Below are 52,758 nucleotides of genomic sequence, written 5' to 3'. Positions count from 1 at the left end.
CCGGACGAAAGTAGTCACAGTTCAAACAGTTACACCGTTAACTTGACAGACCCGGGCGTCGCCGTGAGCCACCGGAGTGTGGTGTCGCTGTTCGCCGGTACCGCAGGGTGGGCCGGCTTCGATGCCGGGGACGTGTGGGGGTGGTGTCATTCGGTGGCGTTCGATTTCTCGGTGTGGGAGTTGTGGGGGGCGTTGGTGCACGGGGCCCGGGTTGTGGTGGTGCCGTGGGAGGTGATGCGTTCGCCGGTCGGATTGTGGGAGGTGGTGGTTCGGGAGCGGATGACGGTTCTCGGTCAGACGCCGTCGGCGTTCTACGAGTTCGCCGAGGTCGAGCGTGAGGATCCCGCTGTGGGGGCGGATTCGGTGCTGCGGATGGTGGTGTTCGGCGGTGAGGTGTTGGATCCGGCCGGGTTGCAGGGCTGGTCCCGGGGCGAGCACGTGAATCCTCTGATTCTGGTCAACGGGTACGGGCCGACCGAGACGACAGTCTTCGCGGCAACCTTCGTGCTACCCGAGTCGGGTGAACGCGCCGACCGGGCGAGTGTGCCGATCGGGGCGCCGGTGGGCAACACGCAGGTGTTCGTGCTGGGTGCGGGGTTGGTGCCGGTTCCGGTGGGGGCGGTGGGGGAGCTGTACATCGCCGGGGCGCAGTTGGCTCAGCGGTATGTCGGCCGGCCGGGGTTGACGGCGGAGCGGTTCGTGGCGTGTCCCTTCGGGGAGCCGGGTGCGCGGATGTATCGATCCGGGGATCTGGTGCGCTGGACCTCCGGCGGAGTGCTCGAGTTCTACGGAAGAGCGGACGAGCAGGTCAAGATTCGCGGATTCCGGGTCGAACCCGCGGAGATCGAGGCGGGTCTCCTGACACACCCGGCCGTGACCCAGGCGGTGGTGGTGGCCCGGGACACCGCCACCGGCACCGGATTGGTCGGTTACGTGGTCTCCGATGCCGCCGACACCGGCACAGGTGTCGAGGTCCGCCGGTTCGTGGCCGGGATGCTGCCGGAATACATGGTTCCAGCGGCGGTGGTGGTGCTGGACCGGTTGCCGCTGACGGTGAACGGGAAACTGGATCGGAGAGCATTGCCGGCACCGGAGTTCACCGGCGGGGTGTTCCGGGCGCCGCGGTCACCGGTGGAGGACACGCTGGCTTCGCTCTACGCCGAGGTTCTCGGTGTTCCCCGCGTGGGGATCGATGACAGTTTCTTCGACCTGGGTGGGCATTCGCTGTCCGCGACGCAATTGGTGAGCCGGATTCGGTCGGTGTCGGGGGTGGAGGTCCCGATCCGGGTGATCTTCGAGTCTCCGACGGTCGCCGAACTCGCACCCCGCCTGGGTGAGGAGGCCGAACCCGACTCGCTCGATCCGTTCGCGGCCATCTTGCCGATCCGAAGCGAAGGATTAGGACCGCCGCTGTGGTGTGTCCACCCGGGTGGCGGACTGAGCTGGTGCTACATGGGCCTTCGCGCCCACCTCCCCGGCCGGCCCATATATGGCCTGCAAGCACGGGGCTTCGATGGAGTGACGCCGCTACCGACGTCGATCGAGACGATGGCCGCCGACTATCTCGAGCAGATCCTCACCGTTCAGGACGACGGCCCGTTTCTTCTGCTCGGATGGTCGTTCGGTGGCCTTGTCGCCCATGCGATCGCCACCGCGCTGGAACGCCGAGGGCTCGAGGTTGCATTCCTCGCGATGATGGACAGCGTGCCTGCACTTACGGATCGTCACATCGCTGAGGAGCCCTCGGATGAGGAACTGCGACAATCGATATGGGCATGGGCGCATGACCGATACGGAGAGATGGTCGATTCGCCTGAGAACGCGTCCATCGAGGATGCTGCCTTTATGCTGTATCGGAATCATCTACAGCTGACGAAGACCCATATCCCGCCGGTCTATCACGGGGACATGTTATTTCTCCGCCCAACGTTGACGGAAGACGGATCAATTTCACGCGACTCGTCTGCTGAAAGCTGGGAGTCGTACATCACCGGGAACATTGAGACACGTGACGTCCACAGCACACACGCTGATATGGACCAACCCGAACCACTCGCCGAGATCGCGCAGATCCTCAACGACGAGCTTTCGAAACCCGACCGGTACACGCGACTACGCGCCTACCGTACTCGGCCGTGATCATCGCAGCACAGAAGCACCACGGAAAGGGGCTTGAACTGGGAATATGACACGTCCCCTTGGGTTCGGTCGAGAAGATTTGCCCACCGCCGCCGGTATCTGGTTGCGCGGGACTACATCCACCTCTGTCTGATCCGCTTTGCTTGTAGGCTCGCGCGCGGTACGCACCCAGGCCCGGGGACAGCGACACCATCTGGATCGACGGCGTCGGAGGGTTGCCCGTAGAGCAGCGGAACCGACAGCGTTTCGAGGGACATGCTCACGATCAGCACCGAGCTGTAGACGATCGGTGGGCGCAACATCGGAACCACGACCGACCGGAGGATCCGCACGGGTCCGGCGCCGCAGACCTGTACCGCCGATTCGAGGGAGGCGTCCGCCTGGCGCAGCGCGCCGACACAGAAGGTGAACGCGATCGGGGCCAGGGCGACGGCTTCGGTGAGCGCCATCCCGGGGATCGAGTACAGGTTCCACGGGACGAATCCGAAGAACTCGCGGAACTGGACGCTGAAGAATCCGGCGGGTCAGTAGAGGATGATCCAGCCGAAGCCGAGCAGCAGTGAGGAGATGTAGAAGGGCCAGCGCATCGAGCCGACGATGAAGTTGCCGAAGGGCAGTTTGGTGCGGGTGCATCACGATGGCCATCGGGACGGCGAACAGTTGCGCCAGGATCGTGGTCAGGCCGGCGAACAGCACCGTGTTGACGATGACGTCGCCGAACCCGGCTTCGGTGTAGTTGTCGAGGCTGAAGATTCCGCCGCTCTCGTAGAGCGGGCGGTCGATGAACGACTGGTAGAGGGTCGGCACGACCGGGGCGAGGACGAGTGCGGCGAGGATCAGCAGCACGGAGTACTGGATGATCGTGTCGCGGCCGATGTTGCGGAATTTGCGGTAGCACGGGCTTCCGGGCTCACCCGGGCGTAGCGGGACGAAGGATTCGGGGGTCCGGGTGTCGGGCGGTGTCGTCAGTGTCATGGTGTGATGTCGCTATCTCGGCTCAGCCGGCTTGCAACGAAGACCAACGGTCCGAGAACTGTTGGATCTCTTCGTCGGATGCTTTGGTGTACGGGATGAGGATCGTGTTCTCTTCGCCTACCGAGGCGATGACGTCGCTGTAGGTGGGCACACCGCCGTCGGCGCGCTCCACCCCGTCGCGGTAGGCGGTCAGTCCGCCCTCGGCGACGGCGGCCTGCCCGTCCGCGGACAACACGAAGTCGGTGAACAGCTTCGTGGTGACCGGGTGCGGGGCGCCCTGCAGCATCGATATTCCGCGGCGCAACAGCGGCGTGCCATCGTCCGGGAAGACCGCTTTGATCAGTCCGCCGGTGCGTTGCTCCGCAGTCAGGGCCGGTGAGCCCATGAAGAATCCGACGGAATACTCACCGGCCGTGACTTTTTCCACCTGCGATCCGGTGGACGGGAGGGCCGGTGCTTGTTCCTCCTCGAAGGCGCGGTTGATCTCGAAGAGATCGGTGGCGACGTCGTCCGAGACTGACGGGTGCCGGAGGCGCACAATCGGTGAATGGCTTTTCGGGTCGTACAGGAGACAGTCCGTTTTCTCGCGGTCTCCGATCCCGGCAGGCTGCGGCTACGTGCCGCAACCGCCACGACGATCACCGTCATTCTCGCGATGGTGGTGCTGCTACCGGGTTCCAACCTGATCGGCCAGCCACTCACCGTCGCGCTGCTCGGGACGGTCGTCGCGATGCAGTCCTCGGCGGCGGTCAAGGACAAGGATCAGCACAGCAGGGTGATCACGACACTGCTGCTCGTGTTCCCTGCACTCGCGGCGGTGTCGATGTCCGCGGTGCTGTCACAGTTCGGGATGGTCGCCGATGTGGGCTTCATCGCGGTGCTCTTCGCGGCCGTCTGGGTGCGGCGCTACGGCCCGCGAGGTACGGCTCTCGGGATGGTCGCGTTCATCTGCTACTTCTTCGCACTCTTCCTTCGGGCCCAGCCTGGGCAGATTCCCATCCTCGCCGTGTCCATCGTCGCCGGCGTCGGTATCTCGCTCCTCGTCCGTACCGTGATCCTGCCGGACCGGCCCGGGCTCGAACTCACACGGTTGGTTCGGGCGCTGCGGGCCGCGTCGATCGACGTGCTGGAGGTGGCGTCGAACAGGGGTGATCGGAATCTCGATCTACTGCGCAAGAAACTCGATCGGCTCGGAAGCACCGCCCTGATGATCGACGACTGGCTCGACCGCAACGATGCAGCTCAGCTCCTGAGCGTCACCAACGAAGATCTGTCCGTTCGTATCTTCGATGCGCAAATCGCTACCGAACAACTCGTCAGCGCGCTGTGGGCGCTCGACCCGGACAAGTCGTGGCCGAATACGCTGGGGCAGGCGACCACGGCACTGGGATCGTGCCTGCAGAACAATCCGTCGGATGACCAGCTCCGCGCTGCCCGACGGCTCGCCGCCGCGGCCGCAGACAAGTCCGATCCATCGACTCCGGCGGGTATCGCGACCACCGTCGCGATGCGAGCAGTGCAGGCGCACATCGCGATCCATCACATCACCCACAACGCCCTGCGAACAGAATCGGAGCCGAGGAAGAAGCCGGACGAGGACGAAGAAACGGACACCGGATGGAACCCGAGCACCAAAGCCGCGATCCAGGTAGCCGTCGCGACCAGCGCTGCAACGATCCTCGGTGAGCTCATCTCGCCCGACCGCTGGTACTGGGCGGTCCTGACGGCCTTCCTCGTTTTCACCGGAGCGTCTACCCGCGGAGAGATTCTCTCGCGCGCAGGGCACCGCGTCGTCGGCACCATCGCGGGAGTTCTTGCAGGAGTATTGCTGTCCGCGTTGGTCGGAAACAACCAGCCGTTGCAGTTGCTCCTGCTCGTCGTCTGCGTATTCTTCGCGTTCTACCTCGTCACGGTGGCCTACGCATTGCTCTCCTTCTTCGTCACCGTGATGCTTGCGATGCTGTACGGACTGCTCGGCACATTCAGCATCGAGGTACTCGAACTGCGCATCTACGAAACGGCGGCCGGCGGAATCGTCGGAATAGCGGCGGCGTACTTCATCTTCTCCACCGGAACGAGATCGACGCTGACCTCGAAGATCGACGACTACCTCGATCGGATGACTGCCATCGTCGACACCGCTATCGGAGCCGTCGTCCAACCAGGGCACGAGACTGACCTGGTCGCCGACATCCGGAAGTTGGACAACGCGCTGAAGGACCTTGTCACGGCGGGCAAACCCTTGGAAATGGGACCGACGACGCGGACTCGTCGGGGAGCGAAACGGTTGTTGCGGATCATGACTGTCAGCAATCGGTCGTCTCATGCACTTGCCCGAGCAGGGGTGAGCGCCTCTCGCGGCGAACCGGACAGCGGACCGTCGCAGGAGACCGCGAGGGCATTGCGCCAAGCAGCCGACGTCACCAAGGAAACCATCGCCGACGTCAAACGCGCACTCGCCGGTGAGCACGTAGAGCCTCCGGAGAAACTCACCGAAACCTCGGCACCCGACGTCATGCTGCAGTCGACCACCACACCGGGGCCGGTTCGCAGTGCCGTCCGCTCGCTCAGCACCCTCAACCGCACGATGGGGGAAGCGTTGACGCATGCCTGATGGCGTCGTACATGCTGCTGAACGAAGCACAAAGCGAGCCAGTCGAAGGGGGAGGCCCGTCACAGCCGGCGAATCACCCGGCTGGAGTGACCGCTCGGGCGTCTACGTCGGCAAACCCAGAATCCGTTCGCCGATGATGTTGCGCTGAATCTGATTCGACCCGCGTGCGATCCGGCGTCCCCGGCTCTCGAGGAACACGCGTTGCAGAGAGTCGAGTTGATATCCGTCCCCGTCGGGGCGGGTCAGAGCCGACGCCCCGAGAAGCTCCAGCGCCGTCGACCCGAAGACACAGTGATACTCCGACCAATTGACCTTGTCGATCGCCAGCAACTTGTCCACGGTCTCTCCCTCTGCAACACGGGCACCGATCACGGAACCAACGGCACGCATCAGTTCGACCTCGACCACCAGTTCCGCCAACCGCTGGCGGACGATGACGTCGCCGAGCCGACCGTTCTTGTCCAGCCGCTCCGCCAACACGTCCAGTTCGTGGCGATAGCCGACATACTGCGTCGCCGCCTTGCCTGCTCGTTCGGCGCCGAGTGTGGTCATCGCGACCGCCCAACCGTTGCAGAGCCCACCCACCACATTGCTCAACGGGGCGCGCGCATCGGTTATCCGTTCCTGCGCAAACCCCCTGTCGCCCGACGCCATCCGGATGGGGTCGACGTCGATGCCGTTGTCCGTCATGGGAACAAGGACAAACGAGATGCCCTGGTGTCTCGGTGCGTCGCGGTCGGTGCGGCACAACAGGAACATCATGTTGGCCTGGCCGCCGTGGCTGGTCCAGATCTTGTCACCGTTTATCCGCAACTCGTCGCCGTCAACGGTTCCGCTGGTCCGCAGTGAGGCGAGATCGGATCCGGTCTCGGGTTCGGAGAAGCCCTGGCACCAGGTGTCCTCGCCCGACAGAATGCGGGGCAGGAACCGGCGCTTCTGGTCCTCGCTTCCGTGCGCCAACAGGGCGGGCGCAAGCAGGGTCTCGCCCATTCCGAGTTGCGGGCGTCGAAGTCCCGCGCGCGCGAACTCCTCCTCTACTACCAAAGTTTCGACCGGTCCCAGTCCTCGGCCGCCGTGTTCCTCCGGCCAGGACAGGCACAGCCAACGCCCCTGACGCAACAGATCGGTCCAGTGCTTCTCGGCGTCGGTGTCTTCGTGTCCGAACGGTTCCTGTGCGTATTCGAGTGGCGTTCCCTCGGCGCGGTGCTCGGCCAGCCAGGCGCGGACCTCGGTCTGCAGGTCCGCCAGCGGAGCGGGTTCGTCGGCCCGCGCCGGCGCCTCGACCGCGGTGCCGGTGGCGAGGACTCCGGCGAGCAGACGCTCGCGGTGCCATGCCGACGATCCGAACATCAGCTGATCGGTTTTCGCCCGCTTGAGATGAAGGTGAGCCTCGTGCTCCCAGGTGAAGCCGATCGCGCCGTGTAGTTGAATCGTCTCGCCGGCGATCTGCAGGTACCTCTCGGTCCCCGCGACGCAGAGCACGCTCACCAGTGCCGGCAGTTCCGGCGCATCGGTATCCGCGGCGTGAGCGGCGACGGCGACCGCAGCGGCGACCGGTTCGAGCGCCCGGATCAGATCGGCCAGCCCGTGTTTGACAGCCTGGTTGGTACCGATCGGACGACCGAACTGGTTGCGGGTCTTCGCATAGTCAGTTGTCAGGTGCAGGCACCGGCGAGCACCGCCGACCCTCTCCGCCGCCTGCACGACGAGCGCCTGGTCGAGCGCTCGGGACAGTGTCTCCGAAATGTCGGTGGTGCCACTGATTCGTTCTGCTGCCGCGCTGTCGAAGGTGAAGGTCGTCAGCGGACGGGTCTGGTCCAACGCCGGCCACCGGACCCGCCGAATGCTCGTGTCCGATGGTTCCACCAGAAAGAGGCCGGTCCCGTCTTCGGTTCGGGCGACGACAACGACAGTGTCGGCGCAATGACCGAAGATCACGTGATCGGCCCGTCCGTCGATCCGCCAGCCGTCGCCGTCCGGGTGTGCACGCACCGCTTCCGAGCCGGCCTGCCACCACCCGTCGGCGTCAGCAAATGCCAGACACCCGAGACGAGTGCCCGCGGCGAGACCTGGCAGCAGCTCACTGAGCCAACGCTCCTGGGCGCAATCCGCGATGGCGAGCGTGGTCAACACCGAACTCGCGAAGAAGGGGCTGCATGCTGCGGAGCGCCCGAATTCCTCGGCGACCACGACGAGGTCACCGATACCCGCGCCTGATCCGCCGTACTTCGCGTCGACGAGCATTCCTTGCAGTTCGAGTTGTTCGGCCATCGTCGCCCACATCTCGGGTCGGTATCCGAGTTCCGTGTCCTGGTAGGCCAATACGTCGGCCGGTTCACTGGTTGCGGTGAGAAACTCCCGAACCGCGTCGCGAAGCGCGCGGTGTTCTGCAGTTGTTGTCATGCCCATTCGATTGTCTCCTTCGAGTGTCCCGTGTAAGCACCACCGCGGCCAGGATCCCCAGACCTGGGATGACCAGGCGTCCTGCGACCTGTCCGCCCGGTTGTGCATTGTGTTGTCTTGCGGTTTTCGACCGCAGGTGCCGCCGTGCGTACGCATTTACGCGGGCAGTGTTTTGCGCGTCAGAATCGCTTGCTTCATGGCGATTCCCCCGCCGTTGGGGTAGGCCGCAATCTTGTCGGTGAGTTCGGTTGCCCGGCCCACAACCTGCTCGTCCGGCACCATTGCGTAGGCGAAGCCGCGGCGCAGAAGGTCCGGACCGTACTGACGTTCACAGGCCAGGGTGAGCTGCAGTGCCTGGTTCACGCCGTATTTCGCGAGCAACCACCGCAGATTGTTCGGCGCAGCTACCCCCATCTCCGCCTCGCCGACCATGAGGAACGACGTCTCTCCCACTACAAGGAGGTCACAGGCGAGCGCGATCGCCGCAGCACCGTTGACAGCGGCCCGCTCCAGTGCCCCGATCAGCGGCTTCTCGAACCCGGACAGGGTCGTGTGCAGGTCGGAGATCGCCGCGGTAATTTTCGGCTCGCCCGGGCGTACTTCGGCAAGATCCAAACCGGAACTGAAGCACCCGCCCGCGCCGTACAGCAACACCGCGGTGACTGTGTCGTCGTCCTGAGCGTCAGCGAAAGTTCTGGCGAGCTGGGTGACCATCGGGACCGTCAAGGCATTCTTCCGCTCGGGACGATTGAGTTCTATGTCCAGCCGTCCGCTGTGATGGTGCCGAACTACCGCGACATCGCTCTCCGACGAACTCACAACATGCTCCTCACGAGTCCGTCGAACTGCCCGGCGGGGAATGCACTACATCGCGGAAGGCGCCTACATGTGGCCGGCTTTCGGCAACGTCTACGTATTTCCCACCAATACTGGCCTTTTCGTGTACGACACCGGCGACCGCCGCACCGCCGAAGACCTGCTCGCAGCCACCCGACAAATCTCCGAGCAACCGGTACACACGGCCGTCTACTCGCACGGACACGTCGACCACGTCTTCGGCATGGACCCCTTCGACACGAAAGCGCGCGAGCGCGGCTGGACCCGCCCCACGGTCCTCGCACACGAAAACGTAATCAGCCGGTTCGACCGCTACAAGAAAACCCGCGGCTACAACGGCATCATCAACCAACGCCAATTCCAGGCACCGAACCTTATGTGGCCGGCCGAATACCGGTACCCCGACGTCACCTTCACGGACCAGACCGACCTCACGGTCGACGACCTGCAGGTGCAACTTCATCACGCCCGCGGTGAGACCGATGACGCCACGATCGCCTGGATCCCCGACCGCAAGATCCTGTGCTGTGGTGATTTCTTCATCTGGGCCAGCCCCAATGCCGGAAACCCGCAGAAGGTGCAACGCTTCGCACACGAATGGGCCCGAACCCTGCGGTGGATGGCCGACCTGGGCGCCGAAATCCTCCTCCCCGGACACGGGCTCCCCGTCCTCGGCGCCGACCGAATCCGCACCACCCTCACCGACGCCGCCGAACTCCTGGAAATCCTGCATGGCCGCACCCTCGAGATGATGAACGCCGGAGCGACCCTCGACGAGGTCGTGCACAGCGTCACCGCCCCCGCGGAACTCCTCCGCAAGCCCTACCTCGCCCCCTCCTACGACGAACCGGAATTCGTCATTCGCAACGTCTGGCGCCTCTACGGCGGCTGGTACGACGGCAAACCCGCCAACCTCAAGTCCGCCCCCCGCGCCGACCTCGCCCGTGAGATCGCGGACCTCGGCGGCGGCGCCGCCCAACTGGCCGAGCGGGCGCGCGCCCTACTGGCACGAGGCGAACACCGGCTGGCGGGACACTTCGCCCAGATGGCCACCGATGCCGATCCGCAGAACCGCGACTCGCATCAGGTCCGCGTCGACGTCTTCGGCCAGCTGGAACAAGGCGCCACTTCCACTATGGCGAAAGGCGTCTACGGATGGGCAGTGGCGGAATCGCGGGCCTTCCTCGACGGCAGCGACCACGCGACCGAACTGAAAGCCAAAACGGCCGGCCGCGCGCGATGGGCATTCTGACCTCCCGTCCACCAGCGGACTCAAGTTCGGCGGATGAGGAACCGGACTACCGGTACACGCTGGCTAACGAACGCACCTACCTGGCATGGATCCGCACCGCGATGGCGCTCCTGGCGGCAGGTGTGGCTGCCCACCAGTTACTTGCGTTGCCCTCCGGGGCACTGCAGATGACGATCACGATGGTGTGTTTCGGGCTGGCCACCGTCCTCGCCTCCGGCGCGTATCTGCGCTGGAAGGCCGCGCAGTCGGCCATCAGGCGAAACCTGCCACTTCCGGGCTCCGTCCTCGTGCCCGCTCTCGCTCTCGGATTGGGGATCCTCACGCTCCTCGCCGCCGGAGCGGCATTGTGGTCGTGATCGGGTCCGTTGACCGGGATCCGGGACTACAACCAGACCGCACCGCGCTGGCCTGGCGGAGAACCACACTCTCCGCCGCCGCGACGACGGTGGCGCTCCTCCACATTCCCACCGCCCATGGTGACCGCGCTGCATCGCTCACCTTGGTACCGATGGCGGTGCTGCTACTCGTGATCACGCACATCAGCCACAGACGAGGCCGTTCGCTGCAGCGGGGGAGTCACGGTATGACCCGACACCATGCCTTGCTGGTAGCTCTACTCCTCACGGCTACAGCGGTCGCCGCTGCCGCGACCGCCGCCTTCGACCGATAGCCGCACTCTCGAACGACAACTCGAAGCACACCTCGGTCCGGGTCGACTCCTCGGCGGGGAGCCCAGTGTCGGTCATCGATTGGCTCACCAGTGGCGGCGACGTCGAGTCCGCGCGAGATGTGATCGCCCAAATGGAATGGGAAGCAGTGTAAGTGGCGCGAAGGCTCCCACACCCTCCGGCCGTCGACGAACGTTCCCACCACGGCATCACCCAGCGGTAGGCCCGCACCATTGCGGCCGCACATCCCGGGCTCGATGGGCTGCTGTACCGGCGTCGGTACCGGCCGGCCACGTCGAAACCGCTCGCGCATCCCGGCCTGCAACGCCGTCTCGCCGCAGCCGCGGAGGCGCTCGGCTGCACCGACGTCTGCGGTGCGCCTACCCGGGTGGCGGCGTGTCGACCGGGGGCACACCGCCGGTGGCCGCGGTCATTCGCGCGTTTTCAACCGTGAGGTGTGTCGCTTCGCTACGTCGAGGTCGGCGTCAGCGATTCCGAGTGTGTCCTGAGCGGCGCGGAGGGCGTCGACGGCGCTCTCCAACGCTTCCGGTGCGGTGGTCGGGTCGCCGAGTGCGTCCACGTCGAGCGTGTTGGCATCGAGGTCTGCGTAGGTGCGCTCGAGGTCGAGGAGGGTTCGACGGAGAGCGTGCAGTGCATCCCGGACCTCGGTTACCTGCTCGTCGAGATCAGCGGGCGTGCTCACACGATCACGTCCCAGAGCACCGCGGCGGCGTTGGTGAGGGGCGGCTGCTCGTCGGTCAGACGGCCGAGCTGCTGCTGCACGCGGGCTGTCGGTTGGTCGACCTCGGTCATGCGATCACTCCATCTGTTGTGAATGACTGAGCTGTGTCGTGTAGGGCGGCCCGCTCGATAGCACTTCGGCAAGAAATGCGGTCGTGGTGACAGCTCTGCCCGGGGAAGTCGACACGTCCCGGGGCTGAGGGGGTGTGCCGTGTTCAGGAGCGGGTGAAGCGGGATCTGAGTTTGTGCATGCCGACCATGACGTTTTCTTCGGTGCTTCCGGGTGCGAGCGGGGAGCATGCCCAGCTGCATAGCTGTGTCGTTCATGGTGACGATGATCCGTAGTGGGGCGATTGTGCCGTTGCGGTATGGCCGCCGAATTCTCAGCTGGTCGGGCCTGGCGGCGGGAGCGGTGCCGAGGAAGGCTCCGGCGGCGGTGGCTGCTGGGTGGGTGGTTGGGTGGTCGGGTTGTCCGACGGCGTAGGCGGGGGCGGTTGGGTGGTCGGGTTGTCGGAAGGGACAGGCAGGGGCGGCTGCGGAGGCGGGACCATCGTGATGGTGGGTTCAGGGCTGGTGGACGGCAAGGTCTCGGGCGGGAGCGTCAGCGTCGTCGTGGGTAGCGGCGGCAGTGAAGTGGGCGGCAGTCCGGGAAGCTGCAGATCCGTGGGCAGGGTTCCCGGCAACTGCTCGACTCCCGGCGCGGTCGTGGAACCGGGTGTCCCCGGCACGATGGCCGGCAGTTCGGTGGTCTGTGTCGGCGCGTCGGTGGTGGTGGTACCGGGCGTCGTCGTCGCGGGCGGCGTGGTGGGAGCGATCTTCTCGACCTCCGCGGCGAGCTTCGCACGCCACACGTCGAGTTCGTTGCGCAGGTCGGCGTCGCGTACCCCGCCGGAACGGTCTGCGGCGCCCTCGAGCAGGTTCTTCGCCGCCTCCGCGTCGCCCGCGGCGATCAGCCGCTCGGCCTCCTGCAGCTGCGACGTGGTGTCGATCTGCGCGACGGTCGAATCGGCCTGCTGGCTGAACACGACCGACTTGACGCTCCACAGCGGATCGCCGGGTGCGGCGTTGTACGAGAAGATGGTGACGCCACCTATGACGACCGCGATCGCGGCGGCAGCGCCGGCGATGGGTCGCAACAAGCGGAGCTTGCCGCGGGCAGCGCTGCGTGCGGAACGGGCGTCCGGGGCGTCGATCGCCGCGATCACGTCGTCGAGCAGCGGCCCGGTCGGCATCGGCGTCGCCACGATGTCGGCGCGCCAATTGGTCAGCAGAAGCGCGAGCTCGTACTGCTCCGGCGAATCCGTCGCGACAGGACCGCCACCGGCGATCGCGTCGATCAAAGCGTCGTCGCGGCGCACTGCCGCGACGTCCACCGGTGCGTCGTCTCCTGGGAGATCGGCATCGGGATTGCCGTTGCGCTTGCTCCTAGCCAAACCTCTCACCTGCCCTCGTCACCCCCGCGGAACTGGTACTACCCACGGCCGGGGCCGTTTCCTCGGCTGACATACCGACCACGAGGCGGAGGATCAAAATCTCCCGGTGCTCTTCCGGCAGCGTGCTCAGCAGTTCGTTCATCTGCCTGCTCGCCTTTCGAGTCCAGCGCCCGCTGTTCGGGTCCGTCATCGTTGACTACGACATCTACTACGTCGGTGACGGGCTCCGACTTGTTACCGCATGTCAGAGAAAAGCGACAAGAGATCGGAGCTCCACGTCGGTTGTGGGTTCCGGTGTGGTCCGCACGCCGTCGGTTGCCGCACGACCACACCCGTCCTCTTTGGGCCGACCCCGGCGCACTCGGGCGGTCCTGAGGCCCTGGGCCGGGGTCGACGTTTTTGCAGCGGCATCGTCTTCGGAGTGGACGATTCTCCTACGTGGATTATCCCACTGATGGCCGGTACTCGGCGAGGTCAGCAGTTGTCGCACCTCGACTGGGCAGACCAGCGTCGCTGACCGTCCGCGCGGTCAGCCGCGGCCGATGTACGGCATCCCGGCGGCCATGATCGTCAACGTCGGCACGGTGACGTCCAGGGGGAGTTCCACCAGTCGGGTCACCGCGTCCGCGACGTACCGCGGGTCGAAGGTGGGTTCCGCTCGCATCGATCCGTCCGGTTGGCGGGCGGACTGGCCGATGCCGGCCGTCATGGCGGTTGCGGCGTTCCCGATGTCGATCTGGGTGCAGCAGATGTCGTGGTCGCGCCCGTCGAGCGCGATCGACTTGGTCAACCCCGACACCCCGTGTTTGGTTGCCGTGTAGGCGACGCTCGCGGGTCGTGGCGTGTGCGCGGACAGTGAGCCGTTGTTGATGATGCGTCCGCCGCGGGGTGTCTGCGTCTTCATCATTCGCACGGCCTCGCGTGAGCAGAGGAAGACCCCAGTGAGATTTGTGGCCACCGTCCGGTCCCAGTCTTCCGGGTCGATCTCGTCCACCGCGCCGGAAGGGCCGAAGGTGCCCGCATTGTTGACGAGTACGTCCACACGGCCGAACCGTTCGGCCACGACGGCGAAGAGGCTGTGCACCGACTGTGGCGACGAGACGTCGGCCGGCACCACGAGCGCGTGTTCGTGACCGTCCGCTGTCTCGTCCAACTTGTCTTGCGCCCGTCCCGACAGCACCACGTGATGTCCGGCATCGAGTAGTCCGGTCGCCATGGACCGCCCGATTCCCGATCCGGCACCCGTCACCACGATGACCCGTTCAGTCACGACCACTCCCTTGCATCACGTAGTTCCCGGACAGCTGTCGGCAGCCCCCGAATTGTCGCCGATCGGCGGCCTCGCTGTGGCTGTTCACGCGTTCCGTTCGCGGTTGTCGACGGGGTCGCGGAGGATCTCAGGAATCACGGTGCGCCTAACGCTGGAGTGGGGGACGGCGGTCGGCTTTCCTGTCCCGGGTGACCATCGCAGACATCGCACCCCGCACGGCGCTGCAGCAGCGCTACTGGGACCCCGCCCTCACCGAGCCCGCGCAGTGGAATCCGGTTCTGGAAGCCCTGCACTCGCACCGTTCGGTTCGCCGCTACCTACCCGATCCGCTGACCGACGAGACGCTCGACGTCCTCGTTTCGGCTGCGCAGTCGGCCGCCACGTCGTCGAACCTCCAGGCATGGAGTGTCGTCGCGGTCCGCGACCCCGACAGCAAGGCTCGTCTGGCCGCGCTCGCGGGCGAGCAGGCCCACATCGTCGAGGCCCCCGTCCTGCTGGTCTGGCTCGCCGACTTCGCCCGAGTCCGCCAGCTCGCCGGCGACCGCGGCGCTCCGATCGAGGGAGCCGATTACCTCGAGAGCACCTATATCGGGTTCATCGATGCAGCCCTGGCTGCGCAGAACGCCGTGACCGCGGCGGAGTCGCTCGGGCTGGGAACGGTGTTCATCGGGGCGCTGCGCAACAACCCCGAGGAGGTCGCGGCGGAACTCGGCCTGCCTCCTCACGTGTTCGCGGTGTTCGGGCTCGTCGTCGGACATCCGCATCCGGACGCCGACGCCCAGATCAAACCGCGGCTGCCCCGAGCGGCGGTGTTGCACCACGAGAAGTACGACCTGCCCGCACAGCGCGACCACGTCGACGCTTACGAGGGGCGGATCGCCGCCTTCTACTCGGCGCAGCAGCTCGACCATTCCTGGATCGAAAGGTTCTGGACCGACTCGCGTCCGCGGCGTGGCTGAACGGGCGGGATCGGCTGAAGGAATCGCTCATCCGTCTCGGGTTCCCACTTCGCTAGCGTCCGGCCGCCATGAGGCGGAAATGCCGGTGGGTGTCCCTACGGAGGCAACGCGGCAGATCGCCTCGCACGCGCGAGCCTCCGCCGTCGCCGCCCGCACCGCTCAACTGGCGCCGGCGCCTTCCGCTATCCGATCCGCTGTCTCTGATGGTGTCGGCAGAGCCTTGATCGCGTGGCGGGGGCCGCGCCCGGTTCGGTGCGTGACGGCCACCATCCGGCCGTCGCGACGAGGCAGATCATCGCCGCGCTGGTATCGGCGGGGCGGGTGCGTCGGGCCTGGCTGCGGATCGCGGGCATGCAGGTTCCGCTGCCTCCGAAGCTGCAGGGGCGGATCGGGTCGAAGACTGGTTTGTAGGTGGCCGGTGTCTCGCCGGGAAGCCCGGCCGCCGAGGCGGGGTTGCGGCGCGGGGACATCATGGTCGAACTCGACGGCAAGCCGATCGTGACGACGACTGCCGTCCAGCGGTTGATGGTCGAGGATCCGATCGACCGGCAGATCGAGATCACGGTGTGGCGCAACGGCGCGCTGGTGGACGTGTTCGCTCGTCCTCGTGAGCTCGCGGCCTGATGACCACACAGCGACGTGGGATCCGATCGACGGTCACCGATTCATCTCGTACCGGATCGCGTCCTGGACTTTCCCGTGAGCCACCGCGATACCGCCCGCGATATCGGTCAGTGTTCTTCGATGCTGGAGGCGCAACGGGTCGTTCACTGCGCCATCGTGCAGGTGTTGCCGGTGGGGGAAGACTGGGCGCGGCTCGGTCTTCACGAGGTGCCGGTTGAACGTCCCAGTGAGCAGCGACAGTTCGTTGAGTCGCCGGTAAACGTCATCGCTGGCCACGACCCGCGCCTGGCTGAGCAGGGAATCGAACTCGTCGCCGCCGATCTCGTCCGCGTCATTCGGGTGCGATGCAGCCGAAGTCGTTGCGGTTGCGGTGAGGCGGGCCGTCGCTCGCAACAGGTCGGCGTAGATCGCGAGCCGCAGTTTCACGAGTTGGTCTCGGCGCGCAGTCTTGCTGCGCAGCCGTTCGGTGATCCACGGTGAGAGGGCCGTGCCCACGATTCCGGCCACGCCCATCCACATGATCGCATTCACGATCAGTCTCCCGTCTCTTCCTGCTTTCGGGCCGAAGACCCGCGTTCACATCCCGCCGCCTCCGCGTTACTCATTCCCGGGCACTCTGGCGGGTGCTGTTCACGGCCGGATCTGGTTCGACGTTGTCGCCGAAGATCGCCTTGGCCTCGAGGTACTCCACCAGGCCGAATTTGCCGAACTCCCGGCCGTTGCCTGACTGCTTGTTGCCTCCGAACGGAGCATCGAAGGCCAGCGGAGCCCCATTGAGATGAACCATTCCCGTCCTCAACTTCCGCGCGACATTCCGCGCGCGCTCCGGATCGCTCGACGAGGCCATCCCGGACAGCCCATACGCGGTGTCGTTCGCGATGCGGATTGCGGCGGCCTCGTCCTCGTAGCCGATCAGCACCATGACCGGGCCGAAGATCTCCTCGCGCGCGATGGTCATATCGTTCGTCACGTCCGCGAAGACGGTGGGCCGGACGAAGTAGCCGGTGGACAGTCCCGCCGGGCGACCGACTCCACCGGCGACGAGCGTGCCGCCCTCATCGATGCCGATCTGGATCAGGCGCTGCACCTTGTCGAACTGTGCCTGTGACACCAGCGGACCCACGGTCGTTCTCTCGGACTCGGGTTGTCCGACGACGATCGACGCGGCGGCGGTCTTCGCGATCGCGATCGCTTCGTCCATACGGTCCCACGGAACCAGAATGCGCGAGGCGGCATTGCAGGATTGGCCCGAATTGACCACCACGCCTACAACGTCTCTGGTGATGACCTCTTCGAAGTCCGCGTCGTCCAGCACAATGTTCGCCGACTTGCCACCGAGCTCCTGTGTGACACGTTTGACCGTTGTCGCAGCGTTCCGAGCGACCTCGACGCCGGCACGCGTCGATCCGGTGAACGAGACCATGTCGATGTCGGGGTGCCTCGACAGTGCGGCTCCGACGGTAGGTCCGTCACCCTGAACGAGGTTGAAAACTCCCGCAGGGACTCCTGCTTCGTGAAGTATCTCCGCGAAGATGATCGCATTGAGTGGCGCGATCTCGGACGGCTTCAACACCATCGTGCAGCCTGCGGCCAACGCCGGCGCAACCTTCGCGGCGATCTGGTTGACGGGCCAGTTCCAGGGTGTGATGAACGCACACACGCCGACCGGCTCGTACACCACCGTCGTCGTGCCGATCTTCTCCTCGAATTCGAACTCACGGAGCGCATCGACGGCTGCGGTGAGATGCACCAGGCCGGACGGTGCCTGAGCGGTCGTGGCCAGTGAAGTAGGTGCTCCCATCTCCTGGGTGATCGTCGATGCCAGCTCGGCCATCCGTCGCCCGTAGACCTCGATTATCCGATCCAGTAACGCAATCCGGTCGGCGCGTGTCGTCGACCCGTAACCGTCGAACGCTCTGCGGGCGGCCGTGACGGCGCAGTCGACGTCCTTTTCGTCGCCCAGCGCGATGGTGGCGACGATCTCTTCTGTCGCAGGGTTGACGACGTCGAGCGTGTCGGTCCCGATCGGGTCGATCCACTCGCCGTCGATGTAAAGCTTCTGGGTGTTCTCCATGGTGGTCCTTTGGTTGGTTTCTGCAGAAGGTGAGAAGGGGTGGGGTGGGTAGCGCATTGGTGACCGTGCGGGTGAGCCGCGATGGCGTCCCGTGTTGTGGAGTCCTGTCCTCCCGGGGTTTGCGTCGGAGTGTTTCCGGCGTCTGAATAACAATGACCCGCCGCAGCTCTGCCGTCTGTCCGCCAACCGGGCCCCGCTGGGGGATGAATACGTGTCCCCCAATCGGAGGACAACCGCGATGTCGGGGTCGAGCGTCAGGAATGCGAGGCGGTCGATCCAGCCCCGCTGATCGGCGAACGATGTTTCCCGAGAACGGAATTACGGTGTCGAGCTGTTGGTTCCAGCGCCGAATGCCGGTCAGTTCCGTTCGCACGAATGATCGTCTGGGGCCAACGTCACGATGTGGGATATCGACGATCGACCGTGAAGCGAGCCCTGTGCGGCGGATGGCGCAGCGTCAACTCGACGCGCTCACCGACGAGGACCGCGCGGGCCGTCGGAGTGCGGCCGCCGCCATCGTGAGCGCCACGGCATCCTCCGCAAGCGCGGCCTGCCAGTCCGGCATCCGCCGGCCGGCCCACTGCCGCCACCACGCGCCGCCGTAGGAGCCGGCGAGGGCGCCGACGGTTCCGATGATCAGGGCCGACGCCGTGTCGGCACGGTCGCGGCGGGCCAGCGCCGCGGCGCCTCCTCCGCCTGCGATGAGTCGTCCGGTGAGCGCGGGCTGGGAGAGGCGCGACGGTACGTTCGGGTTCTTGTCGGCGACCAGTTCGCCGCCGACGAGCGCCGTCGCACCGACGAGGCGGGACCAGTGTGCCGAGCCGGGGGCACCCGAAAGCAGTGCCGCCGCGATGCCGGTGGAACTGCGGAGACCGCTGGCCACGCCGATCACGGCCGACCGGACAGTGCTCGACCGTTCCGCCCCCGGCTCCCTGCGGTTCCCCGTCGCCTCGTCCTGTTGCCGCAGGACTGTGGTGACGGTGGCGCCGTAGACGAGATGCGGCACGAGGTCGCTGAGCCAGTCCTGAGCGGTCCACTGTCGCGGGTCGCTGATGCCGCGCATGGCGATCGGGATGTCGGTGGCTGCCATCGCGGCGAGACCGATCCCGATCGTTCCGGCAGCCGGGGTCAGGCGGGCGCCGGCCCGGCGGACGAGGGCGGCGGCCACGCCGAGTCCGGTGCCGACGGCGATCCCGCCGAGCGCCCCGAACGCCGACCGCCGGGCCGCGAGCACGTCACCGCGTCCCGGTATCGCGACGCCCAGAGCGGTCGCAACGGACTCGACCGTCTTCTCCGGAACGGTGCTTGCGGGGCGGCCTCGGATCGCCATGTCCAGGTATGTGACGGCGTCGAGGATCGTGGTGCCTGCGGCACCTGCAACGATGCCGGTCGTGACAGTGTTCATCGGACTGCCTCTCTCGCGTGATTCGACGACGGGGTCGTCCTTCCCCGGAGCATCCCCCGGCGGTGTACCGGGCAAACGTGGACGGGAGTGTTGGGCGCGAGGCACGGCGGTATCCGGGCAGGGGTGAGCAGGACGCGATTGCGGGCGAGGGTGACTCGTTCGGTAGCTGGGAAAGTAGGCCAGGAATCGCGCCGGCAATGGTGGAGTCGGGGAGCGAGGCGACGCCGGATATCTTGTGGCGCAGCCAAGCGCAGCCCCCGCCAGCGATCGGTGTCAGCTGGCAGGGGCGCTACACGGACAAACCGCGCGTAGTAACGAGCGGCGCATTAGTGATCTTCGTGAGCCGGGGCATGGAAGTCCAGAGAGTGTGATCCACGCCATTGTGCAAATTTCTTCACCTCATCATTACCGACCAGTAGGTGTAGTTTCGGGGTCGTCCACGGCGCATGTGTGAATTAGTTGGCGCTGCCGAGTTCCGATTGGCATGAGTCTGCGGTATCGGCCGATAATTCTCGATTGATCAGGCGAGAATTCTACGTAATGAACCGCCGAACATGCTTTCCCACAGCATGTTCGGATGTCGCTCGGAGCTGTTCTGCGGAAACGAGCCAGGCGACGAGCTACTTGCAGGCCATTGTCGATGACGACCATCGGCCGAGTAGATCCCCGCCCGGGTGTGATGAAGAACACCACATAATTTCTCGCGAAGCGTGGTGGTCGGGAATGAGGTGTGGTCAATACCCCTGTCTGGGACCCAAAAGCGGGTATGGGTGTAGGTGATTCGGCCGTTGTGTAGGTGTCGAAGTCGGACGAGTGTGTGTGGTGCACCGTCATCGACCCGGCGGCCAGAATCTCGGCACGTGAAGGAAGAGTGTAATGGCACGGATCAGCAAGAAACTGGGGTCCGATCTACTGGATGCGTTGCGTGTCAGTGTCGTTGGCACCATTGCGTGCGCCGGACTGGTCATGGGCGTAATTGTCCTGGCGATGTGGAACTTCCCCGTACCGGGTGTGTAGGCGCGCGTGGCTTGTGGTCGTTCGCTGGTGCCGGTCATTCGGAGTGCAACACCAGGTGGCAGTTCGGCGATATAGCTGACGGGGGGTGAGCCCGTGGGTTCGGGTGATCGGTGAACGGCACCTGTGACGGGCGTCGTGTGGTGTGGAAGGAACTGGAATGCTTGGGACGGGTATGGGTGCGATGGTTGGCCTACTCGTGATTGCGGTGCTGGTGGTCCCCGTCTCGTTCGGCGTGGCGGTACGGGCGGATGCGAAGGCCCGCCGCCTCTCGGAGTCGCAGGCGCTCGAAACGGACCTGGGGCGATCGGTCGCGGTCGCGGAAGTGGCGGGTCGGTGCGATCAGTGGCGGCAGCTCGCAACGCGGGCGTGGCTGACCTGCGGCGGCGCCTCGCTTGTCGCAGTAGTGGTCGTGGGCGTCCTGGTCTGTATCGGGTGAGGGCGGCGCGGACCCGGGACCGCGCGATTTCTGGTTCGCTGCTGCGGCTGAGCTGTCGACATCGAGCCCGAGCCTCGCGTCGCACGGGAATCTGAAACCTCTCGGCTGCCCTGACATACGCGTCCTGAGATCGTCCGGTAGTGCGGCGAAGCGCCCGGTGAGCCGAAGCGGCCCGGTCGGAGTGTTCTCCGCTCCGGCCGGGCCTCGCCGGGACGTGCAACAGGGCGTCGCCGCGCTCTCCATCGGACGATTGGATCCACGCCGGTGTGCCTGGGTGGTGTGCCTGGCCAATGTCTTCCCGGGCGTTGGGGATTGCATCGGCGACCGGTACTGGGTGTGTACTGGCGCGAGGAAATGGTAGATCTGCCAGCCGGTCGCGTCGCAGCGATGTGAGCCACATCACATATGTTCTTCCCGTGGTGGCCCAACTGGATGAGTGGGGTGGTCGGTGTCGATACCCTGCCGCGGTGGCGGTGAGGGGTCCCCGATCACACTGTCTGCCATGTGAAGCCGTCGGGGTCGGTGAAGGGTTCGGCGTCGCCGCTGATGACGATCCGGTGGGCGCCCGTGCCGTCGGGGGAGACGCCGGCGTCCTTCGCGAGGGCACGGCGCCCGTAGAGCGCGAGCTTGACGTTCGGGCCGGTGGCGAACTCGACGTATTTGCGACCGAAGCTTCGTGTCACTTCCAGCCCGTGGTCGAGGTAGAACTGCTTGCTGACCTTCACGTCTTCGACGCCGAGCAACAGGACGAGGTCCTCGATGTGCCGTGTGGCCGGCCCGGTGTTCTTCTTCGACGAAGTCGCGACTTTCCAGAGCGCTCCGTCGGGGCCCTGCACGACACCGCCGTACCCCCACAAGCTCTTCTTGACCGGTTTGATTGTGGTGCCGCCATTTTCGAGGGCAGCCCCGACGTAGGCGTCGACGATGTTCGGCTGGGACACGACGAGCGAGAGGGTGTAACCGCGGAAGCCGGTGGTCGGTGCGTCCGTGTCGCGGGCACTGATGCGTTCATCTATGCCGAGTGCGGCGTGGAAGGCTTTCACCGTGGTGGGGTCGGGGGTTTCGAGGGTGAGGGATTCGATGTTCATGCCAGTGACGTTAATGCGGCCCTTGGGTAGGCGCTTCTCGATTCCTGATCAGTCTGCGCTCCGTAGTTGCATGAGCGTGAGTGCACCGAGGGTGCGCGCGAAATCCGATTTCCTAGCGCCTGCATATCGAGGTCGAGGGTGGGGGTGGCGTGCGGCTGCGCGACGAGCACGGCGCGGAGCGGGTACAACGCCGGGGGCGTCGTGGGAGTTGCCAATTGAGGGTGGCATACCGTGGCTGGTCTGGCTTCTGGACTTGGTGATCAACGGCTCCTGACGCCGCTGCAGGCCGACCACATGGTTCGACCTGAAAGGGTGAGATAGGCGGCGCGATCGTCACGGAGGACATTGCGCCTGTCAACTGCTGCCGAATGGTCCGGGAGGCGGCTCGACGGGGTAGGCCGCGACCTCCATGCTCACCGAGCCCTCGCACGGGCCGCTGTCGATATCGGTACGCCAGGAACCGGTCAGCGTCCCGTCGGATTGCGGTGTGTAGTACGCAACCGAGTGCGCCGGTGCCCACACCTTCGGCACACCCTCGCCTTGGTAGCAGTCCCACTCCCAGTCGTAGGTATGGACCCAGCTGGTCCCGTCCCAGGTGTACTGCGGCGGTTGCGGCAGTGTCGGGTTGGCTGGCGTTGGCCCATCGATCACGGTCGCTACGCAGGCGTCGTCCGTGCAACTCGTCTCGAATCTGTACGTATCGGCGAAGTCGGGCTCCCACTGCCGCGCGGCCAAACTCGTACCGTCCTTCGTCGCGGCGAAACGCTTCACCGAGTACTCGCCCGACCAGGACGGCTGCGTGGGTGCCGCCCCCGCGGGCATGGCCCCGACAACTGTCCCGGACGCGATCAACGCGACTAGTGGGGACGTGTCATTTCCGCCGGTCACGCTGCGTATTGGCCGCGGTGGTTCAGAGGTTCCAGAGTTGGAGCAGAGCGGTCCGCAGGCTGGGGGAGGCGATCCGGTGGTCGGTTCGTAGGCGGGGGTTGGGGTGCCCGAGGTCGGCGAGGGTCTGCTCGGCGTCCGGCACCGGGATCGGGGGGGAGGTCCGCTCGGCTGCGCAGGAGGTGACCGATGGCGCCGTGGGCGTGGAGGATCGCGATCGCCTCGGAATCCACGACCGCTGGGGGGTAGATCCACTCGTTGTCGGCGGTGACGAAGATCAGGACGTCACCGCGCTCGAGGCGGGTGTCGGACTTGTCGTGGTGGAACCATTCGAGATGGTACTTCGCTGCCGGCCCGGCAGGGCCGCGATGGCGGCGGGCCTGAGCTGCCCACATGTGCTGCTCGGTAGGACCGGGTGTGTAGTTGACGGTGTGTCGAAGAAACATCCGGGGGATCTTGGCGGGCAGGAACCCGGGGTCGGCGCGCCCGCGGCTCGTGACCCCGGGCAGTGGTACCGCGCGTCCGATCTGCCATTCGATTGGAAGTGGCATACGTTCGTTCTCTCGGAAATTCCCTGCGAGCTGGTCATTCAGCCCGGTTTGGGGAGTCCACTGTTGTCGAGGTGGGATTCCGTTCGTGTCGGTACCACCTTGACGAGCAAGGTGGCCTTAACCTGTGTGGTATGAGTCACACATTTCGTGTGGTGCAGGGCAGGACGGTCGAGGTCGCCCACGCGTCGACCGATCCGCTGACCTTTCAACTCGAATGCGTCGAGGCGTTCGTGACCTCGCGGGTGGTCCGAGGCTTCAGTGCGGTAACCATCGAGAACGAGACAGGTGAGCTCGAGCGGATGCTGGCGGCGTTGGGCAAACCGGTGTGGGAGGCCACCGCCGACGATGTCGATCGAGTGGTCGGAGCGATGGCCGCGGACGGCTTGCTGGCGTCGACTCGACGCAGATATGTGCAGGCGCTGAGCAGTTTTCACCGGTTCCTGATCACCCGCCGCGCCGGGGAGATCGAGGCGTTGTTCGGGGTGCGGTTGACGAACCCGATCGACGAGTTCAATGCGAGCCGTCATGTCGGTGACGATTCACCGAGGCTGCTTCCACCTCCGAGCGTGAGTCGGGTGGCCGTCTTCTTCGACTTCCTCAAGGAACGGATCGGCTCGGCTCGCAAGTACGCGCCAGCGGCCCGGGATTATGCGCTGTTCCGGACCTTGTATCACGCCGGGTTGCGCTCCGATGAGGCGTCCAAACTCGAGATCGCGGACGTCTACTTCGGGCAGGGCCCGTTCGGAAAGTTGCATGTGCGGTTCGGCAAGGGTGCCCGCACCTCCGGGCCGCGGCCGCGGTGGGTTCCGATGCTCGACCACCTCGATCTGGTGGTGCGGTGGTATCTCGAGGATGTACGACCGAAGTTGCCGGAATCGGCGGTGTTGTTCTGCGATCAGAGTGGTGGTGCGATGGCCCGAGGCACGATCCGCAACCGTCTGCGGTATCTGCAGGATCTCGAGCACTGCTCGCCGGCGGACCGGTTCAGCCCGCACGCGCTGCGCCGGGCATGCGCCACCCACAACTACGAACGAGGAGTCGATCTCGTTGCGATACAACAGATGTTAGGGCACTGGACGGTGGGATCGACGATGCGGTACGTCCGTCCGTCGGAGACGTTCATCGAGGACGCCTACCGCAGCGCGGTGTCCGACACCGTCGCGTTCCTGCAGGGAGATGATGATGCACATTAGATGGAAACTGCGGATGGCCGCGGCGCAACGGGAAGTATGGACCGGCACCCAGCTGCGCCGTCTGCTCGCCGAACGCGGCGGACTCGAGCTGTCGTCGGCGTCGGTGTCGGCGTTGTTCACCAAGGAACCCTCGCAGATCAAGCTCAGCACGCTGCTGGCGTTGTGCACTGCGCTCGACTGCACCCCGAACGACCTGTTCGACCTCGACACCACGCCCGATCGGGTCCCCGCCGAGCCCTCGGCGCCGACAGCGTCGGAGCCCGCGGCGCGGCGAGTCGGCGGCCGGTCGATGCCGCCGGTGTGACGAAGAAGGTCGGGGACTGCACCCGCTGCGGTCGGCCGCGGGGCCGACTGGGCCGCGATTTGTGCTGCCGGTGCTGGCGCAACGCGGTCGCCGCTGCGGCGAAGTCGCCGTGTCCGGGCTGCGGGATCGAGCGGGTCTTGAGTCCGGACACCGGGCGATGCCGGTCGTGCTCGCGCACCTGCCACGACTGCGGTGCCGCCGTGCGCGGCAAGGACGAGAGCCGGTGCCGGCGGTGCCGCCGCCGCCGTGACCTCGCCGCCGCCCGCCGACGCTGTCCGCGTTGCGGCCGCGACGGCTACTTACGCGAACGCACCGGTTGGTGCGGACCGTGCTCACAACCGGGGCCGGCGCCGAAGCCGGCCGCCGCATGCACCGAATGCGGGCGCGTGATCCGCGGCGGCGGGGCGAGGCTGTGCAACCGCTGCCGGCAACGCCGCCCCCAACGCCCCTACACCCGCGCCGAGCACCTCCTCGCCGAACTCGATGATCCGCCGAATTGGCTGTGGGACTTCGCTATCCATGTGTCGACCCGGTATTGTCCGGCGCTGGCGACACGTCTGGTGAGTCAGCTCGGGGCGCTGCTGCGCACCGAGCCGCGGGCATTGCCGCAGACCTTACTCGACCGGGCCCGCATCCCCGGCCGCTCGATCGGGTCGCTCGCGAAGGTGCTCGAGGACTTCTTCACCGCCCGCGGCCTTGCCCTGCCCACCGACCAGTCGCAGCGGCTCGCGGCCGGTCGCCGGGAGCGACGCGTGCAGGCCGTGCCCGAACCGTTGCGGCCCGCCGTCGCCGCGTTCGAACGCGCAATGCTCGACGAACGAGGCCGCGCCCGCCGCGCCGGGACCCGGCCCCGCGCCGACACCACCATCGACAAGCGATTGGCCCAGATCCGTGACCTGTCATGTCATCTCGTCGGACGCGGGATCGAGGACTGGGCGCAGGTCGATAAGGCCGTGATCGAGGACTACCTCGCCGAGGTGTCGCCGGCCGGCCGCCCCCTGGACGGACTTCGCCACTTCTTCCGCTTCGCTCGCCGCAGCAAGCTCATCCTGATCGATCCCACCGCCGAGCTGCGCGTGCGCACGCCCCGCGGATTCCATGGACGGACCCTGCCGCGCTCGCGACAGCGCGAACTGTTCACGCGCTGGTGCACATCAACCGAGGTGGCGCCGAACGAGGCCCTCGTCGGCCTGATGGCGTTGATCCACGGTGCCTCACAGCACGAACTGCGTCACCTGCAGCTCGCCGACATCGATCCCCAGCACCGCACGGTTCGGCTCGGCCGCCGCCCACAACCGATCCCGCTGGACCCGGCGACCTGGGCCGCACTGACCCAATGCCTCGAGCACCGCACATCCGGCACCCACAATCCCCACGTCATCGTCACCATCCGAACCCGATCCGGGCGGACACCGGCGTCCCGGCCCTACCTCAGCCACCTCCTCGACCCCGCCGACACCACGATCTCCACGCTGCGCGCCTCCCGACTGCTGGCCTTGGCCAACAGCCACGATCCCAATCTGATTGCCACCACCTACGGCATGAGCGCCGAGGGCGTCCTGGCCTACTTCGCCGACCGCGTCGATCCCACCCTGCTCGCGGACCTGTGAGATTTCAGGCGTCACCGTGCACACGTTCGCACGAACCTGTGCGCTTTGGTGGTGGCGTTGTCGAGAAACACCTGATCGACCTCGGTGATCTCCTCGATGTCGTCGATGAACGCCCGGACGGCGGTCACGATGTCGGGGTCGTCGGTGATGACCGCGGCTTCCTCGGCGAGGGTGGAGCTGTGGGAGGCGTTGGCGGAGCCGATGACCGCCCGCCGGTCGGTGGCGATGACGTTGGCGTGCAGGTTCGGTGATGACAGCACCCGCACCCCGGCGTCCAGGTAGTAGGCGAGCGCGATCGGGGAGGTCGCGTGGGCGCGCACCGCGGCGCGGGAGGCGTTGACGACAAGGACATCCCCGGCACGCAGCGGCAGCAGGGTGGGCGCGTCCTGGCCGAGGTGCGCGATCGCGGCACGGCGGGGACCGCGCGTGCGGATCGCGCGGGTGAGGTGCGGCCACGGGCGCGGACCGTGGAAGGTGGTCCCCATACCCGGAAACGGTAGCGGGTGCGAAACGCCCGGTTGGGTGGATCCGGGTACTACCGGCATCCCGCGGATAGTGCCCAGATCCAGCCGCTGAACTGCGCAGATGACACGTCCCCTTCCCCCAGGAACTGACTCGCGTAGTCCGTTACTGGTGAAACGGTTGCTGCCATGGGCGACGGTCCCTCGTTCGGATTCGGTTCGGCTGCTCGGTACCACGCGTGCGTGCCGCGCACGACCCCGAGAAATTGCGTTACTCCGCCCGCAACGACACCAACATCGCAGGAACGCCTGCTGCATATGATTTCTCGTGCGTGATGAGGACATCGCCCTCGTCGAAGATGTACTTGGCGGTGGTGTCGGTCATGAAATCAGTTTCCTCGCGTGTGGGTTGGTTCGATGCAGGGAAGGGACAAGCGAGTCTTCGCTTGAGAAGTGCTCTGTTTCGGCTTCCGCGCGTTCCCACATCTGGGTCGTCAGAAGCGCGTCCACACTGCTTCTGGGGTCATGGACACGAACACCCCAGACTCCCGCTCGTGCGGCGAGGACGGAAATCGCTGCTGTCGCTGTGTCGCGATCGTCGACCGGGCGTTCAGTGGCTCCATCAGCGAGTAGCGTGCCCAGAAATCGCTTGCGGGAGGCCCCGATGAGGACCCGGGTTCCAGACGCAACCAACGACGGCAGTGCGGCGAGCAGGGCCCAGTTGTCCGAAGCAGACTTGGCGAATCCGAGCCCGGGATCGATGATGAGAGAACGGGCGTGGACCCCTGCGGCAATTGCCTTGGTTGCACAATTGTCCAGGTGGTCGCGGACGTCGTCCACGACGTTAGCGTACTCACCGACCGTCTGGTGGTGTCGGTAGCTTGTTGGTGTAACCCAGTGGTTGAGAATAAGATGTGCCCCGGACGCAGCTGCGACGGAATACATTCGGGGATCTGCGCATCCGCCCGAAACATCATTGATGTATGTAGCACCGGCCGCGGTGGCCGCTTCGGCGACGTCGGCGCGCATAGTATCGACGCTGACGGTGATACCAGATGCGACGAGCCCTGTGATGACGGGAAGAACCCGGGAGCGTTCGAGTTCCGCTCCGATCCGGCGAGCACCGGGACGAGTCGATTCACCCCCGACATCAATGATTCCGGCACCGTCGGTGTGAAGCTGGATCCCGTGGGTGATGGCCCTCTCCGGGGCTAGAAATCGGCCCCCGTCCGAAAAGGAATCAGACGTGACATTAAGGATTCCCATCACCGCTACGTGAAGGTCGGCGGCCGACGTGGTCGAAGCCATATCAGAGCCGGTCCAGTTCATCATTGAGTGCGGCTTCGAGCAGCGCACGAATGCCTTCCGCTGTGATCGGGTGAGGATTCGGGTAGGGCCGACGTGTCGCCAGCTCGACGGCCCAGTCGATGTCTTTTTCCCGGAATCCGAGTTCGCGCAGGCTGGTTGGTCCGCCGCAGGAGCGCACAAGGTCCTGAAGTCCCTGAGCGGCGTTCGGCACTCCCAGTGCGCGGCATATCGTACGTTCTGTGTCTGGTGACGCACGAGCGTTGTACTCGATGACATAGGGAAGCATCACCGTGTGGGTGTCGGCGTGCGGCAACCCGAACGACCCGCCGAGTGTGTGGCAGATCTTGTGGTGGAGAGCCATGCTCACGCTACCCAGACATACTCCGGCGAGCCAGGCTCCTTGGAGGGCATCCGAGCGAGCGGAGATGTCGCGCTCCGATCCCAACCCCGGCAGTGCCTCTCCGACGAGCCGAATCGCCTCCTCGGCCATCAAGGACACAACCGGGGAACCATCGTCGGCGTATAGAGCCTCCACCGCGTGAGCCATGGCATTGACCGAGCTCGTCACCGCCAGCGGGGAGGGGAGACCGGTCGTCAGTTGGGGATCGTAGATAACGGTCGTCGGTGCCACGGCTTCATCTCGCCCCGTTGTCTTCACTCCTGCATCTGTAATTCCCCAGATCGGCGACATTTCCGAACCGGAGAACGTCGTCGGTACCGCCAGGATCGGCGCCCGACGCCGGAGCGCGAATGCCTTGGCAAGGCCGATCGAGGAACCGCCGCCGATCGCGACGTATCCGTCGACGTCGCCTTTGGAATTCTGTTGTGCGCCTGAGTCGACGTGCTCAATCGGCACATGTTGTACGAGATCTGCTGTTCGGGCAACGACCACGCCGTCGAGTGATGCGATGATCGACTCGTCGATACGTCGACTCGCGAGCAGGTGCACTCGCCGAAGTCCGAGGCGGGCGACTTCGGCGCGTAGCTCGGTGACGGTGCCCTCCCCGAAGACGACCCGTGTGGCCCGCGAGGTGTGTATGAAGCTGTTCACGACGGATCGGCGGTCAGGATGAGGTCGATATGTGCGTGACGGAAGGGATTGCTCGTGCCGTAATACTCCGCCTGCTGGGGGTCGTCAATTAGAGAGAACTCGACAATGAGGCTTTCCTTGACTCCGAAGACGGCATCCGAATCCAGGTACGGGGACCCGTCGACGAAGATGTGCGTGGTGATGGGGTGGTGGCCGGCCGCTCCTGCGATGAAGTGGATGTGTGCTGGCCGATACGGGTGCCGCTTGGTGCGTTCGAGCAACTGACCGACGGGGCCGTCAGTCGGGATGGGGTAGTGCGCGGGCACGATCGTCTTGAAGTGAAAGGAGCCGTTGGCGTCGGTGTTGAAGAGCCCACGCAGATTCAGATCCGGCACCAAGTCAGGGTTCTGCACGTCGTAGAAGCCCTTCTCATCTGCCTGCCAGACGTCGACGAGGGCACCGGCGAGCGGTGTTCCGTCCACCGACGCGACGGTGCCGGTAACCACGCACGGTTCACCGCCATCGGCCAGGGAGATATCGTCCCCGAGGGCGCGTGGGGGTGAGTCCACCATGTGGAACGGTCCGAGGACCGTGGTTTCGGTCGCCCCTACCGGAATTCGGTTGGTGATGGAATCGACGAGCATCGACAGGCCCAGGACATCGGAGAGAAGGATGAATTCCTGTCGTGTCGCGTCGCATTTCTGACCGGTGTGGGTGAGGAACTCGATGCCGGCCTCCCACTCGGTCTGGGTGAGTTCTACGTCCTTGGCGAAGGCGTGGAGATGTCGGACAAGGCTGCGTAGTATGTCGCGGAGCCGGGGATCGGTGGTCTCATCGAATGCTGCGGCGGCCACCTCCGCTGAGTTGTCTTCCGTGAAGACCAACCGAGGTTCGTTAGAAACGGACGACACCGGTGATCACCTCCTTGTTGCGGGCAGCGCTGAACGCCGCGTTGACCTCGTCGAGTGAGAAAGTCTTCGAGATGATGTGTGTCGAGTCGATGATGCCGTTTTCGAGCATCGAGGCATACAGGGGAATGTCCCGTTTGAGGTAGCCTCCACCGGTCTGCGAGCTGGAGATGCGCTTCGCGCCGACTCCGAAGTCGAGTGCATTGAGGGTGATCGAATCGGCAGGTTGTGCCATCGAGGTCGGAACAACGACGCCGCCGCCGCGAGCCATCGCGAACGCCTGCTCTGCGGCGAGTGTGGTACCGCCGGCCTCCAGTGCTGCATCGACTCCACGACCGCCGGTCAGTTCCTTGACCTGCTGGACGGGGTCGCCATCCGCGGGGTCGACCAGGTGCGTGGCCCCGAGATCGGCCGCCAAGGCCCTCCTGACCGGATCCCACTCGATGGCGATGATCGTTCGCGCTCCTGCGACGCGTGCCGCCTGGACCATCCACAGCCCCAGGTGGCCGCAGCCCACAATGGCGACTGACCATCCGGGTTGGACACCAGCGACATTGAAGACAGCGCCGAGTCCGCTGATGACGCCGCATCCGAGCACCGATGCCTGTTCGATCGAGATGTCGGCATCGATGGTGACAATGCCGGACTCGCGTAGGACCATGAACTCTGCTAGCGCTCCGACTCCTCCGTCGACGTAGACGGCGGTGCCGTCGCTGCGGACGCCGACCTCCCGCGGCGGCACCATGCCCCCGAAGATCTCGTCGCAGGATGAGGGTGTGCCCTGCAGGCAGGGGTAGCAGAGGTTGCATTCGGCCGAGCCGGCGGTTGCGATCCTGTCACCAGTACGCGTGCGAGTGACTCCAGGTCCGACTGCCCGAACGATTCCGGTCCCCGCATGCCCAGTGATGAACGGGGGAGGAACAAGGGTGAGCCCCTCGGTGGCGAGTACGTCCGTCACGCAGACAGCAACGGCGTTCATTTCGACAACCACCTCGCCGGGGCCGGGTTCGCGGAGCGTGACCTCCTCGATGAGCAGGGGCGAGTCAACCCCCACGTGCAGTGCAGCTTTCATCGGTGAAAGTCCTCCGTCGAATCGTGGTTCAGTGTGCGCATGCGGTGTGCAAACTGTGGTGTGGTCAGTGGGTGTCGTGCTGCTCGGGCTCATCGTGTGCCGATTCACCGATCCAGGCGGCGATCTGCGAACGGGACGCAAAACCGCGTTTGGCGAGAATTTTCTGTACGTGTCCCTCGGCTGTTCGGGTGGAGATCACCAAGGCCGTAGCGATCGCCTTGTTGCTGTGCCCTTGCGCGATGAGTTTGGCTACCTCGAGCTCGCGTTCGCTGAGTTTCTCCTCACCCAGCGTGTCGTGGGTTCTGCGTGGGGCGCGGTCTCCGCCGGTAATCGCCAGTTCCACGGCCTGCTGCATTGTCAACAAAGTCCCCTTGTAGTGGAGCCGATCAGCCTTCGCGCCACCGAGTGCGCGGCGCGCCGCCGCGACGTGGCGATCGTGCTGTTCTTGGAGAACCGGTGGGAGGTGGTGCGGACCGAAAGTGCTGGCGGCGCCGAGAAGTTGTGCTGCGAGCTGCAGACTCGACTGCTCGGCCGCAACCCAGCCCAACAATTCCAGACACCACCAGATGATGGATCGATCGTTATGAGGCTGCATTTGAGTTATGCACTGGCGCAGTAGCTTCTGAGCGCGCTCAATGTCTTTATGTTTGAGTGCGGCGTATCCGCGGATCCACAGGACGTATCCGCTGCCCCACCAGTGAGCTTCGTCGGCCATACCGGCAAGGTTTGATTCGACTTCATCGAGCGATCCGGCGAGGTCTCCGTCATTCGCCAGAACCATGCCCAAGATGAACAGAGCTTCGCGTTGGTTGCTGGTGGCGGCGAGCGCCCGATAGCGGTGGTAGGCGTCTTCCAGTAGCGCAGCAGCTGCCTCGGCCTCGCCTTTCGCCCACCGCGTCAATCCTTCATCGAAGGCGCAGTGCGCGGATATCAACGGCTGCTGCAGGCGTGCGGCGAGCTCACGGCACGAGACCAGCAATTGATCGGCCCGTTCGATCTGCGAATCGAGGGCGGACAGATAGATCGCGACCGACAGCCCGACAGCCCTGAGTTCGTCGTCACGATCGTAGGCCTCGAGGGCCGCGGTCACCCAGCCGAGCCCTTCCTCGACACGGTTGGCGGACATCCAGTGCACCCGCAAGTCCGCAGCCAGCCGCAGGGCGGGCGCGGGGTCCCTCTGCTCGTACAAGGAGAAGTGCAGGGCGGCGAGGATATCGCTGTGCCGAAGGAGGAGTTTGTCCGATCTTCGGACTCCCTCGGGGCCGGTCCAGAACGGCTCGGTATCGCGCGCGAGATCACTGATCCAGGCGAGATGCCGCAACCTCATCGACCGGGTCGCGCCGTCAGCCTCGAGCTGTTCCGCCCCGTACTTGCGCAGCGTGTCCAACAGACGGTACTCGAGGCCGCCGCTCTGCTCGACGTAGCCGAACACGGACTGGTCGATCAACCCGGTTACGACATCCGCCGCGGCAATGCGCTCGTCGTCGGTCGCGCAACATACCGCCTCGATGTCATCGAGGGAGAAAGATCCCGCGAAAACCGATGAGGCAGACCACATGCCGCGCTCGTCGTCGCTGCAGGTCGCGAATGATTCCGCGAGGACGTCCCACAAGGACAGCTTCGGGCGACGCCGATTCCCCGGCTCCAAGGTGAGCAGACGAAATCTGTTGTCCAACCGCGCCACAAGCTGTTCCACGGACAGGGCGCGCATGCGGGCGGCCGCCAGTTCCAACGCCAACGGTAGACCGTCCAACCGTGCGCAGAGCTCACTGACAGAGGCAAGGTTGCGGTCCGTGAGCTCGAATGCCGGGTAGACGCTTTGGGCTCGGCTGACGAACAGCGCGACGCTGTCGATGCGCGCGGCATCTGTCAGCGACTGCGCGGCACCTTCGCTCGGCAACGCCATGGGAGGAACCGCCCAGGTGACGCCGCCGACGGTCCCCAAGCGCCGCCGGCTGGTCGCAATGATGCTGACGGAGGAGTTGGCGTCGACCGAGTCGATGAATTCAGCGCACTCCTGCCACACCCGCTCACAACCGTCGAGGACCAGAAGCACACTGTCCGTCGGCGGCATTCCCACGATCCACTCGGCCGCGGACCGAGCTCCCGAGCTCTCGAAATCGAGCGCGAGCTGCAATGCGCGCGCGAAGCCGGCTTCGGATGTCTCGCCCTCGAGTGCGACATACACGACGCGATCAAACGCACGTTCGACAGTCGTTGCGGCCTGCTTCGCCAGTCGGGTCTTTCCCACGCCCGCGGGCCCGGTGAGGACCAGCGAACGGTACTTCGACAGCAACTGCTTGACCTTGTGCAACTCGAGACGCCGTCCGACGAAGCTGGTCGATTCGGCGGGGACGGAGGAAGTGATGCGCGCCATAGTGTCAGCGTAAGACGATTCACCATCCTGGCTCTGTACCTCGGGACGGCGCTGCTCGAGTTCCATGACGGTCATTGCAGTACAGCTCCAGCGTGATCGTGCTGCGCAGCATCGAATGTATTGCGCAGTAGCATCGCGATCGTCATCGGTCCCACCCCTCCCGGCACCGGAGTCAGCGCACCGGCGATCGCGCGCACCGCCTCGAAGTCGACATCGCCGCGCAATCCCGCACTCGTCCGATGGATCCCCACATCGATCACGGTTGCACCAGGCTTGATCGACGAAGCGTCGACCAAGCCGGGAACCCCGGCCGCCGCGATCACGATGTCCGCCTGCGCCGTGAAGACGCCGATGTCCGTTGTTCGCGAATGACAGACGGTGACCGTGGCATCACGGGCCAACAACAGCTGAGCCATCGGCTTGCCGACCAAAGGCGATCGTCCGACAACGACAGCATGGGCTCCCCGGATCGGAATCTCGTACGCATCGAGTAGGGCGATGACCCCGGAAGGAGTGCACGGGCGCAGCCCCGGCGCACCCTGGCTCAGTTGCCCGGCGCTGAGCGTGGTCAGTCCGTCGACATCCTTGGCGGGCGGAATTCGATTGATCAGCGCGTCGGCGTCGAGATGACCGGGAACAGGTAGCTGCAGGAGAATCCCGGACACCTCGGGGTCTTCGGCCAGTAAGTCGAGCACTTCTTCGAGTTCGGACTGTGACACCGATGCCGGTAGGTGTCTGTGCAGATCGGCCATCCCCGCCGCGACGCAGGCCTTGCGCTTGCTCGCGACATACACCTGCGAGGCCGGGTCCTCGCCCACCAATACTGTGGCAAGTCCTGGCCGCCGGCCAGTTGCGGTAAACAGCTCGTCAGTCAGTCCCGCGACCTCGTCACGAACCGCTCGGGCGACTGCCTTTCCGTCGATAAGTCGTGCTGTCATCGCCTGTCCTCAGAACACAATCGTGGTGTTGCCGTGACGTGCGACTCTGTCCTCGCAGTGCCATTGCACTGCACGCGAGAGAACGGCGCGTTCGACGTCGGCGCCCAATCGCACCAGGTCTTGGGTAGAGGCACGGTGAGACACTCGGACCACGTCCTGCTCGATGATGGGGCCTTCGTCAAGATCCTCGGTCACATAGTGCGCGGTGGCGCCCACGAGCTTGACCCCACGTTCCTTTGCCCTCTGGTAGGGGCCAGCGCCGATGAACGCAGGAAGGAACGAGTGGTGGATGTTGATGATCGGGCAACCGACCTCGGCGAGGAAGTTCGCGGAAATGATTTGCATGTAGCGTGCCAGTACCACTAAGTCGTAGTTGCCGCGCAACACCTCGAGCTGGCGGGCCTCCGCCTCGGGTTTGGTATCGCGCGAGACCGGAATATGCACGAACGGGATGCCGAATCCGCGCACATCCTCGGCCAGGTCATTGTGATTGGCGATGACGACGCCGATGTTGACATCGAGCTCGCCGCGTTTGGCGCGCCACAGCAGATCGAGCAGGCAGTGGTCCAGCTTCGAGACCATGATGGCCACCCGCTTGGGTGTCGCCGCATCGCTCAGTCGGAAGTCCAGACCGAGTGGTGCTGCGACGGTCTCGCGGAAATCGTGCTCCAGCTCGTCGCGTTCGGCGACGAAGCCGGGGAGTCGGAAGACGGTTCGTTGGAAGAAGGCGCCACCTTCGTAGTCGGTGGAGTGTTGATCGAGTGAGATGATGTTCGCGCCGCGTTCGGACAGGAAAGCGCTGACCGCTGCGACTACACCGGGCCGGTCAGCGCACCGCACCAGCAAACGGGCGATGTCGCTTTTCGACTCGGTGTGAGGTGGCCGCTCCAACGTGGCGGTGGGTGAGGGTTGCCGGTCAGGCATCGAGGTGACTCCTTCGAGGGTAGTTGGGGTAAGACACTGCTCGGTCGGCAGGTGTATGCGCTGACACGCCAGGTTCGGTGACGTAGTAAGTCCCGTTGCGCTCGGGGCCGGGTCGTAGAAACCCCGTGCCCGCCAGGGCAGTGATCACTTCAGCGATGGCAGCCGGTTGTGCATCGAAGTGCCGCGCGAGTTCCTCGACCCGCACGGGCACGTCACCGAGATAGGCCGACAGTTCACTTTTGATACGTCCGGCCAACTCGTCCGAGGGCGGCAGCGCGAAGCGGCCGAATCGTCCCCGGAAGTAGGTGAGGGGCGCGCCATCGCGGACCGATGCGGAATCCACGGCGCAGTGGAAGACCGTATGGGTCCCGGCCTCGACGCGGTCAACGACCCGGCAGGACAAGGAGGAGAGAGCATCGGCCAGGGTGGGTGCGCCGGATCCATCGCGGACAAGTTCTACGCCTTCGAACCTGTTCTTACCCTTCGTGCTGAAACGAGAAGCCACCGCGCCCTGGTCTTCACCGAGGATGTTAATCGACAGTATCCCGGTGCGGCTCACTGCATTTCCCGTATCCGAACCGCGGTTCAAGCATAATAACAACATTGGCGGGTCGGCGGACACAGAGCACACGGCACTGGCCGTGGTCCCGAAGTCGGTGTCGCCGTCGGAGGTCATCACAATGGTGACTCCGGACGCAAAATGGCCTATGGCGCTGCGGAACTCGGACGCGGTCATCGAGGAACGGTAGTCGGTGTGGATGCTCATCGTGATCACCCTTCTGCTCTGATGCCGGCGAGAATGCCGCCGTCGATGGAGAACTCGGACGCGGTGCTGTAGGTGGCCTCAGCGGCAAGGAACAGCATCAGGTCTGCCACCTCTTCCGGTGAGCCGACGCGGGGGAGCGGAAGTCCAGCGGAAAGGGAAGCCTCGTCGGCGCCGGCGAGCATCGGGGTGCTGATGAAGCCCGGGTGGATCGAGTTCACTCGGATGCCGTCACTGCCGAGATCCAAAGCCGCCACTTTGGTCAGTCCTCTCAACGCCCATTTGCTGGCCGTGTACGCCCACGACGGGTGGATCGCCATCAGCCCGCCCATCGAGCTGACATTGATGATGGCGCCCCCGCCCGCAGCACGCATAGACGGTGCGACTGCCTGAATGCCCAGGAAGGCGCCCGTCAGGTTGATGTCGAGGACCAGATTCCAGTCCTCCACGGTCGTGTCCGCCAGCGGTGTACGGCGCGTAATACCGGCGTTGTTGACCAGAATGGACACCTCACCGCCATGGGTGCGTGCTGTCTCGATTGTCGCAGACCACTGCTCCGGGTCCCGGACATCCAGCTCAGCGAACACGGCGGCATCCCCGAGCTCGTGGGCGAGTGCCTTCCCTTCCTCGGTCAGGACGTCGGCAACGACGACGCGGGCACCTTCGCCGGCGAGCTTGCGTGCGTGAGCGGCGCCCATTCCTCGCGCACCGCCGGTGACGATGGCTGTTCGACCTTCTACACGGCCCATGATCGGTCTCCTCACAAACTTTCGAAAATTGGGGTGTGGCGCTACGGATGGGTGGCGAGTGCCGCAGCGGCATAGTCCGCGCCGATGAAATCCTGGACGATGGAGTTCTGATGGCTGAGCACCATCGTCGCATCACGCCAGATCCGTTCGAGCCGAGAGCCATTCGTCGCAGCACTACTGCCGGCGGTGCGCATAATGATTCCCTCGAGCGCCCGCCACGCGACGTTCTGCGCGTGCACGGCCAGTCTCCCGATGTAGAGGTCGTCGGCCTGATCAAACGGCTTCCCGCCCTCTGCGCCGCGGGTGCTGTACTCGAGAAATAGGTCGGCGGCGCGATCGAGCGTGGCGTCGGCCGCGGCAAGAGCGTTCACCGCGTCGGCGTACCAGGTCTGGTATCGGGAATTTTCGCTTCGCAACGTGAACGGAGGCATCGGGGTCTTCTTCGTACGAAGGATGGTTTCGTACTCGTCGAGTGCCGCGTGAACACCCCCGACCGCAAGGGAGGCCAGTTCGAGACCGAAGAAACCGATGCCGCGTCCCGCGTAGAGCGGGTTCTTGTGCAGTTCCAGTCCGGGTGTGCCGTTGTCGACGTTCATGTCGACTTGCGTCTTGCCTTCCAACACGAAGTGCGCGGACACCGACGCCTCCCGGACATCGAGCGTGTGCGAGCCGCTTCCCTTCAACCCCAGGGTCTTGCCCCAGTCGTCTCGAATGGTGAAATCCGATCGGGGAATGATGAACGTCGACAACTGTTTCGACTGTTCCGCGGTCTCAGCGAACACGTGCCCCATGAAGTGCGTGGAGTACGGCCCGCCCGACGCGTAGGGGAACGTTCCGTTGACAATCCAGTCGCCGGAATCACCGCGGCGCATGGTGCCACCCGGAGCGGAGGTCATGGCCGCCGCGAAGTGACCGTCGCCGAACACTTCCCGCTGGGCGCTTTCAGGCCACCACGAGGCGAATTGCAGATTGTGACCGGAGGCCAGACACAGACACCACGCGGCTCCCATATCGCCCCGCGCGAGCTCTCTAATCACCGCCATGAAGTCGCGGACACCGAACTCGTAGCCGCCGAACAGCTTGGGCCGGAGAAGATGGTAGAAGCCGCGCTCGACGAATTCGAGATGCAGCTCTTCCGAGTGAAAGGTGCGGGCTTCACCCTCCGGTGCCTCCGCGAGGAGCTGGGGTCGAAGTGCGACGGCCGAAGTCAACGCATCTGCAGGCGTGAGAGCGGCGGGAGCGTTGGATGTTTTTACATCGATCGAGGGAACTGCCATGGTGAGTGCTTTCTGAGGAAGACCGCGCGCCCGGGGCTACGTGCCGGGAGGAGTGGACGGTCGCTTGCGAACAGATGACATCAAGTGTGGTGACTGTCGTCATAAAGTGGCACGTGGAAATTACGTACCGAACTACGTGTTGCGAATGCGCGTACGTAGTTCAGGGTCGTCATGATGACGGAACAAGTGTGTCGAGCTCAGTTCGACGGTTGTCCTTCTTGTACGGCGCGGATGCGACCGTGGCCCGGATGAGCTTCTGGCGCGGGCAGCCGGGGTCGCCCCAGAGCACGAAGACTTCGGTGCCCGGTGTGCTGTACGCGGGATCGATGAAGCTGAGAGTGATCACCTTCCGGAAGTAGTAGCTGTATCCGGGGACCGAGGAGAGACCGATGGTTTCGCCGTCGGCGTTCTGGATGGTGTCGGCCCATGCGACCCAGCGCTGCTGATGGGGAATGTCGAGGAATTGGTACGGCTCGCCCTCGTCGAACAAGGATGCGTAGATGTCGACCACGTCGTTCTTGTCGAACTCGAGCGTCACACGGACCTTGGTAGGGTGCTCGACTTCCTTTTCGAGTGCCGCACGTCCGGTGAACTCGTGGTCGAACTTGATCGACTTTCCCCATCCGAGTGCGACCGGGGAAAGCAGGTAGTCATCGAGGTTGTCGCTGTCGTAGCTGCCACCGAGCTTGCCGCTGAGTCCGAACAGGTCGAACTCGGCGTTCATCCACTCGAGGAAGCCGTCGGCGAACAGATCTGACAGGTAGTGCCACCCACCGGTTGGAAATGCCGCTTCGAGGTGGTTGATCATGGCGGTGCGGCGCCCGAGTCGGCGGATGCCGTAGTCCTCGCCGGCCTCGAGAATCGCCGACCGGACGGCCTCGCTGTGGGCGGCGTCGCCGTGGAATTCGAAGCCGATCTCGCCGGCCATGCCCTGCCGCAGTGCCTGTACCTCTACCCCCGCGATCGTGACGGTGCGGAAACGCATGAACTTCAGATCCGTGAGGCTCTCGCCCGTCACCTTCTGGCACACCGCCAGCGCGTTCGGACCGGAAACCTGGAACTGGAACCGGGAGGGCTTGGTGTAGGTCACGTCGTAGTCGCCGGTGTGAATCAGCCATGCCGTCCACATGGCGGTGACCGACTGCGTGGCGAACGATTGCTCGCCCAGCCTCATGAGCACCCCTTCGGCGACGACCTTCCCGTTTTCGTTGCACTGGACCAGATGCTTCGCCGCTCCGATGGGGAAGTTTTCGTAGCTGTTGATCGACGAGTCACGGAAGAGCTTGAGCGCGTCCGGACCGTCGACCTGGAGATCCCACAGGAACGACCAGTCGCCCAGGTAGCACGTGGTCTTCCACGACATCTGCTCGTCCTGCCAGTCCGAGTACTCGGGTCCGCCCCATCCGGGGTGGTAGGTGGCCGGGGCATTGCGCAGGAAACCGAGGAGGGGGTTCGTGGTCATGTCTTCTCCAAATTTGAGCGGATTGATCCGAACGTGTTCCGGTGCAGATGAATTGCTTCCGTTCGGTCACAGTTCGCAATGACCTGTGACGAGAGCCACGTTCGGCTCAGTCGAGCATCCTTCACAGGCGAGCACGCGGCCATGTGACAAGTACGTGCTCGACTACGTGTTCCCTGCGGTGCACGTAGCGAGGCTGCCGCTCGGTACGCTCCCGCGGTGCCACCGATCCACGTCACCGAGCGCAACGACGGGGATGTCGTGTTGCCCGGCGAACAACACCAGTTCCTCTTCATCGGCCAGATCGGCCGGGTGCCACAAGCTGGGTACCGCAGCGAGTAGTGCCGCCGGGCGCGCTGTGGCGGCGTCGGCGAGCTCGAGAGCTGCTCCCGGCATGTCGAGGCCGCGCTCCCGTCTGCGGACAGAATCGGCGACCCGGACCGGAAGCACATGCCCCGGACGGGTGAAGTCGGACGGGAGAGCACTCGGGTCCGCCAGTCGTCGGGCGGTGGCAGCACGGTCGGCGGCGGATATTCCGGTCCCGACCCCTTCTGCTAGGTCAACGGCGACCGCGAACGTAGACGAAGCCACGGGGTCGGTCCCCCACATGGGGGGAAGCCACAGCCGGTCACACACCGTCTCCGGCAACGCCACCGTCAGGAGGCCAGTGGTCTGGCGAACCAGGAAGGCCGCCATCGGCGTCTCTGCGGTGCTCGCGGCCACGACGAGGCTTCCCCGCTCTGGGCCCATTTCATCCAGAATCAGAACCGGCCTACCCCTGTGTAGTTGCTCGAGGGCACAGTCGATGGCGTTCGAAATACTCATTTCTCACTCGCTTCTGTCGCGGAATCGTGTCCTTCAGTCTTGTGAAGCGGGACACCTCCCATAAGGGGTGCACTACGCGCTTGTGTACGTGGAACGCGTCCTTGCACGTACTAGGGCAGGGACTGCGGGTCGGATTGTCTACGGGGAAATCGCGCTCAGATCGGAGCGGCGATTGTCCTTCTTGTAGGGAGCCGGAGCCACCGTGACCCGTACAGTCTTCTGCCGGGTTCCCGGATCTCCCCAAATCAGTGACAGCTCTTCGCCCACCTCGGCGAATGCCACGTCGATGTATGCGATCGAGAGCACCTTGCGGAAGTAGTAGCTGTATCCGGGGCTGCTCGACAGGCCAACCGTGTTGCCATCGCCGTCGATTACCTTGTCGGCCCAGGCGATCCACCGCTGAGCGTGTGGTACGTCCAAGAACGCGTACGGCTCTCCCTCGGAGAACAGCGACGCGTAGATGTCGACGATGTCCTGGCTGTCGAATTCGAGGGTGACCCGCTTCTTGGTGGGTGCAGCGACCTCGGCCTCGAGCGCTTTCCGGCCGACAAACTCGTGATCGAACCGGATCGATTTGCCCCACCCCAGGGTGACGGGTGACTGGAGGTAGTCGTTGACGTCGTCGCTGTCGAAACTTCCTCTGATGGTCGAGACCAGACCGTAGGTATCGAAGTGCTCGCGCACCCACTCGGCGCTGCCCGCCAGTTCGGGATGAAACGATTGCTTCAAGTAGTGCCAGTTGCCGGTGGGAAAAGCTGCCTCCAGGTGATTGATCATCACCGTGCGACGACCCAGGCGGCGAATGCCGTGTTCGTGGCCTGCTTCGAGGACCGCAGCGATGATGTCGTCTGCATGCTCCTGCGCGGCGTGAAATTCGAATCCCACCTCACCGGCCATCCCTTGACGCAGTGCCCATACCGGATGTCCGGCGATCGTCACGTCGCCGAAGCGCATGAATTTGATGTCGGTGAGCGGCTCACCGGTCACCTTCTGGCACACGGCTAACGCGGTGGGGCCGGAAACCTGTAGTTTGCACCGATCGGCCTGTGTCCACGAGGCGTTATAACCGCCCTTGCTCAGTACCCAGCTGGTGTGCAGGGCCGGAACGCCCTGGGTGATGAAACGATCCTCTGCAAGTCGCATCAGGATTCCGTCGCCGATGACCTTGCCGTCACTGGTGCACTGCACGATGTGCTTGGCTTGGCCGATCTCGAATGTCTCAAATCCGTTGATGCAGGTGTCGCGGAAGACGTTCAGGGCTTCGGGGCCCTCCACGACGACATCCCAGAGAAACGACCAATCGCCGATATAACAGGTCGACTTCCACGACATCTGTTCGTCCTGCCAGTCCGAATATTCCGGACCACCCCAGCCGGGGTGGTATCCCGGGCGGGCGCCGCGCAGGCTGCTGATGAGATCGGTGTTCATCAATCGTCCCTTCTGGGTGCTGTCCACATGTTCGTGATCGCGCAGCTCCCTCGGGAGGGGTCGCTGCGGATTGTTCGCGCACATCCCTGTACAAGGATCATCATACTGTCATACATTATCAAAGTGTGAGGCGGAACATACGTCGGATCGGCAGTGCACCGGACCACGCGCTCACGCCTCAATACAATTCGATCCAGAAGGAGTCTCATGAAGGCCGCAGTCCTGCGCACCCTCGCCGAGCCATTCGTCGTCGAGGATCTCGATTTCCACCCGCCCGCAGCGGATCGCGTTCTCGTACGAACCCACGCCACCCCGTTCTGTTCCACCGATTGCACCAACTGGGCCGGAAACTTCGGTAAGGTGCCCCCGGTCATCCTTGGGCACGCGTCCATCGGGGAGATTGTCGAAATAGGCTCACAAGTACGAGGATTCGCCATTGGACAACGCGTCCTGGTGCCCGGCACCCCCGAGTGTGGCACATGCTTCTATTGCGCGGCCGGCCGCCCGGACCAGTGCTCTGAACTGTTCGATAATCCGAGCGGATACCCGATTGTGGCCACCGACAGCGACGGGGAGACCATCCGCGCATCGGGGAACGTCGGGGGATATGCCGAAATGATGAACATCTCCGCCAACCAGATCTTCGAATTGGCCACCGACCTGCCGTCCGACGTTCTGTCCCTGATGGGATGCGGAATCACGACGGGGCTCGGTTCGGTATTCAATGCGGCGAAGGTCCAGCCAGGTGAGAGTGTCGCCGTGGTCGGGTGCGGTCATCTTGGTCTATGGGTGGTCCAAGCGGCAAAACTGGCGGGCGCCGAGCAGATCTTTGCGATCGATCCGAACTCCGAACGGCGAGCGCTGGCGCTCAAGCTGGGCGCCACCAGCGCCGTTGATCCCGACGCCGAAGACGCGGTGGCAGTGGTTAAGGACAACACCGGCGGACGAGGGGCGGACCACGCGATCGAAGCAGCCGGTCCTGCGGCGTCGCAGGTGCTGGCGGTCGCGCTGGCTCGCCGGGCCGGAACCGTCGTGCTCAACGGTGTCAAAGCACTCGGCACCACCGTCGAGCTGGTGCAGACGACCATCGCGGTCCAAGGCCGGACAATCATCTCTACGCAGAATGGCAACGTTCGGATGCGGCGCGATGTCCCTCGATACGTGCGCATGCTCGAGCAAGGACTCTTGGACCCGGAACCGATCATTACCGGCCGGTACCGCCTCGATCAGATAAACGACGCGCTCGTCGCCTCGCGAGATCTACGCGATCTCAGCGGTCTCCTCGTTTTCTGAAGCCGTACGCGCCCGCGCGCGACTTGGCCCGTCTCCCCGCCACTATCCGTCCCGAAAGGCCCGACTACATGACACAAACATCCGGCTCGACTCGACCATCCCCCGCGAGGGTGGGCGCAGCAAGCCTCATCGGCACAACCGTCGAGTACTACGACTTCGCAATCTACAGTCTCGCTGCAGCGCTGGTCTTTCCGAATGTCTTCTTCGCCGACAACGACCCTTTCATCGCATCGATTCTCGCTCTGGGTACATTCGCCGTCGGGTTCATCGCACGCCCATTGGGCGGAATCTTCTTCGGTCATTTCGGAGATCGCATCGGCCGGAAACGGATGCTGGTCCTGTCCCTGTGGCTCATGGGGGCGGTCACAGTAATCATCGGCCTGTTGCCGGGCTACGAAGCGATCGGCTTCGCAGCACCGCTGCTGTTAATCATTCTGCGATTCGCCCAAGGTTTCGCCTTCGGCGGTGAGTGGGGCGGTGCGATCCTGCTGGCCTTCGAGACGTCACCGAAGGAGCGCCGCGGTTTCTTCGCCGCACTTCCGCAGACCGGGCCACCGGCCGGAATCCTGCTCGGCAACCTCGCCTTCCTGGGGGTTGCGCAGCTACCTGACGAACAACTGTATTCCTGGGGCTGGCGCATCCCGTTCCTGCTCAGCGCGGTTCTGGTCATCATCGGGCTCGCGATCCGCGCAGGAATTGCCGAGTCTGGAGAGTTCACCGACGTCAAAAAGGCAGGTGCTGTCGCCAAAGCCCCTATTCTCGAGGTGTTCGCCAAGAACAAGCGCGAGATCTTCCTCGTCGCCGGGGCATTCCTCGGTTACGGGAGCCTGTCTCTGATCGCGATCAACTTCTTGGTGAGCTACGGAACGAGCGACACGGTCGGATTCACACGCTCGGAGATGCTCACTGCGGTGTTGATCTCCAACGTTGCCCAGTTGCTCACGACCCCGCTCGGCGGGTACTTCGCCGACAAGTACGGCTTCACCAAGGTGATGGCTACCAGCGTGTTCGGCGCCATGGTCGGTGCGGTCTTCCTGATCGTGGCAGTCCAGTCGGGCAATCTCGCTCTGGTGATCGTCGGCTACCTGCTGTGCATGAGTGTGTTCTTCAGCCTGGGATACGGCGCCCAGGGTGCCCTATTTGCAGGAGCTTTCGGTCCTGAGGTGCGATACACGGGAATGTCGGTCGGATTCCAGGTATCGAACGTTCTCGGCAGTGCGGTCAGTCCGCTGGTCGCTACCCTGCTGCTCCGCGAAACGGGCACCGTGTATTCCATCATCCTCTACCTCCTCGTGGTACTCGGCATTTCCGCTGTCACCACCTTCGTGTTGATCCGCGGACTACCTACCGCGTCGTCCTCGCAGCTCGAGGCGACGGCGCTGGCGAAATAAACACCCGCACCCCTGCCTTGTAGCGACTCGTGCAAGTAGGTGGATCGGTAGGTGCCGTGCTACGCGCGTGATCACACCGGCCCGGTCCAGGATGCCAGGCGTCCGGGACCGGGCCGGTCGCATATCGCCGCGCACGCGCCGTGAACAAACTTCGTATTGCGGTATGACGATTGTGTGATGCAAGATGTGTCTCAGGTAACACCGACGGCGAGGGTGTCGCATCCTCAGGTGTTTCTCCGGATCCGTTCCTCGACCACGAGGCACGTCGACCGCCAGGCATGTTCCGACGCGGGCCGGTCCTCTCAAAATCACCCGCTGTTCCAAGGAGTGCAAGAAATGCACAGCTTTCCACGTCCAACAGAGTCGTATCTTCACGCCGTGAAGACCGCGGTAGCGCGTGCGTGCCCTGCGTGCGCGTCGACCCTCGTCGCCGAGTACCGCGTCTTGAGCGAGGGAGGCTGGTGGGACGTCGTCAAGTGCCAGGACTGCCTGCACTCCCTCGCCCGCACCCCGGCACCACGCCTGGGTGCGTTCGCGCCGCTCGTGACGAATGCCCCGTCGAAGGCCGGCGAGCCGACGAACCAGACCACAGAGTTCAAGGAGTTCGACGATGTTCGGCGTTGACGTAGGCGGAACCTTCACAGATGTCGTGGCGGTTCGTGATGGCCAAATTTCCGTAACCAAAGTGCCCAGCAGTCGTACCGACCCCGCTGCTCCCGTAGTTGAGGGTGCACGACGACTGGGGGTTGCAGGGAGTACGACTTTCAACCATGCCAGCACCATGGGGCTGAACGCGGTAATCGAGCGGCGACTACCCAAGATCGCCTACGTGACGACCGACGGTTTCCGCGACGTACTCGACCGTGGCAACGTCCACAAGCCGCTCGACGCGCAAACCGACCCCGCATGGCGCCGGTCGTTCGGTGATGCCAATCGACCACTCGTTCCCCGGTACCTACGGCGTGGAGTGAAGGAACGCATCAAGGCCGACGGCACAATTCTGATCCCGCTGGACGAGGATCACGCACGGTCCCAGCTCGAGGTGTTGCGCCGGTGCAACGTCGAGGGAGTGGCCATCTGCACGATCAACGGTTATGTCAACGCCGAACACGAGGTCCGACTGCGGGAGCTGGTACACGAGGAACTCGGAGCGCATGTGCCGGTGTCGATCTCGTCGGAGACCTCGCCGCTGGCCAAGGAATACGCCCGCGCATCGACCACGGTCATCGACGTCTTCATGAAGTTGTTGTTCACCGACTACTCCGACAAACTGAACCGAGACCTGCGGGAACTCGGATTCGACGGCGAGCTGAACTTCGCCGGCTGCGCTGCGACCCTGCTGCCCTGGCAGGAAGCGCTCGACAAACCCTTCCGCATCGTGTTCGCCGGTCCCGCAGCCGGAACCATCTCGAGCGCCCGGCTGGGCGAAGCGATCGGCGAACGCAATCTGCTGTGTGCTGACGTCGGCGGCACCTCCACCGATGTGTCGTTGATCGTCGACGGGAAACCATTCATTCAGAACACCTTCGAACTCGAACACGATCTGATCATCAACGCGCTCTCGACCGAGGTCTCGAGTGTCGGCGCCGGCGGAGGCAGTCTTGTCACCGTGTCCCCGTCCGGCGGAATCCAGGTTGGCCCCGGCTCCGCGGGCGCGGAGCCGGGGCCCGCGTGCTACGGCCGCGGCGGAACAATCCCCGCAGTCACCGACGCGTGTCTGCTGATGGGCATACTCGACGGTGAGACATTCGCCGGCGGCGAGATGAAACTCGACAGGCTAGCTGCCGAGACCGCATTCGCGGCGCTCGATACCCCAGTTACCTTCGAGGCGCGGGTCAGGTCCGCCTACCAGCTCGCAGTGGCGCACATGGCCGAAGAGGTCCTCAACGTCGCGGTGCGGCACGGTGTCGACATCCGGGACTTCGCCCTCATGTCCTACGGCGCGGCGGGGCCGATGCTCCTCCCCGCCGTCCTGGACCTGCTGCCGCTGAAGAGTGCCGTGATCCCCCCGTACCCGGGTCTGTTCTCCGCGTTGGGTCTGCTCTCGACCGATCAGGTCTTCTACGACTCGCGCAGCGCCTACGTAACGCTGAGCCCGGACAGCGCAAATGAGATCGCCGCAGTATTCGACGAGATGGAGCAGCACCTGCGGACCCGAGTCGGCGAGGTCGCCGACGGATTGACCGTCCGCCGGAGCTTCGATGGGCGCCTGGTGGGGCAGAGTTGGGAGACCCCCTTCATCGAGATCCCGGACGGGGAGATCACCTCGACGTCGATCGAGCGCATCGTCGAGGCCTTCCACGACGCCTACGAGAAGCGGAACGGTAACCGGTTCGCCCAGATCCCTGTCGAAGGAGTCACCTACCGGGTCGAACTCGTGGTGCCCTCGGACAAGGTCGAATACGTGCGCGCCGAGGCAGAGGCCGCCTTCGCGGCCGAGCCGGAGCGGCTCATCACTCTCGACTACGTCGCCGAGGGCCCCGTGCAGGCGCGTGAGTACCTCCGGGACCGGCTGTCCGTCGGCGCGACACTCGAGGGCCCGGCCGTGATTCGGGAAGACCTCTCAACGACCTACATCCTGCCCGGCCAACGAGCGACCATCGGGCGATGTGCAGAGATCACCATCGAAAGGAGCGGCCACTAATGTCCATTGCGATCGAAAAAGATTCCGTGCGAGTCGAACTCATTCGCGATCTGAACGAGAGCGAATTCGCGGACCGGTACGGTTGCGACCGCTACACCGCAACCGTGCTGGGCAATCGGTTCGACTACCTGGTCGAGCACATGAGCGTCCGGTTGCTGACGGGCGCATTCTCACCGGTCCTGCGGGACTTCTACGACCTCGCGTGCACCGTCAGTGCCCCGCCGACACTCGGATATCAGGTTCCGGCCGCAAGCAACGGGATCGTCCTGATGGCAGGCACGACCATCGATGCGGTCGCCAACACCGTCGAGGAATTCGGTGCCGAGAACCTGGGTCCGGGGGACGTGCTCATCTCCAACGACCCCTATCGCACCGGCAATCACAACAACGATCTCCTCTTTGTTCGTCCGGTCTTCCACGACGGCAAGATCGCCGCATTCGTCAATCTCAATGCCCACCAACTCGACATGGGTGGAACCGTCCCAGGCGGGTTCAGCGCCTCCAAGCAGAACGTGTACGAGAACGGGCTTGTCCTGTCACCGCGGCTGCTCATGCGCGCCGGACAGCCAGTCGCCGAATCCTGGAACGTCATTTTCGACAATGTGCGGATGGCCGAGATCCTCTACCCGGACATGTTGACGGTGTGCTCGAGCCTCGAGCTCGGGGAACGGCTGGTTCTCGAATCCATCGAGCGATATGGCCTCGCGGCCGTGCACGGGACGATGAAGTACGTCTGCGACATGGGCGCCGAGCGAATGGCCACATCGCTCGCGGAACTGCCCGATGGAGATTGGTACGGCTCGGAACAGATCGACTGCGATGGCGTCGACGACACCGAGGACTATCGAATTCGCGTCGCTGTACGCAAACGTGCCACCCGGATCGAAGTGGACTTCTCAGGCACCTCGCGACAGGCGCGTAGTTCGATCAACGCCACTGCGTGGGATACGAAGACCAGCGTGGGCATCGCCCTCAAGTACCTCTTTGACCCGCACGGTCGTTTCAATTCCGGTCTCTACCGTGACGTCGACATCGTGCTACCCGAGGGAACACTCCTGTCTGCGCTGCCGCCGGACGGCTGCGTCTTCATGTACTTCGAGCAGTCCCAGGCGATCCTCGGTGCGTTACTGCGCGCGCTGGCGGACGCCGTCGGACCGGCTGCCTTGGCCGGGGACCGTGGCAGCGCGGACCTGCATACCGCATTCGGCACCCACGCAGACGGAACCCCGTGGGTCTCTGCCCTGCAGTGCGGTGGGGAGATCGGTCCCTACGGCGCGAATCAGTTCGGCGACGCCGACACCCAGTGCATGGCCTACGAGGCGAACGGTGTCGCCCCGGCAATCGAGGCGATCGAGAAGGATAGCCCGGCCGTGATCATGCGACACGAGCCGCGAATCGACTCCGCCGGCCCCGGCCACTTCCGGGGAGGGGCCAGCATGATCCGCGACACGCTGTGGCTGGAGGATGCCACTCACTCGCTGACGGAGTTGCGCTACAAGAGTTCCGCTGGTTTCGGCGTCCACGGGGGCGGGGCCGGCCAACGAGGTGGCATCTGGAGCTTCGGTCCTCGAGACGATGGCGCGATCACGCCCCCCGATACCTCGCCGGAGTCGTTCGCCCGTGGCGAGGCGTGGGCAGGGGTCATCGACCCGACCACGAACTTGCCGTCGGAGCAAGGCCAGTTCATTTATCCCTTCCGTGCGGGTGCGAACCGGTCGATCGTGAACTCGGTGATTCGGTATCTGACCAACGCAGGCGGGGGATGGGGCGATCCGCTCAGCCGCGATCCCAACAAGGTCCTGGTCGACGTACGGGACGGCTATGTCTCGGTCGCCGGTGCCGCACGGGATTACGCGGTCGTGATCGTGGGGGACCCCGACACCGATCCCGAGGGGTTGACGGTCGACGAATCGGCCACCGCAGCGCTTCGGCGCACCGCAACCGCAGAAGACTGACGACGCATTCCGAAAATGATACTATGGTCGTACTGTATGACAATCGGTTGGGAGATCGAGCAATGACCACGAGCCTTTACACCTCGGCGCCCTCGGGGGAGGCAGCGCAGGGAGTCGATCGCAGCCCGGACGAGTTGGTCGCACTCGCCGCGGAGATGCGTCCGCGTCTTCGCAAGATGCAGGCACGTCACGAGCAGCTCGGGGGATACACGGAAGAAGTGCACGAGGAGTTCCTCGCCGCAGGTTTCTACCGGATTCTGCAACCTCGGCGGTACGGCGGCCTCGAGATGGGGCTCGACGATTTCGTGCGGGTCGGAATCGAAATATCCCGAGGCGATCCCGGAGTCGGATGGTGCTTCGTCCTCGGCGCCGGACACGCGTTCCATGTCGGCTCCTTCTTCACCGAGCAAGGCCAGGAAGAGTTGTTCGGTGACGGGACCTTCATCGCACCCGGACGAACGATTCCCTCCGGCAAGGCAACTGCGGTCGAGGGCGGATTCCGACTGTCGGGTACCTGGGACTACTGCTCAGGATCGATGTGGAGCACACACGTTCTCGTCGTTGCCCCATCCTTCACGTCAGCGGGAGACTCCCTCGGCCCCCGAATGTTCGCGCTTCCAAGGACGGATTACACCATCCTCGACGACTGGGGCGGGGACAAGACGATCGGTATGCGAGCGTCGGGTTCGAACTCGGTTCGCATTGAGAACGCTTTCATTCCCGATCACCTGAGCGTGGCCTACGACTTCCGTGAGCATTCCCTCGGCGCTGAGGGCACGGTTGGCTACCAACTGCACAAGAATCCGATGTACCTCGGACGCACGATGACGTACTTCAACACCGAGCTGGTGGCCACGCAGATCGGTGCTGCATGGGCGGCATTCGACGAGTTCGAAAACCTGATGGAAACCCGCCCGACGAGTTTCCCTCCGCGCAAGCCGCGTGTCGACGCACCGGAGTATCACCGGTGGTTCGGGCAGCTGCTCGCGCTCACCGATTCGGCCGAGTCCCTTCTGCTCGCGGGAATTCGACAGTACGCGGCCTTGGGGCGACGATGGGAGGAGGCCGGGGTGGAGTTCACCCCGGAACAAGACGCGCGGTTGCGCGCCGTCGTGCAGCAGGCAGCCAAGCTGGCCAACGAGGCGGTAGACCTGGCATTCACCACTGCGGGATCGAGTTCCGCCAAGCTCGGAGCCCCGATGGAGAAGTACTACCGGGATGTGGCCATGTATCGTACCCATATCGCTGCACAATGGGATGTCACCTATGGTGCAGTCTCACGGTTCCACTTCGGGCAGCCTCTCACCTTCTAGACATCGCGGTTCGAAGGCTGCCGAGCGTCCGGTGTCGGGTAGGCCCCGCCGCCGGACGCTCTCGTGGCGACGGTATGCGACCCTCGCCGCGATGGAGTCCACGACTCTTCGGGGCACGGGCCCCGACGTGAGACGACCGTTGCGTGGGCATGTTCGGCCGAGCGGGTCGGTGGCGCCGATAGGTTATGATGATGCTGATTGTATGACGCGAATACAACTTGTGTAGGTGAAGGGCGGGGCTATGTCCAGTACGACGAATTCTCTGGCGGATGCCTGGACGTCGAGCCCTGTCGGGCGGGTCGCTGCACCTCTGCGTGAGCAGGTCATCGATGCGTTGCGGACCGCCATTCTCGACTTCAGGATCAAGCCGGGGCAGCGGCTGGTGGAGCGAGAGCTCATCGAGCAACTAGGTGTTTCGCGAACGACGGTGCGTGAGGCACTTCGTGAACTGACCTCGGAAGGGCTGGTCACGGTTGTCCCACAGAAGGGTGCGATCGTCAGTGCTCCGTCGACGGACGAGGCGAGCGACCTCTACGAAGCCCGGGCGGCCCTTGAAGCTGTGGTCGTTCGTCGTTTTGCTGAACGCGCGTCGAAGTCGCAAATCATGCGTCTGGCCGCTGCCGCCGAAACCTTCGCCGAAGTAACCGAGGCAGGTGGGGACGATGTCGTCGCCGTACTCAAGGCAAAGGACGGCTTCTACGACATCTTGATCGAAGGCGCGGCCAGCACCGTCCTCCATCAACTCACCGATGGAATCCAGGCCCGAGTGCGTATTCTGAGGGCCACCGCGATGTCCGCCGAAGGCCACGCAGGTGCAGTCAAAGATCTCCGCAACATCGTAGAGGCACTGCAGCGCGGTGAGGGCGAGGTGGCGGCGCAGCTATACGCCGAACACATCCGCCGCGCCGGCGAGAATGCGTTGATCAACCTGCGACAGGCAACCACAGAACTCAGCTGAGGACCTTTCCGCGGCTGTTCGTCGCGGTCGACCTGCCGGTTTATTGGCCGCCAGGTGTGCTGAATCGTCGAGAGCACGCCCAGCGCCTGGATATCCCGGGGGACGGCGGAGAGTTGTAGCCGGTCGTCATCGCTCGTGATGGGTTCTCTGATAGCGCCAAGCTGTTCAACGCGGAGCCCGGTACGTGGTGCAGGGCGGGTTCCCGTTCGGATCGACCTACTTCGGACCGTAGCGTGGACCGTTTCGGGTGGTTCACGCCCGAGGGTGTGTCCGGACCGATGAATCGCACCACGTCATGGGATGATCGAGTACGCAGCAAGGTTGAGTTGATCCGCTCCCGGCGGCCGGAAAGATCAGCAGGAACGGTCGGGTACTTCGTCGCGATGCCCGCCAGCTCCCGCGGGTCGGCGCTGATGTCGAACAGTTGATCGCGGTTGGTGCAAAGGAATTTGAGGTTGCCATCTCGAAGTGAACCTCCGGATTCTATGCACCAGAAGAACTCTCGAACTGATATCGGGCTCCCGCGGAACAAGCATCCGGACATGTTCGTCCAACGATATCGTAATCGGGATTCGGGGCAGCAGCCGCGACGGCAACCAAGGGGTGGCAGTCCAGTCCGATGTCCTTACCGGAGTGTGGTCGACCTCTCCGAAGGGGATGCGGCGACGAGAACGGCCCATTGCCCCCCTGACGTCCATGACGAACGTCGGGCGGCAACAAATGGTCCCAGGGCTGGACGGGAGGTAGAGGCTCGCAAAGTGTGCTTCGACGGTGGGGTGCTGACAGACTTAGGCGGTCACCGCCGCGCAGTGTTTGTGTGTTCGTCTCGATGGCGGCGGAGGATCGTCTCGTCGGTGATGCTGACATCCCAGAGACCCGCTCCTCCGGCATTGCGGTTGGCGTTCTGGACATTGGCGCCGCCATCGATCGACAGGATTTCGCCCGTGATGTAGGTGGCATCGTCGCTGAGGAGGAACGCGACAGAACCAGCGATCTCCTCCGGTGTTCCGGGGCGCCGCAGCGGTGAAGTGCCTGCGCGACGGATCATGTCGGCCTGCCCGGACGCTCCGAAGATGGTGGTCGGAACGATGCCGGGTGCAATTCCGTTCACGCGTACTCCGATCGGGCCCCCGTACACCGCTGCCCCGTGCACTAGAGCGTGTCTGCTATTTACGGACGCGATGATGAATGACGAGCGCAGCGAAGA

General features: G+C 64.6%; 45 protein-coding genes and 4 pseudogenes. 20 read left to right on the top strand and 29 right to left on the bottom strand.

Annotated elements, in window-relative coordinates; translation table 11 throughout:
* Nucleotides 1-63 precede the first annotated feature (63 nt).
* Nucleotides 64-2,139 (top strand): alpha/beta fold hydrolase, encoded by a 2,076-nt coding sequence (locus tag QM806_RS37775; RefSeq protein WP_283294810.1) that lies wholly within the window; start codon nt 64-66, stop codon nt 2,137-2,139.
* Nucleotides 2,140-2,252: 113 nt separating this feature from the next.
* Here QM806_RS37775 and QM806_RS37770 read toward each other — a convergent pair whose 3' ends face one another.
* Nucleotides 2,253-2,588 carry an ABC transporter permease subunit gene (locus QM806_RS37770; protein ID WP_054248517.1) on the bottom strand — a complete coding sequence of 112 codons (336 nt, stop codon included), beginning with the start codon at nt 2,586-2,588 and terminating at the stop codon, nt 2,253-2,255.
* Between the two features lie 148 nt (nt 2,589-2,736).
* Between QM806_RS37770 and QM806_RS37765 the strand changes: the two genes are divergently transcribed.
* Nucleotides 2,737-3,063, top strand: coding sequence for a hypothetical protein (locus tag QM806_RS37765; protein WP_005563933.1), 327 nt, complete (start codon nt 2,737-2,739; stop codon nt 3,061-3,063).
* Nucleotides 3,064-3,136: 73 nt separating this feature from the next.
* Here the strand turns inward: QM806_RS37765 and QM806_RS37760 are convergent, their stop codons facing one another.
* A complete protein-coding gene (locus QM806_RS37760; protein ID WP_166680593.1) occupies nt 3,137-3,652 on the bottom strand; it encodes a substrate-binding domain-containing protein in 516 nt (171 codons plus the stop codon).
* A gap of 9 nt (nt 3,653-3,661) precedes the next feature.
* Between QM806_RS37760 and QM806_RS37755 the strand changes: the two genes are divergently transcribed.
* The gene (locus tag QM806_RS37755; protein ID WP_133984207.1) at nt 3,662-5,728 is read left to right on the top strand and encodes an FUSC family protein; all 2,067 of its coding nucleotides are present in this window, start codon (nt 3,662-3,664) and stop codon (nt 5,726-5,728) included.
* 102 nt (nt 5,729-5,830) lie between these two features.
* Here QM806_RS37755 and QM806_RS37750 read toward each other — a convergent pair whose 3' ends face one another.
* Nucleotides 5,831-8,137, bottom strand: coding sequence for an acyl-CoA dehydrogenase family protein (locus QM806_RS37750; RefSeq protein WP_054248515.1), 2,307 nt, complete (start codon nt 8,135-8,137; stop codon nt 5,831-5,833).
* A 150-nt stretch (nt 8,138-8,287) separates the two neighbouring features.
* Entirely contained in the window at nt 8,288-8,950 is a 663-nt protein-coding gene (locus tag QM806_RS37745; protein WP_054248514.1) for an enoyl-CoA hydratase/isomerase family protein, read from the bottom strand.
* 67 nt (nt 8,951-9,017) lie between these two features.
* Here QM806_RS37745 and QM806_RS37740 point away from each other — a divergent pair, with 67 nt between their 5' ends.
* The 3 genes from QM806_RS37740 to QM806_RS37730 are packed head-to-tail and all read left to right on the top strand — an operon-like array spanning nt 9,018 to nt 10,890.
* Nucleotides 9,018-10,220, top strand: coding sequence for an alkyl sulfatase dimerization domain-containing protein (locus QM806_RS37740; protein WP_283294806.1), 1,203 nt, complete (start codon nt 9,018-9,020; stop codon nt 10,218-10,220).
* On the top strand, nt 10,208-10,576 hold the full coding sequence (locus tag QM806_RS37735) for a YidH family protein (RefSeq protein ID WP_120660888.1): 369 nt from the start codon (nt 10,208-10,210) through the stop codon (nt 10,574-10,576). The genes QM806_RS37740 and QM806_RS37735 overlap by 13 nt, the downstream gene beginning before the upstream one ends.
* Nucleotides 10,567-10,890, top strand: coding sequence for a DUF202 domain-containing protein (locus QM806_RS37730; protein WP_005563914.1), 324 nt, complete (start codon nt 10,567-10,569; stop codon nt 10,888-10,890). Before QM806_RS37735 ends, QM806_RS37730 begins: the two co-directional genes overlap by 10 nt.
* A gap of 428 nt (nt 10,891-11,318) precedes the next feature.
* Here the strand turns inward: QM806_RS37730 and QM806_RS37725 are convergent, their stop codons facing one another.
* From QM806_RS37725 to QM806_RS37715, 4 genes and pseudogenes are all read right to left on the bottom strand, one after another.
* Nucleotides 11,319-11,591 (bottom strand): hypothetical protein, encoded by a 273-nt coding sequence (locus tag QM806_RS37725; protein WP_005260568.1) that lies wholly within the window; start codon nt 11,589-11,591, stop codon nt 11,319-11,321.
* Nucleotides 11,592-12,012: 421 nt separating this feature from the next.
* Nucleotides 12,013-13,071 carry an anti-sigma-D factor RsdA gene (locus QM806_RS37720; protein ID WP_283294803.1) on the bottom strand — a complete coding sequence of 353 codons (1,059 nt, stop codon included), beginning with the start codon at nt 13,069-13,071 and terminating at the stop codon, nt 12,013-12,015.
* Nucleotides 13,055-13,298 (bottom strand): annotated as a pseudogene (locus tag QM806_RS41500) (RNA polymerase subunit sigma); the annotation flags it as partial. The pseudogene QM806_RS41500 and the gene QM806_RS37720, both read right to left, overlap by 17 nt.
* A 293-nt stretch (nt 13,299-13,591) precedes the next feature.
* Nucleotides 13,592-14,338, bottom strand: a complete 747-nt coding sequence (locus tag QM806_RS37715) for an SDR family oxidoreductase (RefSeq protein ID WP_005569307.1) — start codon at nt 14,336-14,338, stop codon at nt 13,592-13,594.
* Nucleotides 14,339-14,471: 133 nt separating this feature from the next.
* On the opposite strand from QM806_RS37715, the pseudogene QM806_RS37710 reads away from it, so the two are divergent.
* The 3 genes and pseudogenes from QM806_RS37710 (at nt 14,472) to QM806_RS37700 (ending at nt 15,915) form a co-directional block, all read left to right on the top strand.
* A pseudogene (locus QM806_RS37710) lies at nt 14,472-15,347 on the top strand (NADPH-dependent oxidoreductase).
* Between the two features lie 172 nt (nt 15,348-15,519).
* Nucleotides 15,520-15,702, top strand: a complete 183-nt coding sequence (locus QM806_RS37705; RefSeq protein WP_242322920.1) for a hypothetical protein — start codon at nt 15,520-15,522, stop codon at nt 15,700-15,702.
* Complete coding sequence (locus QM806_RS37700; RefSeq protein ID WP_242322921.1) at nt 15,703-15,915, top strand: PDZ domain-containing protein; 213 nt, start codon at nt 15,703-15,705, stop codon at nt 15,913-15,915.
* A gap of 33 nt (nt 15,916-15,948) precedes the next feature.
* Here the strand turns inward: QM806_RS37700 and QM806_RS37695 are convergent, their stop codons facing one another.
* From QM806_RS37695 to QM806_RS37685, 3 genes are all read right to left on the bottom strand, one after another.
* Nucleotides 15,949-16,446: a hypothetical protein gene (locus QM806_RS37695; protein ID WP_120660891.1), complete on the bottom strand. Its 498-nt coding sequence runs from the start codon at nt 16,444-16,446 to the stop codon at nt 15,949-15,951.
* Nucleotides 16,447-16,516: 70 nt separating this feature from the next.
* Nucleotides 16,517-17,989 (bottom strand): aldehyde dehydrogenase family protein, encoded by a 1,473-nt coding sequence (locus QM806_RS37690; RefSeq protein ID WP_169694044.1) that lies wholly within the window; start codon nt 17,987-17,989, stop codon nt 16,517-16,519.
* A 457-nt stretch (nt 17,990-18,446) separates the two neighbouring features.
* Nucleotides 18,447-19,394, bottom strand: a complete 948-nt coding sequence (locus QM806_RS37685; protein WP_120660893.1) for a hypothetical protein — start codon at nt 19,392-19,394, stop codon at nt 18,447-18,449.
* Nucleotides 19,395-20,568: 1,174 nt separating this feature from the next.
* Here QM806_RS37685 and QM806_RS37680 point away from each other — a divergent pair.
* Nucleotides 20,569-20,847: a hypothetical protein gene (locus QM806_RS37680; RefSeq protein ID WP_283294797.1), complete on the top strand. Its 279-nt coding sequence runs from the start codon at nt 20,569-20,571 to the stop codon at nt 20,845-20,847.
* 488 nt (nt 20,848-21,335) lie between these two features.
* Here QM806_RS37680 and QM806_RS37675 read toward each other — a convergent pair whose 3' ends face one another.
* The 3 genes and pseudogenes from QM806_RS37675 to QM806_RS37665 all read right to left on the bottom strand — a co-directional run.
* The gene (locus tag QM806_RS37675; RefSeq protein WP_005568098.1) at nt 21,336-21,935 is read right to left on the bottom strand and encodes a VOC family protein; all 600 of its coding nucleotides are present in this window, start codon (nt 21,933-21,935) and stop codon (nt 21,336-21,338) included.
* Nucleotides 21,936-22,289: 354 nt separating this feature from the next.
* The gene (locus QM806_RS37670) at nt 22,290-22,823 is read right to left on the bottom strand and encodes an Rv2253 family sensor-like surface protein (protein ID WP_502943953.1); all 534 of its coding nucleotides are present in this window, start codon (nt 22,821-22,823) and stop codon (nt 22,290-22,292) included.
* 22 nt (nt 22,824-22,845) lie between these two features.
* Nucleotides 22,846-23,356 (bottom strand): annotated as a pseudogene (locus QM806_RS37665) (phosphatidylserine/phosphatidylglycerophosphate/cardiolipin synthase family protein); the annotation flags it as partial.
* Nucleotides 23,357-23,502: 146 nt separating this feature from the next.
* On the opposite strand from QM806_RS37665, the gene QM806_RS37660 reads away from it, so the two are divergent.
* The 3 genes from QM806_RS37660 to QM806_RS37650 all read left to right on the top strand — a co-directional run bounded on the left by QM806_RS37660 (nt 23,503) and on the right by QM806_RS37650 (nt 26,478).
* Nucleotides 23,503-24,564, top strand: a complete 1,062-nt coding sequence (locus QM806_RS37660) for a tyrosine-type recombinase/integrase (RefSeq protein ID WP_043779817.1) — start codon at nt 23,503-23,505, stop codon at nt 24,562-24,564.
* Nucleotides 24,554-24,868 carry a helix-turn-helix domain-containing protein gene (locus QM806_RS37655; protein ID WP_005265299.1) on the top strand — a complete coding sequence of 105 codons (315 nt, stop codon included), beginning with the start codon at nt 24,554-24,556 and terminating at the stop codon, nt 24,866-24,868. Before QM806_RS37660 ends, QM806_RS37655 begins: the two co-directional genes overlap by 11 nt.
* 386 nt (nt 24,869-25,254) lie before the next feature.
* Nucleotides 25,255-26,478, top strand: coding sequence for a site-specific integrase (locus tag QM806_RS37650; RefSeq protein WP_005573457.1), 1,224 nt, complete (start codon nt 25,255-25,257; stop codon nt 26,476-26,478).
* A gap of 47 nt (nt 26,479-26,525) precedes the next feature.
* Here the strand turns inward: QM806_RS37650 and QM806_RS37645 are convergent.
* The 14 genes and pseudogenes from QM806_RS37645 to QM806_RS37580 all read right to left on the bottom strand — a co-directional run.
* Nucleotides 26,526-26,963, bottom strand: a pseudogene (locus tag QM806_RS37645) (phospholipase D-like domain-containing protein); the annotation flags it as partial.
* A gap of 357 nt (nt 26,964-27,320) precedes the next feature.
* Nucleotides 27,321-28,271 (bottom strand): dihydropteroate synthase, encoded by a 951-nt coding sequence (gene folP, locus QM806_RS37640; RefSeq protein WP_445758183.1) that lies wholly within the window; start codon nt 28,269-28,271, stop codon nt 27,321-27,323.
* Nucleotides 28,249-29,298: a maleylacetate reductase gene (locus QM806_RS37635; protein WP_167120047.1), complete on the bottom strand. Its 1,050-nt coding sequence runs from the start codon at nt 29,296-29,298 to the stop codon at nt 28,249-28,251. The genes folP and QM806_RS37635 overlap by 23 nt, the downstream gene beginning before the upstream one ends.
* Nucleotides 29,295-30,161, bottom strand: a complete 867-nt coding sequence (locus QM806_RS37630; protein WP_206033288.1) for a dioxygenase family protein — start codon at nt 30,159-30,161, stop codon at nt 29,295-29,297. The genes QM806_RS37635 and QM806_RS37630 overlap by 4 nt, the downstream gene beginning before the upstream one ends.
* A 10-nt stretch (nt 30,162-30,171) precedes the next feature.
* Nucleotides 30,172-31,257, bottom strand: a complete 1,086-nt coding sequence (locus QM806_RS37625) for a zinc-binding dehydrogenase (protein ID WP_283294789.1) — start codon at nt 31,255-31,257, stop codon at nt 30,172-30,174.
* A 64-nt stretch (nt 31,258-31,321) separates the two neighbouring features.
* Nucleotides 31,322-33,709 (bottom strand): ATP-binding protein, encoded by a 2,388-nt coding sequence (locus QM806_RS37620; protein ID WP_283294787.1) that lies wholly within the window; start codon nt 33,707-33,709, stop codon nt 31,322-31,324.
* Nucleotides 33,706-34,572, bottom strand: a complete 867-nt coding sequence (folD, locus tag QM806_RS37615) for a bifunctional methylenetetrahydrofolate dehydrogenase/methenyltetrahydrofolate cyclohydrolase FolD (RefSeq protein ID WP_283294785.1) — start codon at nt 34,570-34,572, stop codon at nt 33,706-33,708. Before folD ends, QM806_RS37620 begins: the two co-directional genes overlap by 4 nt.
* 9 nt (nt 34,573-34,581) lie before the next feature.
* Nucleotides 34,582-35,496 (bottom strand): formyltetrahydrofolate deformylase, encoded by a 915-nt coding sequence (gene purU, locus QM806_RS37610; RefSeq protein ID WP_283294783.1) that lies wholly within the window; start codon nt 35,494-35,496, stop codon nt 34,582-34,584.
* On the bottom strand, nt 35,489-36,262 hold the full coding sequence (locus QM806_RS37605; protein WP_283294782.1) for a flavin reductase family protein: 774 nt from the start codon (nt 36,260-36,262) through the stop codon (nt 35,489-35,491). The genes purU and QM806_RS37605 overlap by 8 nt, the downstream gene beginning before the upstream one ends.
* Nucleotides 36,263-36,267: 5 nt before the next feature.
* On the bottom strand, nt 36,268-37,008 hold the full coding sequence (locus tag QM806_RS37600) for a glucose 1-dehydrogenase (RefSeq protein WP_120660923.1): 741 nt from the start codon (nt 37,006-37,008) through the stop codon (nt 36,268-36,270).
* A 41-nt stretch (nt 37,009-37,049) separates the two neighbouring features.
* Entirely contained in the window at nt 37,050-38,285 is a 1,236-nt protein-coding gene (locus QM806_RS37595; protein WP_265146088.1) for an acyl-CoA dehydrogenase family protein, read from the bottom strand.
* A gap of 169 nt (nt 38,286-38,454) precedes the next feature.
* A complete protein-coding gene (locus tag QM806_RS37590; protein ID WP_120660925.1) occupies nt 38,455-39,747 on the bottom strand; it encodes an aminomethyltransferase family protein in 1,293 nt (430 codons plus the stop codon).
* Nucleotides 39,748-39,909: 162 nt separating this feature from the next.
* Nucleotides 39,910-40,569 (bottom strand): 3,4-dihydroxy-2-butanone-4-phosphate synthase, encoded by a 660-nt coding sequence (locus QM806_RS37585; RefSeq protein ID WP_120660926.1) that lies wholly within the window; start codon nt 40,567-40,569, stop codon nt 39,910-39,912.
* 138 nt (nt 40,570-40,707) lie between these two features.
* A complete protein-coding gene (locus QM806_RS37580; protein ID WP_283294778.1) occupies nt 40,708-41,997 on the bottom strand; it encodes a hypothetical protein in 1,290 nt (429 codons plus the stop codon).
* A 207-nt stretch (nt 41,998-42,204) separates the two neighbouring features.
* Here QM806_RS37580 and QM806_RS37575 point away from each other — a divergent pair, with 207 nt between their 5' ends.
* From QM806_RS37575 to QM806_RS37545, 7 genes are all read left to right on the top strand, one after another.
* Nucleotides 42,205-43,290: a zinc-binding dehydrogenase gene (locus tag QM806_RS37575; protein WP_283294777.1), complete on the top strand. Its 1,086-nt coding sequence runs from the start codon at nt 42,205-42,207 to the stop codon at nt 43,288-43,290.
* 68 nt (nt 43,291-43,358) lie between these two features.
* Complete coding sequence (locus tag QM806_RS37570; protein ID WP_133984173.1) at nt 43,359-44,681, top strand: MFS transporter; 1,323 nt, start codon at nt 43,359-43,361, stop codon at nt 44,679-44,681.
* A 378-nt stretch (nt 44,682-45,059) separates the two neighbouring features.
* On the top strand, nt 45,060-45,305 hold the full coding sequence (locus QM806_RS37565; RefSeq protein WP_206033287.1) for a hypothetical protein: 246 nt from the start codon (nt 45,060-45,062) through the stop codon (nt 45,303-45,305).
* Nucleotides 45,232-47,325 carry a hydantoinase/oxoprolinase family protein gene (locus tag QM806_RS37560; RefSeq protein ID WP_349307620.1) on the top strand — a complete coding sequence of 698 codons (2,094 nt, stop codon included), beginning with the start codon at nt 45,232-45,234 and terminating at the stop codon, nt 47,323-47,325. The genes QM806_RS37565 and QM806_RS37560 overlap by 74 nt, the downstream gene beginning before the upstream one ends.
* Entirely contained in the window at nt 47,325-49,280 is a 1,956-nt protein-coding gene (locus tag QM806_RS37555; protein ID WP_120660931.1) for a hydantoinase B/oxoprolinase family protein, read from the top strand. Before QM806_RS37560 ends, QM806_RS37555 begins: the two co-directional genes overlap by 1 nt.
* A gap of 62 nt (nt 49,281-49,342) precedes the next feature.
* Nucleotides 49,343-50,593: an acyl-CoA dehydrogenase family protein gene (locus QM806_RS37550; RefSeq protein WP_283294769.1), complete on the top strand. Its 1,251-nt coding sequence runs from the start codon at nt 49,343-49,345 to the stop codon at nt 50,591-50,593.
* A gap of 241 nt (nt 50,594-50,834) precedes the next feature.
* Nucleotides 50,835-51,551, top strand: a complete 717-nt coding sequence (locus QM806_RS37545) for a GntR family transcriptional regulator (RefSeq protein WP_283294767.1) — start codon at nt 50,835-50,837, stop codon at nt 51,549-51,551.
* A gap of 796 nt (nt 51,552-52,347) precedes the next feature.
* Here QM806_RS37545 and QM806_RS37540 read toward each other — a convergent pair.
* Nucleotides 52,348-52,662 carry an SDR family oxidoreductase gene (locus QM806_RS37540; RefSeq protein WP_502943952.1) on the bottom strand — a complete coding sequence of 105 codons (315 nt, stop codon included), beginning with the start codon at nt 52,660-52,662 and terminating at the stop codon, nt 52,348-52,350.
* Nucleotides 52,663-52,758: the final 96 nt, after the last annotated feature.

The organism is Rhodococcus sp. IEGM 1351, from assembly GCF_030056875.1.
GTDB lineage: Bacteria > Actinomycetota > Actinomycetes > Mycobacteriales > Mycobacteriaceae > Rhodococcus_F > Rhodococcus_F opacus.
The sequence above is the reverse complement of the archived record's forward strand: the minus strand, read 5'-3'. Positions and strand labels throughout refer to the sequence as shown.

Coding starts and splice junctions, on each gene's coding strand:
- QM806_RS37550 (WP_283294769.1), top strand. CDS start 49,343: ATGACCACGAGCCTTTACACCTCGGCGCCCTCGGGGGAGGCAGCGCAG.
- folP (WP_445758183.1), bottom strand. CDS start 28,271: ATGATGAACTGGACCGGCTCTGATATGGCTTCGACCACGTCGGCCGCC.
- QM806_RS37580 (WP_283294778.1), bottom strand. CDS start 41,997: ATGAACACCGATCTCATCAGCAGCCTGCGCGGCGCCCGCCCGGGATAC.
- QM806_RS37735 (WP_120660888.1), top strand. CDS start 10,208: ATGGGCATTCTGACCTCCCGTCCACCAGCGGACTCAAGTTCGGCGGAT.
- QM806_RS37680 (WP_283294797.1), top strand. CDS start 20,569: ATGCTTGGGACGGGTATGGGTGCGATGGTTGGCCTACTCGTGATTGCG.
- QM806_RS37625 (WP_283294789.1), bottom strand. CDS start 31,257: ATGAAAGCTGCACTGCACGTGGGGGTTGACTCGCCCCTGCTCATCGAG.
- QM806_RS37595 (WP_265146088.1), bottom strand. CDS start 38,285: ATGGCAGTTCCCTCGATCGATGTAAAAACATCCAACGCTCCCGCCGCT.
- QM806_RS37755 (WP_133984207.1), top strand. CDS start 3,662: ATGGCTTTTCGGGTCGTACAGGAGACAGTCCGTTTTCTCGCGGTCTCC.
- QM806_RS37770 (WP_054248517.1), bottom strand. CDS start 2,588: ATGGCGCTCACCGAAGCCGTCGCCCTGGCCCCGATCGCGTTCACCTTC.
- QM806_RS37685 (WP_120660893.1), bottom strand. CDS start 19,394: ATGAACACTGTCACGACCGGCATCGTTGCAGGTGCCGCAGGCACCACG.
- QM806_RS37555 (WP_120660931.1), top strand. CDS start 47,325: ATGTCCATTGCGATCGAAAAAGATTCCGTGCGAGTCGAACTCATTCGC.
- QM806_RS37750 (WP_054248515.1), bottom strand. CDS start 8,137: ATGGGCATGACAACAACTGCAGAACACCGCGCGCTTCGCGACGCGGTT.
- QM806_RS37560 (WP_349307620.1), top strand. CDS start 45,232: ATGCCCCGTCGAAGGCCGGCGAGCCGACGAACCAGACCACAGAGTTCA.
- QM806_RS37590 (WP_120660925.1), bottom strand. CDS start 39,747: ATGACCACGAACCCCCTCCTCGGTTTCCTGCGCAATGCCCCGGCCACC.
- QM806_RS37690 (WP_169694044.1), bottom strand. CDS start 17,989: ATGGAGAACACCCAGAAGCTTTACATCGACGGCGAGTGGATCGACCCG.
- folD (WP_283294785.1), bottom strand. CDS start 34,572: ATGACAGCACGACTTATCGACGGAAAGGCAGTCGCCCGAGCGGTTCGT.
- QM806_RS37765 (WP_005563933.1), top strand. CDS start 2,737: ATGAAGTTGCCGAAGGGCAGTTTGGTGCGGGTGCATCACGATGGCCAT.
- QM806_RS37585 (WP_120660926.1), bottom strand. CDS start 40,569: ATGAGTATTTCGAACGCCATCGACTGTGCCCTCGAGCAACTACACAGG.
- QM806_RS37675 (WP_005568098.1), bottom strand. CDS start 21,935: ATGAACATCGAATCCCTCACCCTCGAAACCCCCGACCCCACCACGGTG.
- QM806_RS37570 (WP_133984173.1), top strand. CDS start 43,359: ATGACACAAACATCCGGCTCGACTCGACCATCCCCCGCGAGGGTGGGC.
- QM806_RS37660 (WP_043779817.1), top strand. CDS start 23,503: ATGAGTCACACATTTCGTGTGGTGCAGGGCAGGACGGTCGAGGTCGCC.
- QM806_RS37655 (WP_005265299.1), top strand. CDS start 24,554: ATGCACATTAGATGGAAACTGCGGATGGCCGCGGCGCAACGGGAAGTA.
- QM806_RS37740 (WP_283294806.1), top strand. CDS start 9,018: ATGTGGCCGGCTTTCGGCAACGTCTACGTATTTCCCACCAATACTGGC.
- QM806_RS37605 (WP_283294782.1), bottom strand. CDS start 36,262: ATGAGCATCCACACCGACTACCGTTCCTCGATGACCGCGTCCGAGTTC.
- QM806_RS37600 (WP_120660923.1), bottom strand. CDS start 37,008: ATGGGCCGTGTAGAAGGTCGAACAGCCATCGTCACCGGCGGTGCGCGA.
- purU (WP_283294783.1), bottom strand. CDS start 35,496: ATGCCTGACCGGCAACCCTCACCCACCGCCACGTTGGAGCGGCCACCT.
- QM806_RS37620 (WP_283294787.1), bottom strand. CDS start 33,709: ATGACCGTCATGGAACTCGAGCAGCGCCGTCCCGAGGTACAGAGCCAG.
- QM806_RS37575 (WP_283294777.1), top strand. CDS start 42,205: ATGAAGGCCGCAGTCCTGCGCACCCTCGCCGAGCCATTCGTCGTCGAG.
- QM806_RS37545 (WP_283294767.1), top strand. CDS start 50,835: ATGTCCAGTACGACGAATTCTCTGGCGGATGCCTGGACGTCGAGCCCT.